The sequence below is a fragment of the Thalassotalea ganghwensis genome (assembly GCF_053485795.1).
This window is the reverse complement of sequence record NZ_JBQRUM010000011.1, coordinates 57,672-115,342: the sequence shown is the minus strand read 5'-3', so window position 1 is coordinate 115,342 and position 57,671 is coordinate 57,672. Positions and strand designations below refer to the sequence as shown.

Below are 57,671 nucleotides of genomic sequence, written 5' to 3'. Positions count from 1 at the left end.
GACGCGGTTGGCGACAAGCTTACCATTGCGCTCTGGTGATAATGAAAAATCAGTTAACTGATTATTTAAAATAAAGCCCTCAACCATCACTGTTGAGCCAAAGCCCATTTCAATACTCGTCGTCATTGAAACAGCGTTTCCATCTTTGTCGACTATCGAAATATGACTGGTTGACGGTAGCTCATAGCTATCGTCAGCCGCATACGTTATGAGCTCATCAAACTGACCGGCTTTAGCAAGCCCCAAATCTTTTTTCAAAGGTATCTGCGCAGCACGACGTTTAAGGTATTGCTTATCAAGCAAAGATGACACAGGAACATCGGCAAAATCACTATCAGCTATGTAATGATTTCGATCTGCAAAGGCTAACTTCGAACTCTGGGTAAATAAATGAATGGTATTGATATCATTAAACCGACGTTGTTCAAGTTTAAAAGGTTCTAACATTCCTAAGATTTGTATCACAGCTACGCCACCAGAGCTTGGCGGTCCCATGCCACAAATTTCGTATTGCTTATACCCCCCACAAACCGGTTCACGTTTTACTGGCTTATATGAAGCCAAATCACTTTTAGTCAGCAAGCCTGGCGCTATGTCAGCCTGTTGCACGGCTTTGACTATACTGTCGGCGATCCACCCTTGATAAAACGGTGTAATTCCCTCTTTTGCAAGACTTCTCAACACCTTTGCCAATTTAGGGTTCTTTAGGCGATCACCCGCTTTAACTTGATGGCCATCAGGATAAAAATATTGCTTTATCTCACTTAATTTTTTTACCCCAGGATTGATATTCATTGCCAACAATTTTTCTAACCGAGGTGATACAATAAAGCCTTGTTCTGCAAGTTCTATTGCCTTGCCAAATAACGACTCCCAAGGTAACTTACCGTGTTCATCATGGGCTAATTTCATTGCACTTAATACACCAGGAACACCTACTGAACGCCCACCAACGACTGCGTCTATCCAAGAAACAGTCTGACCATTAGCACCAACAAAAAGCTGGTCATTCACTTTTTTCGGGGCAGTCTCGCGGCCATCGTAAGTTTGCAACTGCTTAGTTTGTTTATCCCAATACAGCATAAAGCTACCACCACCTATGCCTGAAGACTGAGGCTCGACAAGTGTTAGCACAAGTTGAACGGCTATCGCGGCATCAACAGCACTCCCCCCTTTGGCCAATATATCTTTACCAGCCTGACTCGCATAAGGGTTAGCAGCGACCACCATGTAGTTAGACGCTGTAACTGCCGACTTATTATCGATTGCCGTAGTCGCTTCCGGCTCTCTTATTTCTTGCTTTGCATCAAGTGTAAATGCTGTTAATGCCAATAAAATACTAAACACTCTACTTATTAATAACATGGCTTATCCATTATTCTTGTGTGGTTGTGATTTTACGAATTTTTGTTGGTAGTCATTAAACGCTAAAAACTTGTCCAATAGCGGCTGATAGCGCTTGGCATTTTGTTCTACTATTGACAGCATAAAACAGCTCGCCTCTAACGTAGATAGCGCGCCTTTTTTATCAGTTTTTCTAATCGAGTAACGACACGGAAATTGCTCAGATAAAGCAAAGTGCGTTATTTCGTGCAGAAAATGTGTTAGTTGATATATTTTATAAGCTTTACGCCACGTACCATCTAAAACAATTAAGCAATCAGGTTTCTTGTTCGCTTCAATAATAACCTTAGTATCATTAACATCATCAAATACCACACAGTTGCTATCTGATGGATACAATAATACTGGCCAACTAAACTTGTCTAGCAAAGACTTCACATCGTCTCTTGATGAAAAATCTTCACCAACGAAAACATGTACATTATTCAATGAACCGCTTAGCATAGGAACCGTAGCTTTGTGATTTTTCACTTCGCTTGGATGTTGTAATACAATCAACGTCGTTTGATTATCAATTGTCACCATAAATTGGCAAATACATGTAACCGTGGGACGTAAACAAGATGTACAATAAGCTCTTGCCATCAACCTTGACTCAATGAAGTAACCGATAACGCTATTTTACGTTGTTCAGACGTTATTTTCAGTAGGTATTACGAATAAAATTCTAGGGTTTATCACTTGCTATGTTCAAATTCTCTTCTCTACCAACTCAGCCAATACACTTATTAGGCCCTTTGACATTAATCGCTTTAAGTATTGTGTTATCGTTTTTGAACTTTAATATCGAATCGTCATTGGCCTACCAATCCTTTGCAGTTGAGCAAGGCCAAATTTGGCGGATTATCACTGGACATTTGCTCCATACCAACGAATTCCACTTATTATTGAATATCGTTGCGGTTGTATTACTTTGGTCACTTCACGGCCAATACTTTACACTATTATCATACATAATTGTGCTGTTCGTCCTTGCTTTAGGTACGAGCTTTGGCCTGTATATCAGCTCTCCGACAATGGATACCTATGTAGGACTTTCCGGCATTTTGCATGGCTTATTTATTCTCGGTGCTATTGAAGATATAAAAGCACAAGAAAAAACGGGTTATCTTCTTCTGTTGGGTGTGGTAGTAAAATTAGTCCATGAACAATTTTATGGAGCGAGCAGTGATATCGAGGCCCTGATAGGTGCTAATGTAGCGATCGATGCCCATTTATATGGAGCCCTTGCGGCAATATGTATCGTTATCTTCCAGTACGTTGTAGTTAACGATAAAACAAATCATCGTGTCTAGGGGCTAATAACCTAGGTTTATTTTTTCTGCAATTGGCTATTCTTGATACTGGCAATGCTAGTATTAAAATAGCCATCGTCCCTTTTGTTAAGGTCTTGGGGCTGAGGCCAAAATGACGTTATTCTCGGTAATGAACCATCAATGATCCTGAAACTTTCCCTACGGTCACCTGCTTAATTAATTCGTAGCCGACATCAGTAAAAAACTCTTGATACTTTGATGTCGTTGCATACACTGCTACACCTTCGCTGTCAGGGTGATCGTTAAGTAATGTATTCACAGCTGCCATTAGGTAATGTCCAAAGCCATGATGTTGATGTAAAGGGTGTATTGCAATAAAAGAGAGCATATGAAACTTTTTCATAGGTACTGAAGCGAGAACGATATCTTCTTTTTCAATCATTTGCTTGGTGCCAAAGTACCCAGCACCGAGCAGCATCTTTAAACGCCAATGCCAAAAACGCCCAGAGCCAACCCCTTCATCAGGTTTATTCAAACAGGCCACACCAACCATGGTTTCTCCCAAATACAACCCCACAATAGGTTGCTTTGCTTGCCAGAATGCACTTAACTCTTCCCTTATCGAGGTTCTTAATCTTTGCTCATAATCAGCGCTATCACCGTTAAATATCTCCAGAAAAACAGGATCATCATGATACGCTTGATACAATAGTGATGCCGCCACTTTTAAGTCTTCTGCAACCAAATAAGCAGCCCTGATTTCAACTTCCGTTTGCTGTTCTAACTGTTCATTCATACTGTTGTAACCCTGATAAGATTATTTATTATTATCTCGCTACCATAGCAGGTAAATTAAAATAAGATCAAATTTTAAACACTCACTGCGATTTGATTACATCAATTAGCAAATGGATTATGATGCTAATAAAACTAATCGTAAGATATCTCACTACCCAGACGCATCAGTTCAAAGCCTAAAAGTAAAAAGGCATTAAAAACTGAATTTTTAATGCCTTAAAATAAATTGGTTTCTAATCGATTAGTTATTATACCTTTCGAAATCTGCACCATTACCGGTAGAGACTAAGCTGCCATCAACAAACTTAAGATAAGTACATTCATCTTTTGTCGTTAGGCCATCTTTATGAACGCGATGCGTGCGATAATAAAGTACTTGTACTGTTTTATCATCATGAGTATAAGACTCTGTAAAATCAGCAATGCCTAGCTTTGCTTTTACATCAACAATACTTGACTGTAATGGTGTTTTGGCAATTGCCTTGCGGTTATCATACTCTCTATCATCAAAATCAGAACTCATCACACGAGCATCACCGTCACCATCTACAGCAATAACACAGCCGGTTAAAGAAACGGTTAATGGTAAGATTAAACCTAATGCAATCAATGACTTTTTCATAAAATATTCCTTTGGTTTCATTAATATGTTGTTATGGCAGACATTCAGCAAACAATGAGCCAACATTGTAACATGCTGTTTTTTATAAAAATAACCACTATCACACTAAAATTAATAACGACAGCGGTAACTTTTTTCGCTAAAATATGGTCAATTCCACTTGCGATTATTTTTAATATGACTATTTCTGAAGAAATTTTATGCATTGCCAACCAACTGGCAAATCAAGGTAAAAAGCCAACTGTCGCCCTTATAAAACCAAAATTATCACAACCTGTGCCGTTACCAAGCATAGTGTCGGCATTAAAGACGTGGACTCATCAACCAGAAAGGACAGCTATCTCCCCTCTCAATAAACTAGCCAATATAAGCGCAAGCAACAATAATAACGACATGACTCAAGACATTAATGATGCTATTGAACGGGCTTTACAGCCATTGAAAGCTCAAATTACTGCCTTAGAAAAAGAAGTAACTGAGCTTAAGCAAAAGCTAAACGAGAAATAAGTTATTCTTTGCTAACTAGAGGGGTAAGTGTATCAAAAAATTGTGCTAGAGAATCAGCCAAGCGCTTGTGCGGTTTGCAACCAACGCGTTCTACCCAAACAGAACCATCTTGATTATTAATCGATAAAAAATACTCATCTTGATCAGTCACGGCAAAAAATACCGTAATATCTTGTTTAAGCTTTTTTTTCATCAAAATATGACCAACAATATTTTCTTGCAGTCGTAAAAAGTCCTGCTGACTCCATGGAAATAACAAAGACAAATGTCCTTCGCTGCATACTGCAGCCATGTTATCACCATATATTGTTGTAAAATAACTGACGATGTCAGGGTGAATAGCTAATTCTAGTGCTTGCTCTATATTGCTGAAGGTAAGACTATCCTCAATCTTTTCAGGTTTCCAAGTAATTAAATCTTCATTTAACGGTTGCTTGGTACAAGGCGAAGGCCATTCGCTGTCATGTTCAGTAACAGGTAAGTGTTCAAATTCATCCATAAACGCTTGGACATATCGCTCAGAAAATTCAAGAACCTTCTGTGATAATTTCGTGTTCAACAATATCATCTCCAACCAAAATACTTTAAAATAGTCGCTTTTACTACGCATGCTAAATGTTATGAGCCAATACAGCAACGATTCAATTTTAAAAAGCCTGACCTTAGGAAAAGCAACTGAGTATAGCGATCAGTATGATGCCTCTTTGTTGCAAGCGGTTCCAAGGAGTTTAAACCGCCAACAGTTGAGTATTAGTGAAAATAGTTTGCCTTTTACCGGTGAAGATGTTTGGTATGGTTACGAATTGTCTTGGCTGAATAATAAAGGAAAACCGGTTGTTGCTTTGGCAGAATTTCGTTTCCCTTGTCAGTCAGAAAATATTGTCGAATCTAAATCGTTTAAGCTTTATTTAAACAGTTTTAATCAAAGTTCCTTTGACTCCTGGCAAATCGTCAAGGAAACCCTCATTAATGATTTGAGCGCGCTGACTAAAAGTACCGTGCAGGTAACCTTATTTCCAGTCGATGATTGTCCTGCGTTATTATTTGCTAAGAGCGATTATCAATTACTGGATGATTTAGATATTACCGTTGATAATTATGAGCTCAACCCAGCTTTATTAAATACGGCTAGTGATAATGAAATGGTCGAAGAAAAATTAGTTAGCCATCTTTTAAAGTCTAACTGCCTTATTACCAATCAACCGGATTGGGCCTCTATCTACATTAGTTATGTCGGGCAAAAAATAAACCACGAAGCCTTATTGCAATATCTCGTTTCTTTTCGTCAACACAATGAATTTCACGAGCAATGCGTCGAACGTATTTTCTGCGATATTAGCAAGCATTGTCAGCCAAAAAATCTTACGGTATATGCACGTTATACTCGTCGAGGTGGCTTAGATATAAATCCATTTCGTTCGACACAAGAGATGAAAGCGCCAAATTGTAGGACGCTTCGTCAATAATTATTACATTTAATTTGCGATTACGGCGCTGTAGTAAGTAAATTTTTTAATGATTTTATTTTATCTGGCGTATACTATGAGTACCTATACTGTTTTTCTTTATGGCATTTATTCATAATTTTCTTTTTTCATAACAATGCTGTAAATATTTTCAAAGGAATTGTTGTTAGATGAGTCAACCGACTGCAGCAGACAGAGAGTTAATCTCATTAAAGCGAAAGTTAGATACTGCGTTGACGGCGCAATCCGAACTCGAAAATAATTTAAAAATTCAGTCAACTACCCTTATCCAGCTAATTAGCAAACTGTCTCTTGCAGCAAAAGGCATAGATTTAGTTTTAGATAATAAACTCGCGCAATTACGCAAAAAATTAGGTCAATTTAACGATTGGAGTGAGATTGAAGATATTGTAATAGAAGTATCTCAGCTTCTGCAAAAGCACTCGATAAAGAATGACAACAATATCAAAATTTTGCATGAAAAATTCCATCAAGCTGCTTTAACACTTCAAAAAATAAGCGGTTTACCAGCCAACCTTAAAAAACAATTGCGTCAATTAATTAATGAAAGTAATGAACACAAAGATTCTGTTGTTCAATATGTTCCTGCGCTTAATCAACTGATTGAATGTTATCAATTTGCAATTGAAATAAAAGATGCTGCCCCCATTGGTGGTTTACTCAATCAACAAACAAGTAAAACCTCGCAAAAATCAGGCATTGATAAAACCATTATTGAGCGCTTTTCATCTTTTATTTCTAACTTGGTTGTCTCAACGAAGTATAAACCAGCATTAAATAAAATCCGTGCTGACCTTTGTCAGGAAATAACACAAAAAGATCTGCTCGAAGATTTCCTCGAAGTATTTGATATTATCAATAAAGATCTCATTCAAGAACGCTCTACTGCAAAAGTGTTTCTTTCAACGTTAAGTGAAACCTTATCTACCGTTCAACAAGCCGTGCAAAGCACGATACATAGTAACGACGAAGCCAAAGCTAAGCATGACTCACTAACGAAGAAGCTTCAGCAAAAAATTGTTGATATGGCCAAAGGGCTTGATCAAGCAAATTCTCTTGCTGACATAAAATTAGATATTAACGATAAATTAAGTCAGATAGCTGGCGCTCTAGAAGAAAAAACAACTTTTGAGGTAATGCAACTGAGTGATATGTCGATCAAGCTCAATGATATGCAACAAAAAGTCAGGCATTTAGAGCAACAAAGTAAAGCGTTTGAAAAACAAGTACAAGAACAACAAGCAAGAAGCTATCAAGACGCGCTAACCAAATTGGGTAATAGAGCCGCTTTTGATGATTACTTTGCCAAGAAAATGGTTCGCTTCCATCATACGCCGTTTGATTTGGCACTTGTCGTTATCGATCTCGATAACTTTAAACGAATCAATGACACCTATGGTCACACTGCTGGCGATAAAACCCTTCAAGTTATCGCCAACACACTTGCCAAAGAGTTTACTCAAAATGAATTTGTCGGTCGCTATGGAGGTGAAGAATTCGTGCTCATTTTCTCCAACCACGATCAGGAGCAACTAGTTAAGAAGCTCAATGCGATTCGTTTGAAAGTAGCTAAACTACCTTTTAAATTCAAAAACAATAAAGTCAGTATTACACTGTCCATTGGCGCGACACATGTCAAACAGGAAGATAATGTCCATATCGCCTTTGAACGAGCAGATACAGCTTTATATCAAGCGAAGAAAAACGGAAAAAATCAGGTCATATACGCTTCCTAGTTTGTCGTCGTAAAGGAGTTGCATTATGAAGTATCAATTAAACCCTGTTGGCAAAATGAATCTACTATCTCCTTTAGAGGTAGAAAATTTACAACAGTCGGCAAGTAGTCAATTATATCAATTGTATCGTAACTGCTCTTTAGCAGTACTAAATTCTGGTAGTCATACCGACGATGCAGAAATCATTTATCAGCAGTATAAAGACTTTAACATTCAAGTATTAAGACGAGAGCGAGGCGTAAAAATCGCCCTTGAGAATCCTCCACAACATGCTTTTGTCGATGGAAAAATCATTCGTGGTATACAAGAGCATCTATCTGCGGTTCTACGCGACATTCTCTTTGTTAATGGTCGCTATGGGCAAGATAGTTCGGCTAAAACCATTACCCATAATACATTTGATATTCTTAGAAATGCAGGCGTCATCATTCCAGAAAGTGAACCTAATTTGGTCACTTGTTGGGGAGGCCACTCTATTGGAGAGAATGAGTATAAATATACTAAAGAGGTTGGTTACCAACTAGGGTTAAGATCCTTCAACATTTGCACTGGTTGTGGACCTGGCGCGATGAAAGGCCCGATGAAAGGTGCAACAATAGGTCATGCTAAACAACGACTGAGTAACGGTCGTTATATTGGTTTGACCGAACCGAGTATTATCGCAGCTGAGCCCCCTAATCCGATAGTTAATGAACTGGTCATCATGCCAGATATTGAAAAGCGCCTTGAGGCATTTGTTCGTATTTCCCATGGTATTATCATCTTTCCAGGTGGAGCAGGAACCGCTGAAGAGTTATTGTATATACTCGGGATCATGCTTCATCCGAAAAATCAGGCACAAAAGCTACCCATAATTTTAACTGGACCTAAGCAGAGTGAAGAATATTTTAAACAAATAGATCAGTTTGTCGGTGAAACCCTTGGTGAGAAAGCGCAAAGCTTGTACCAAATCATTATTGATGATGCTGCTAAAGTTGCTAAAACTATGGTTGATGGACTGCAACAGGTGTTAACCTATCGCAAGCAAATTGGAGACGCTTATCACTTTAATTGGTCATTGGTTATTGAACCCGACTTTCAGCAGCCATTTGAACCTAGCCATAAAAACATGTCAGAAACCGAGATCAGTTACGATCTTGATACCGCAACATTAGCTGCCAATTTAAGGCGAATTTTTTCAGGAATTGTTGCAGGTAATGTTAAATCAGTGGGCATTAAAGCGATACGCGAGCACGGTCCTTTCAAAATAACCGGTGATCAAAGAATTATGTCGTTGATGGACACGTTATTAAAATCATTTGTTGAGCAGCAACGTATGAAATTACCAGGCTCAGAATACACCCCTTGTTATCAAGTAATACGGGACCATTGATGTCAGTACACTTAGTTTTAATTGATGCACTCAACTTAATTCGTAGAATTTATGCCGTTCAAGAAAGGCCTTTTTTGCTTAACGAAGAGTTATCAGAAAACACTAAGAAACAAGTTATCTTCAACACGATTAGCGCCTGTGAAAAAGCATTAAATAATATTTTAGAGCTACACCAACCGACACATGCTTTGGCGGTTTTTGATAGTCAAGCACCTTGTTGGCGCTATCAAGTCTTCCCGGACTACAAAAAAGGGCGTAAGAAAATGCCCGAGCACCTCGCAGAAGCGCTTAACACCATTCAAGATAGGTTTATGGAAAATGGTGTAGACTCACTTTGTTCAGAAACCGATGAGGCGGATGACTTAATCGCAACGTTAGCAATAAAAGTAGCGCTTCGAGATCAAAATACAACCATCGTCTCAACCGATAAATGCTTTTTGTCGCTTTTAAATGAGCGAATATGCGTTCATGACTACTTTAACAGACGCTACCTCGATAGAGACTTTGTTAAAAAGAAATTTGATGTTCCACCAGAAAAATTGCTCGATTTGTGGACTCTCACAGGAGACACAACCAATAAAATACCTGGTGTCGCCGGTATTGGGCAAATCACGGCTGCTCAATTATTAAATCGTTATGGCTCTTTAACGGGGATAATCAATGCTCAAGATCTAAAAGCGAGCATTAGAGAAAAACTCAAACAAAGTGACCAGCAAATGAAGTTAAGTCGAACACTATTAACCTTAAAACAGGATATTCCGCTTGGCTTTAATTTAAAAGATATAAGGTTGTCTGAATAATTGGGTTAGTGGAGTAATTTGTTTAGTAAACGATTTTTATCAACCGTTCATCGTATTTTTTTAGAACAGCATGCTAAATATGATATAAACGCCTTGGATCTATTGAGCTTTGTTTAAAGTTTTTGCTGAGTGATAAAATGACGATAGCCAAGTCAAAAGCTGTCAAACTTAGTGGGCTAAACGAAGAAGATTTAACAAAGAGTCGCGTTATTTTGAGCGCAGCTCTTCAGGCAATGGCTATTGCAGAAAAGAGTAAACAAAGAACGACCGAACCGCTCGTTCATCCGTATTCCTAGAGAATAAGATAGGTTGTCATTAAATAATGAATAAAAAAGTTCTCAGTCTTATCACTATTGCACTTTTCGGGTATGCATTGATCGTACTATTAGTGATCAATTTTTGGGACGATAACCCAGCAGATATGAAATGGAAAGACAGGGAAGAGTTTAATCGGCAATTTATCGCTAAGCTTGAAATTGGGCAGTTTACCTTCCCTAACGCATTGTCTTCGTTAGGGAAACCGGATATTACCGAAGCTAAAAAAGTCAATGACACATATTACCAAGTATTATTTTATCGAACTCAGCATATGAAATCAGATGGTTTTACCACACAAGACGAATGCTCCTATTTACTTTTCATCGATGGCACACTTACAGAGTATGCTACAGCTCATAAATACGAAAGTTTAGATAGCTTAATTCAAAAGTATCCCCCAGAGAATTGATAAAGCACGTCATGCTGGACTAATGTCTAATAAACCAATTGGTAACTCGTGTTAAAATACCCTCTCAAATTGACTAAACTAGCGCTATAATAACGTTAAGCCACTTGGTGAGGGTTATGAAAATTTTCATCCTAGCTTACAAAAGCAATGCATGATATAACCCTCCCCCATTTCAAATGGCATTACTTGTTAACGTTACGTTGAAACAACTATTTTTCAGATTTAAAGGTAAATATAATGGCTAAACAAACAATCACCGTCATTCCAGGCGACGGTATTGGCCCAGATATCATTGACGCTACCATAAAGGTATTAGATAAAGCAGGATGCGACTTTGATTATGAATATGCCGATGCAGGACTTGTCGCATTAGAAAAACATGGAGAGCTCGTTCCAGAAGAAACACTAGCACTGATCAAGAAAAATAAAATCACCTTAAAAGGTCCATTAACGACCCCTGTAGGTGAAGGCTTTACGTCGATTAATGTTACGTTACGTAAACAGTTTCAACTTTATGCGAATGTGCGTCCAGTATTATCGTTTAAAGGAACGAAGGCACGTTATGAAAATATTGACATTATTACCATTCGTGAAAACACTGAAGGCATGTATTCTGGATTGGGGCAAACTGTTTCTGAAGATGGATCAACTGCTGAAGCGATGAGTTTGATCACTCGAGAAGGTGCTGAACGTATCGTAACATTTGCTTATGAAACCGCTCGTAAAGAAGGCCGCAAGAAAGTGACTGCTGTTCACAAAGCCAATATACTTAAATCAACCTCAGGTTTATTTTTGAAAGTAGCACGTGAAGTAGCAGAGCGATATCCTGACATCGAATCAACTGAAATGATCGTTGATAACTGTTGTATGCAACTTGTTATGAACCCTGAGCAATTTGATGTAATTGTTACCACCAATTTATTCGGTGATATATTATCTGATTTATGCGCCGGTTTAGTCGGCGGCTTAGGTATGGCGCCAGGTGCAAACATAGGTCAAGATTGTGCGATTTTTGAAGCTGTTCATGGCAGTGCCCCGGATATTGCTGGTAAAAACCTAGCGAACCCCACGTCTGTTATTCTTGCTGCTATTCAGATGCTGGAATACCTAGAAATGGGCGATAAAGCAAATAAAATTAGACAAGCGATCACCGATGTTATCGAATCTGGCGACAGAACAACACGTGATCTTGGTGGAAGCCATGGCACCACAGATTTTACTCAAGCCGTTCTTGAACGTTTATAAGTAAATAAGTTGAAAAAAACCGGCCAAGGCCGGTTTTTTATTAATTATCGACTCAAAGGTGGTGCCGATAATAATCTTGCATGTACTGTCACCTCTTCACGATCGTAATAAAGGTGTTTGGCGTATAATTCATACTTTACTTGGTGTTCGGCGAAAATGTCTTTGATAACTTGAAGATCTTTAACCACTTCTGCATAGCGCCCCTTCATCGGTAACTTTAGATTAAAAATGGCTTCTTTACAGTAGCCATAGATTAACCAATTTGCCATTAACTTTGCTACGCGTGACGGTTTTTCTACCATATCGCAAACAAGCCAATAAACATTTTGTTTAGCAGGTATATATTTAAAGCCATCAATCATTCGATGTTTTACTTGACCGGTTTCCATTAGCGACTCGGCCATTGGACCATTATCAATTGCGGTGACCATCATACCTCGCCTAACCAGCTGATACGTCCATCCACCAGGAGCTGCTCCTAAATCAACGGCATTTAAACCTGAAGTCAAACGACTATCCCATTCCCTTTTAGGAATGAAATGTAAAAACGCTTCATCTAACTTTAAGGTAGATCGGCTTGGCGCATGACTCGGAAACTTTAACCTAGGTATACCCATGACATGTGGAGAGCTATTATGTCCTAACGAGAAGCCTAAAATAACTTCAGTTCCTGAAAAAAACAACGCATGTAGAACCGCACCATCGTTATCATCTTTTGAAGTTAACACCTTATCTTTACGTAAGTGCTGACGAAGCGGTACCGAAAGTTTACGGCAAAACTTAGATAACGCCTTGCCATCATTAGTATCTGGCGTTTCCATGCGTAGATCAGCATATTGCCATTGCGTACCTAATGCTTCAGCAATGGCTTCTACACGATTATATTCTGGCAATTCAATTAAATCGGTTAAGGTAACAAACCATTGCCGAGCAAATATCAATCGTTTCAGTGGTATACGCTCCATTAAGCGTTCACCATCTTCGCTATTATTGAGATGGAAGTAAACAATCCCTTGCTGCTTTGTAAGTTCTAAATACCCATAGACCTCATTCCAAGCCGCTTTCTCTTGAATTTCAGCGCCACATTCTTTTTCAAATCCAGGGCGACAGTATAGTACGACAGCAGTCATTATTTATTGAAACCTTTAACTATTAACAGCAACCAAGCAAACGCAAGAGCAATTCCACCAAACGGTGCTATTACTGTCACTTGCTCAATAGCAAAAAAACTTTTTATATACAAACTACCACTAAAGCACATAATTCCAGTCATAAAGCCCAGCGCACTTAGCAGAAGTACTTTACTCGGTTCATATCGGTACCAAGCAGCAATGACCAATAAGGTAATGGTATGTAATATTTGATATTGTTGTGCAATTTGAACGCGATTGAGCTGCTCTGTACTTAATGACTGAGCTGCATGAGACAACCACGCGCCTAATAATACGGAAAAACAGCCACTAACACCAATAAATATCAATAATAATCCACTCCAATTACGTTTGTTCACTAATAAACTCCACTATTTTTGCTACCGCACTATCTAGATGTTGTTGATGAGTAAAGCCTGATTTAACACGCGGCTTTAAGTCATGATCACCGTCGGTTAAAAATAAATATTGGCAAGTAGATGATAACTCATAGTTAGCAATTTCTTGTTGATTTCCTAAGGGATCGCGTTCGCCCTGAACTATCAGCACTGGAACATTATGGTTTTGCAAAGGCGTTAATCTTAGTTTTTCTGGCTTCTTTTGTGGATGAAATGGATACCCTAACGCGATAACGCCAGAAATTGGAAACGTCCCCTGCTGAGTAATTGTCGCCGCTACTCTCGAACCCATCGACTTTCCCATTAAAAAAAGTGGTTTATCTGCCAAATGCTCGGTAATCACTTCCTCCATGCAACCAATTAAGGTAGGCATACGATCTGGCGGCCTTCTCTTGCCATCCACTGCCCTTTTATCCATATAGGGGAAATTAAATCGAATCACTTTTATACCAGCATCAATTAGCCGCTTGGTTACAACTTCAAGAAAGTCACTTTCCTTATCGGCACCAGCACCGTGAGCAAAGACCACTGTTGCTTTAATATCGCACTCAGGTGTATTAATCAGTTTAGAAGGCACGATTAAGCTTCCTCCGCGGCAACTGTATCTAATACCCATTGCCTAAACGACGCAATTTTCCCTAATTCCATTTGATGCTCACGACAAACAATATAAAAGGCATTTTTACTCACTAAACGATGGTCAAACAAATTAACTAAACGTCCAGCATCGAGTTCGGGTTTAGCTAAAATACTCTGAGCAAGTGCAACACCTTGGCCATGAACGGCGGCTTGAACCACCATAGCAGAGTGACTAAAGATAGGACCATGATTAACATTTACGCCCTTTACATCAGCTTCTTTAAACCAACGCTTCCAATCTCGACGAGAAGTATCATGCAGCAAAGTATGGTTTGCCAAATCTTGAATACTATTAAGTGGCTTTGCTCCATTTAAAAGCAGAGGAGAGCAAACCGGCAACAAATACTCGGTATGTAGCTGATCAGCATGAACATCTGGCCAGCGCCCTCGCCCGTGATAAATGGCAATATCTACATCTTCGGTTAATAAACCATCTGGTTGGTCAACCGCTTTTATACGCACATCAATATCAGGGTGCTGTAAATTAAAACTGGTTAGCCTTGGTACTAACCACTGAATAGCAAAACTCGGTTGCAAACTAACCGTAATTGCACCTTTAGCACCACGCGCTAATAATTTTTCAGTCGCTTCATGTAGAGATGTAAAAATATCTTTAATGTCGAGAAAATACGCTTGACCTTCTTCTGTTAACAAAAGCGAACGATTTTTTCGCATAAATAGTTTTATGCCTAAATGCTCTTCTAAAGATTTTATTTGATGACTAATTGCCGCTTGAGTGACAAATAATTCATCTGCTGCTTTTGTAAAACTCAATTGCCGAGCAGATGCCTCAAACGCCCGTAGAGAGTTGAGTGGAGGGATTCTAATAGCCAAGATACGCCTCAGTATAAATGATAAATATGACAGTTTTATGAATAAGTTTGCACAAAACCAAAACACCACAACATTCATTAGTTTTTCTAATGAATAACATTATAATTTGTCGTTTTAAAATTTGCCAGCATTAACTTATTATTCACACCATAGATGAAGGACAACATCTTTCCTAGTGTTAAAAGTAGCAAGCTATTTATCAGGGCCTCTCCCAACCACTGATGTATAACGCGAGAGTAATGTCCCTTAGCATCTATAAGGAAACATAACGTACTTTATACAGGTGACATATGAAATCAGTAAACTCTCTATTAAGCATCGTTGCCAGCTCACTGGTTCTCGTTGCTGGTGTTAACGCCAATACCATAAACTTAGTTCAACCAGAGCCAATTAACAATGCAATTTTAAAAAGCACTGTTGAGACACAATTAGCTGTTGAAATGAAGCTAAATACAAAAGCACTATTGGAATCTAACCTTGTTAAGCCGCTACTTGTTAAAGCTGACAAGGCAGAAAACAAAGCTCAACCTATGTTGGCAAAAGTAACTATTGAAGCTGAATAAGCTGCTAGTTTATAACAATTAGTTACCAAGCTCATATGAGTTCAACGCATCTTAATTTCTCTAGAATTAATGCTCGCTAAATCAAAAAAGGGTGTCCGCCATGACACCCTTTTTTGATATTCACATACGTTTACTAGTCGGTTATTAAAGGGTTAAAACTCTTAATCAAATCATCTACAGCTTTCATTTGCTCAAGGTACGGTGCTAACTTATCAAGAGGTAACGCACAAGGCCCATCACATTTGGCATTATCAGGATCAGGGTGTGCCTCAATAAATAAGCCTGCAATACCAAGAGCCATACCGCTGCGAGCTAACTGTGCAGCCTGAGCTCGTCTGCCATCTGCAGAATCAGCCCGCCCGCCTGGCTTTTGCAATGCATGTGTCGCATCAAAAATGACAGGTGCATAGTGCTTCATTTCATCCATTGCCAACATATCAACGATAAGGTTGTTATAACCATAGCAACTGCCTCGCTCACATAGAATAACCTTATTATTTCCTGCCTCATCAAATTTGTTGATTATATGTCGCATTTCATGAGCCGCCAAAAATTGCGGTTTTTTAACATTGATAATGGCATCGGTTTTAGCCATGGCAACAACAAGATCAGTCTGACGCGCTAAAAATGCGGGTAACTGAATGATGTCAACAACTTCAGCAGTTGGCGCAGCTTGATAAGGTTCATGAACATCGGTAATGATCGGAACGTTAAACGTTGCTTTAATCTCTTCAAATATTTTTAACCCTTGCTCTAAACCAGGGCCTCGATAAGAAGTGATAGAAGAACGATTTGCTTTATCAAAAGAGGCCTTAAAAACATAAGGAATACCAAGTTTTTGTGTTACTTCTACATAATGTTCAGCAATTTTCATCGCTAAATCACGAGATTCGAGCACATTCATGCCACCAAATAATACAAATGGTGCATCATTTGCGATGGTGATATCGCCAAGGGTTACTTTAGAGATTGTCATAAATTTTCCTAGTTAACTAAATCAACCGACACTTTGAAGTATCTGTCCACAAAACCACGCCATATAAGTGCCAAGAGTATACCCCAATACCGCTAGTAAAACCCCAACAGGTGCTAATGATGGATGAAATGCACTCGCCACTATTGGCGCTGAAGCAGCACCTCCAACATTCGCTTGGCTACCTACCGCCATATAAAACAACGGTGCTTTAATTAGCTTAGCAACAATCAACATTAAACTGGCATGGATAAGCATCCACACGACACCAATAATAAAATAAATCGGCGTGTCTACTATTTTAGTGACATCCATTTTCATACCAATGGATGCAATTAATATATACAAAAAGGCTGAACCGACTTTTGAGGCACCAGCGCCTTCAAGCGTTCTTGCTTTAGTAAAAGATAATAAAACACCAACGGCACTAGCAGAAACAATCAACCAAAAGAACTTACTGTGAAAACTCAATCTTTTCGACTCTGGGAAGTGCTCAATAAACCAAGGTGTTACCAGATCTGCAAATAAATGTGCGCCACCTGTTACCCCCAACCCTATCGCTAGGATAATCATTAAATCCCTTAATGTTGCAATACGGCCATGTTCAGCGTGGAAACGTTCTACTTTGTGTTTCAGCTCTGCAATAGCACTGACATCAGCGCCTGTTTTGGCATCTATTCGGTCTGCGTTTCCAGCCATGATCAGTAAAACTGCCAACCAAAGATTGCCAACAATAATATCTACCGTTACCATCACAGAAAATATGCTATCTCCCGCGCCGTATATTTCTTTCATTGCCGCTTGATTAGCACCACCGCCAATCCAACTTCCGGCTATAGTCGTCATCCCTCGCCAAACCGCGTCCGGCCCCTGGCCGCCAATTAACTCAGGAAAAACACTCGCGACCAGCAACAAAGCGATTGGCCCACCAATAACGATACCTAAGGTACCGGTTAAGAACAGTATAACCGCTTTGCTGCCTAATCTAGCGATAGCCTTTAAATCGACACTTAGCGTTAATAATACTAAGCATGCCGGTAATAAATACCGCGAAGCAACATAATATAAATTGGATTTATCACCATCGATAATATCAAAGGTATTTAACAATGAAGGAAGAAAATAACAAACGAGTACCGCCGGGACAAAGGTGTAAAATCGTTGCCAATATTTGTTGTTTAGATGTGCGGTATAAAAAACAGCACCTAGCATTAAGGCAACAACCCCTAATATCGTCGCATCGTTTGTTAATAAAGGGGGGGATTCTGCCATTACGGTAGCGAAATCTGCCATAAGCACTCCATATTGCTGGGATAAAAACCCAAGTTATTATTTTTATTAGGGTCTATTGATCTTTAATTAAAAGATCTTAATGCAATACGGTATCTTTTATCGAGATTTTATCAAGCTGAATTTTTAAAAGTTGTGCGGCTGGATCTTGTGGGCATCGCTCAACGAAGTATTGATAGTCATCATAAGCCACTTTAAAGCAATCAAGTTGATGCAACAAAAAACCTCGGTCTCGGCGCTCAAAAGGGTCTTCTGGGCGCATCGAAATTAATATATCAACACAAGCTAACGCTTGCTCAAACTTAAGCTCATTGATCAAACTATTCTTTAAGCCCGTTAAGTATTCAACTACCATTGGTTCTTGTTCCATTGGTGCTATGGTTAACTGGCTCGGATCACCACCCAATTCATCCAAGCCTTGTTCGAGTTGCTGCCAGTTCAACGACTCACCATTAATTGGATCAAAGATAATCGAATAAACATCGTCACATAAAATACGTACCATGACCTTTTCAGGTAAATAAACAATATCCGCTTCGATATCACACTTATTAGCTAAATATTGTATTACTGCGGCTTTTAACACAGGGGCAATTCGTTTGTGCTCGACACTGGCCTTAAGCTGGTAAGAAAATACCGGCCACAACGATTTAGTGTTATCAATAAAGAGCTGAGATACAAATACTTCATTTATAAAGACCTCGGCTTTGTCCATCGAGTCATCGATCATTGCTACCGCTTTTTTACATTGCGATACCAAGGGTGCGAGCACCTCTTCAACATCGCTTGAACAACCAAATACCGACTGTTCTAACAGCGCTAACTGATTCAACAATTCACGACGAGGTGCATTTATTTCCGATAACAACAAATCATTCATAACAATAAAAAGTAAATACCTACCACTAACTTTTATTTAGTACTTATATTGGGGACAATTTCTTTTTTTTAAAGGCTACAACAAGATATTTTCTTTCGTCATAGCGATACGAACAATCAACATAAACCAGCCAACCGCGCCTAAATAACCGATAATTTGCAATGCTTTATTGCGAGCAAGTTTCAACGCATAAAATGCAGTAAATATATAAGCAGCTACCGCGAGTAATTTTTCACCTAACCATAGTTGTTCCATAGGGTTAATGGATAGCTTAACCGCCATCGCTATGCCTAATAATAGTAAAATCGTATCATTAACGTGCGGAACAACTTTAACCCATTTTTTATCTAACTGGGCAGATTTTGTTAATGTCCAAAAAAAACGAATAGTGAATAATGAAAGACTGATCACCGCAATCGTCATATGAAGGTGTTTAAACATAATGCTACTCTCTTATTGTTGTTAGTTTGATAAATATTTTGCAAAGGTTATTCTATCGAGGCCATTATAATCTTGTCGTGTTTGCGCCTCAATAAAGCCATTTTCAGTTAACAGGGTTCTTAACGCTTCGGCTTGTTCAAAGCCGTGCTCGAAATACAACATTCCGTGATGGTTTAAATAATGTTTAGCTTGTTCGATGATCTGTCTAAAGTCTGCAAAACCATTGTCATCCGCAACCAAGGCACTTTTGGGTTCAAAGCGCACATCACCTTCATTTAAGTGATGATCATTGCCATCAATATATGGCGGATTACTAACGATAATATCAAATCGTTTACTCGGCATAACATTAGCGAACCAATCACTTTGATAAACGTTGATGTTATTGATATTTAACGTCTTGGCGTTTTCTATCGCTAATGCCACTGCTTCAGACTGAAAATCTATGGCATCAATTTGCCAATATGCTCGCTCAACAGCTAATGCTAACGCTATCGCCCCCGTACCAGTACCTAAATCACAAACGGTTTTCGCAGCTTGGTCATGATGATCAAGTATGGCCTCTACCAATACTTCAGTATCAGGCCTTGGGATCAAAGTACTTGGTGCAACTTTTAATAATAATGACCAAAATTCTTTAACACCTAAGATATAAGCGATGGGTTCGCCAGAGGTTCTGCGTTTTAGTAGCTTCAAATAATCTTGATACTGTTCAACTTTCAGCTTTTGCTCTGGCCATGTTAATAGATAACTTCTTTCACACCCCAGTACCGAAGATAACAGCAATTGACTATCAAGTTTAGCACTATCACTTAACAAGGCGAGTTGTTGCTCGCCTTGTTTGATTGCTTGCTCAATAGTTGAATTCACCATTGATAAAATAGCGGTCAAGTGAATTAGTTCTGCTCTGCAAGTGCGGCCAGCATGTCTGCTTGGTTTTCTTGCAAAATAGGATCTAGTACTAAATGTAGGTTGCCTTCCATCACTTCCGCCAAACGGTATAACGTTAGGTTGATACGATGGTCTGTCATTCGACTCTGCGGATAGTTATAGGTGCGAATTCGCTCTGAGCGATCACCACTTGCTACTAAACTTCGACGAGATGACTCTTCTTCACTTCGGCGCTTTTCGTCCTCTGCAGCCTGTAATCTAGCTTGTAATACCGACATCGCTTGTGCACGGTTTTTATGCTGAGAGCGCTGATCTTGGCACTCGACGACGACACCGGTTGGAATATGGGTAATTCGAATAGCCGAATCGGTTTTGTTAACGTGCTGTCCACCCGCACCTGACGCTCTAAAGGTGTCAATTTTAAGGTCTGCTTTGTTAATTTCAATCGCTTCTGACTCAGGGATTTCAGGCATGACTACTACTGTACACGCAGAAGTATGAACACGCCCTTGTGACTCAGTTTCTGGCACACGTTGAACACGATGGCCACCAGATTCAAATTTCATTTGACCATAAACCCCATCACCTTCTATTTTAAAGATGATTTCTTTATAGCCACCCTGCTCACTTTCACTCATGTTCATCACTTCAACACGCCAGCCTTGTTTTTCACAATAGCGTGTATACATGCGATATAAGTCACCTGCAAAGATGGCAGCCTCGTCTCCACCTGCTCCAGCTCTGATTTCTACGAAGCAGTTATTGTCATCATTTTTATCTTTAGGTAACAATAATATTTGCAAGGCCTGACCTAAATCTTCAACCGTTTGTTTGGCAGATTTATATTCTTCTTGCGCCATTTCACGCATATCAGGATCATCGTCTTTAAGCATTTCCTCAGCGGTCGCAAAGTCATCTTGTGCTTCCTTGAATTCGTTAAAAGTGTTGGTTACTTCTTCTAACTGCGCAAATTCTTTGGAAAGCGCTTTAAACTTTTCTTGATCTGATATGGTATCGGGATCTGATAGTAACGCTTGAACTTCTTCAAAACGTTCAACCAGCCCTTCAAGCTTTTGATAAACCGATTCTTTCATTAAGTCGTCTTTCTTATATAGTGTAAATAAAATGCGCAATGCTGCGTCATTATAAAATTGTCGGAAGTGTAAAGTGTAATGCGTTTGCTTGCAATCAATCTATCATGCAAGGCGCTACTTTTTATTCAGGTCGCTAACGAGGTTTGTCCAGGTCAAATATTTCTCTCAGATAAACAATTTTATCGAGTTCTCCGCCCTGTGCGGCAGATTGCATTGCACTGGTAGGCGCGTGCATAAATTTGTTAGTCAGTTTAGTCGCAAGCTCAGCAATGACCGCTTCAGGATCTTTGTTCGCTTTAAGTTGGCCAAGGGCTCTTTCTAACAAAAGGTCTCGTTCTTGCAAACACTGATTACGATAACTGACCACAGTATCTTGGGTGTTAAGACCTCGCATCCACGACATAAATTCATCGCTATGCTGGCTAACAAGCGATTCTGCCTGAACAGCGGCTTTACGTCGATTTTCCATATTTTTGGCAATAATGCCTTGTAAATCATCAACGGTGTAAAGAAAAACGTCTTCTAGGTCGGCAACTTGCTCTTCAATATCCCTAGGTACCGCTAAATCAACCATAAAGATTGGTCGATGCTTACGTGAACGCAAGGCTTGTTCAACCATACCTTTACCGATAATCGGTAAGGTACTACCGGTTGAACTAATAACAATATCTGCATCAGCCATACGTTCTGGTATTTGCGCAAGTGTAATGATATCGGCGCCGAGTTGTGTTGCCATACCTTCAGCACGGGAACGCGTTCGGTTAGCAACGGTAATTTTTCCAACCTTGCTCTCATATAAGTGCTTGGCTACTAATTCTATCGTTTCACCAGCGCCGACTAATAACACCTTGGCATTTTCCAAACTCGCAAAAATATGCTTTGCTAAATTAACCGAGGCAAAGGCCACCGAAACAGCACTCGCACCAATATCAGTTTCTGTTCTAACTCGCTTGGCTACACCAAACGTTCGTTGAAACAATCGGTCCATTACCAAAGCCATCGAGCCTGCTGCTTTTGCTTGACTATAGGCTTGCTTCATTTGACCAAGAATCTGCGGTTCACCTAACACCATAGAATCTAAGCCACAAGCGACTCTCATCATATGGTTCACGGCATGCTGGTCATTATGCCAATATAAGCTAGGCGATATTATTGAAGCGGGTACATTATGATGTTGCTCCAACCACGTGAGCACCTTACCTTTAGTTTGGTTAAGATCACCATCTTGCACCAAATAAAGTTCAGTTCGATTACACGTAGATAAAATGGCGGCTTCATTACATTTAACTTGATGTAGCATTTCATTAAGCGCAACACTGAGTTGATCGGGATTGAAAGAGATCTTTTCCCGGACAGCAACAGGTGCGGTTTTATGATTAATTCCTACAGCTACAATGGACATACTTAAGTTTAATCGCCTATTTTGAAGTTATTTGTCATGAACACCATGACATCTGCTCTTAGATCTCGATATAATCACAGCAAATTCAATAGCCAGTTGTGATAAGCTGATAACTTACCAACACTCACTATCGCTGCGTGGCGCAATTTTACGAAATATTTGAGATGATTGAAAGCAGATACTCCCTCCAACAAACACAAACTGACAGTTTCTTGCTATTGATCAATTTTTTTAACCCATCTCTTAACAAAAAATTTTCATTTTTATGTCTGTTAGTATTAATAACAATACTTTCCGCCTGCTCCTCTCAGCCAACCATTAGCCAGAATGCTCCACTACCACATTATAGTAAAGATAACCGACTCCCCTATTTAAAAGCGCTAAACTCATGGCAAATTAATGGTCGTATCGCCTTTATCGATAGAAAAGAACGCAATAGTGCCACTATTTTTTGGCGCTTAAATCAAGCCAATGCCACCGAACAACTTAACTTAACCACGTTTCTTGGCATAAACGTCTTATCGGTTAATCTGAAAAATGATCTCTATCAAGTAGACGTTGATGATAAGACATACCGCAGTAAAAATGTTGACGATATACTGCTGACGCTAACCGGATATCAGCTTCCCGCTAATGCGTTAAAACATTGGGTTAAAGGTATCACCTTTGATGATAACGACACGCTAATAATGAATGAGAAAACCCAATTACCTTTGTCGATTTCAAGCACATACAACAACCAAACATGGAATATAGTTTATCAATCCTTTATTAACGTTAATGGTATTGATCTTCCTCACCGCTTAACGATCAAACAAGGTAATTTCACCATCAAACTGGCGATTAGCCAGTGGCAGATTTAGATACAATGTTATGAGTCATTTTTATCACTTTTCTTCACCGGCAAAACTTAACCTGTTTTTACACATCGTTGGGCGTCGCGCTGACGGCTATCACGAACTAGAAACGGTGTTTCAGTTTCTTGATTATGGCGATACCCTTGCTATCGCTCAGACCAATGACGGTCAAATAACCCTTTTAGATTCTATCCAAGGGGTTAAAGACAGTGATAACTTAATTATGAAAGCGGCATTAAAACTAAAATCTTTTGCACCGGCACAATGTGGTGCAAGAATTAAAGTAAAAAAAATACTCCCCATGGGGGGAGGCCTAGGCGGCGGCTCTTCAAATGCAGCTACCGTATTACATGCACTCAATGTACTTTGGCAATTAAATCTCCCGATTGAAAAACTCGCGAAAATAGGCTTGTCACTAGGTGCTGACGTTCCTATTTTTATCCATGGCTACGCTGCACTAGCTCGAGGAGTTGGCGAGCAATTAACCGCAATAGAGCCGGTAGAATATTGGTATCTAGTCACTAAACCGCCGGTGAGTATTTCGACTGCTGATGTATTTGGTGCACAAGACCTAACACGCAACACCCCTAAGTTGACTTCAGATGTAGTCGACATTGAAAACTGTCACAATGACTGTCAAACTCTGGTAATAAAACATTACCCCGAGGTTGCCAAGCTATACTCTTGGTTGATAGAATACGCGCCGTCTCAAATGACGGGTACGGGCGCTTGCATATTCTCGCGATTTAGCTCTGAAAAAGAGGCAAAGCAAATACAATCGATGTTACCAAAACATATAGATTCATTTGTTGCCAAAGGTATCAACCACTCTCCTTTGCTTAAGCAAATTAATGAAGTGGCCAATGCCAATGTTATAAAAAATTAAATGGTTAACGGTATAAAGCACACATATACGGTTAATAACAGAACCACTGTACTTTATCATTAGATAAAGCATGGTAAAGACAATGTCATAAGTTTCTGAGGAACTGATAGTGCCTGACATGAAAATTTTTGCGGGTAACGCCACCCCTGAACTGGCCAAACAGATAGCAAACCGTCTTTATATCACTTTGGGCGAAGCCCAAGTTGGTAGTTTTAGTGATGGCGAAATTAGCGTTGAGATCACTGAGAACGTTCGTGGTGCTGACGTTTTCATTATTCAGTCAACTTGCGCGCCAACCAATGACAACCTAATGGAACTCATTGTCATGATTGACGCCTTACGTCGTGCATCTGCTGGACGTATCACAGCGGTTATGCCTTACTTTGGCTACGCAAGACAAGACAGACGTGTACGCAGTGCTCGTGTGCCAATTACGGCAAAAGTTGTCGCGGATTTCCTTTCAAGTGTTGGTGTCGATCGCGTTTTAACGGTTGACCTACACGCTGAGCAAATTCAAGGCTTTTTTGATGTACCGGTAGATAACGTCTTTGGTACGCCAATTTTACTTGAAGATATGTTAGCAAAGAACTTAGATAACCCAGTGGTTGTCTCACCTGACATTGGTGGTGTTGTTCGAGCGCGAGCGGTAGCTAAGTTACTTAACGATGCAGATTTAGCCATCATCGATAAGCGTCGTCCAAAAGCAAATGTTGCTCAGGTTATGCATATTATTGGTGATGTCCAAGGTCGTGATTGTATTATCGTTGATGATATGATTGATACAGGTGGCACGTTAGCAAAAGCTGCTGAAGCGTTAAAAGATCACGGCGCTAACCGCGTATTTGCCTACGCTACTCACCCAGTATTATCGGGTAATGCTGCTGAAAACCTGAAAAACTCCGTGATTGACGAAGTCATTGTGACCGATTCAATCCCATTATCGCCAGAAATCAAGAAGCTGAAAAACGTTCGCCAATTAACGCTAAGCGGTATGCTTTCTGAAGCAATTCGACGCGTTTGCAACGAAGAGTCTATTTCTGCAATGTTCGATAACTAATTTTGTCAAGTTACTCGATAAAAAAGCACCTAACAAGGTGCTTTTTTATTATCTCTTTTGCATTTTTGTTAAACGACAATAATTTTAGAATAATGACTTGGTTTTATTGGCGGTAAGTGTTAATATTTCGCGCCTTTTTTATCTGACTACTGCTTTTGTGGGGCGATAATCAAAGGTGATGCGTTGTTTTTGGTCGCAAAAAACAACACCATTTTACTTAATATATTAAGGTATTTATCATGACAGATATTTTTACTTTGGACGCTGAAGTCCGTACTGACTTAGGGAAAGGTGCGAGCCGCCGCCTACGTCACGCGAACAAAGTTCCAGCGATCCTATACGGTGAAGGCCAAGAGCCTGTTTCTTTAACGTTAGCGCATAACAAAGTGTTCCGTGCTCAGCAAGAAGAAGCTTTCTACTCTCACGTTTTAACATTAAACGTTGACGGTAAGCCTGTTGAGTGTCTTATCAAAGACATGCAACGTCACCCGTTCAAGCCAGTTATCATGCACTTAGATTTTATGCGTGTAGATGCTAAGCATGCTGTTCACACTAACGTTCCTTTACACTTCATCAACGAAGAAGCTGTTGTGAAAAAAGGTGCTACAGTTGCCCACCATATGGCTGAAATTGCAATCACTTGTTTACCAGGTAACTTACCAGAGTTTATCGAAGTAGACGTTGCAGATTTAGAAGTTGGTCAAACGTTACATTTATCAGACATTAAATTACCAAAAGGTGTGACATCTGATGAGTTAGCGAAAGGTGAAGATCACGACCATGCCATCGTTACTGCAGCAGCGCCTAAAGGCAAAGCTGAAGACGCAGCAGAAGAAGAAGCAACTGAAGAGTAATTTAGGGGCTTCCCTTAGATGACAATTCAATTGATTGTGGGCCTGGGTAATCCAGGCCCTGAATATACAAGAACTCGCCATAATGCTGGCGTTTGGTTTGTTGAACAACTCGCCGAACGTTATAACATCTCTTTAAAGCCTGAAAAGAAATACTTTGGAATGTATGGTAAAGGCCAAATTGGTCAACATACTGTTCACTTGCTTGTACCAACAACTTTTATGAATAGAAGTGGCCAAGCGGTAGCTCCTCTTGCTAATTTTTTCCGTATTCCCGTTGATGACATACTTGTTGCGCATGATGAGCTCGATATGGAGCCTGGTGTTTGCAAAATTAAGCAAGGTGGCGGACATGGTGGCCATAACGGCTTAAGAGATATTATTGCCAGAATGGCTAACAACAAAGAATTTTATCGTTTGCGCATCGGTATCGGACACCCAGGTCACAGAGACAAAGTCACTGGCCATGTCTTAGGAAAAGCGCCAGCGACAGAACAAGACAAAATTGATCAAGCGATTGATGAGGCAGCACGTTGCATGGACATTTGGCTAAAAGATGACCTCAAAAAAGCTCAACAACGTTTGCACTCATTCAAAGCAACTTAATCATTCACCACGAATGATAGGCACAACTTAAAGGTATTATCATGGGATTTAAATGTGGCATCGTCGGTTTACCAAATGTAGGTAAATCTACTCTATTTAATGCATTAACCAAAGCCGGGATCGAAGCAGCTAACTTCCCCTTTTGTACTATTGAACCGAATACTGGTGTTGTACCTGTACCCGACCCTCGCTTGAATGCCCTTGCCAAAATTGTCAATCCAGAGCGTGTGATAGCAACAACTATGGAGTTTGTTGATATTGCGGGGCTTGTCGCTGGTGCATCAAAAGGAGAAGGTTTAGGAAATAAGTTTTTAGCAAATATTCGTGAAACCGACGCCATTGGCCACGTGGTTCGTTGTTTTGAGAATGACAATATCATTCATGTTGCCAATAAAATTGACCCTGCGGCCGATATTGAAGTAATTAATACTGAACTTGCACTTGCCGACATGGATACTGCTGAGCGCGCTATTGTTCGTCAAACTAAACGCGCGAAAGGCGGCGATAAAGACGCTAAATTTGAGTTACCAGTATTAGAAAAAATCTTAAAGCATGTTGAAGAAGGTCACATGATCCGTTCACTTGAGTTAAGCAAAGAAGAAATTGCCGCAGTTAAGTATTTAAACTTCCTGACGATTAAACCGACCATGTACATTGCCAACGTTAATGACGATGGTTTTGAAAATAACCCCTATCTCGATATCGTTCACAAGATTGCTGAACAAGAAGGTGCTGTTGTTGTGCCAGTGTGCGCAGAAATTGAAGGCGAATTATCAGAAATGGACGAGGAAGATCGTGATGAGTTCATGGCTGAAATGGGCTTAGAAGAGCCAGGTCTTAACCGTGTCATAAACTCTGGTTACGGCTTATTACAATTACAAACCTATTTCACTGCGGGTGTTAAAGAAGTTCGCGCGTGGACAGTAAAACAAAATGCCACCGCACCGCAAGCTGCAGGTGTTATTCACACAGACTTTGAAAAAGGCTTTATTCGTGCAGAAGTAGTAAGCTACGATGACTTTATTGCATATAATGGTGAATCTGGTGCTAAAGAAGCCGGTAAATGGCGCTTAGAAGGTAAAGATTACCTTGTTAAAGACGGCGACGTTGTACATTTTCGTTTTAACGTTTAGTCTTCACAAGTATAAACATAGTAAAAAAGAGCGCAACAGCGCTCTTTTTTGTTTCTCTAACTTGTAGTCATAATTTGAACGAATTTAATTAGGATATGTGTCATCTAAGTGCCTCACCTTGACCTTTTCTTAAGCGTTATTGTTAGCTATAGATTCAGCATAAAGATTAAAAAGTACCTTAAACGCATTAAAGCTATGTAAGTTTATTCCTATGTAAGCAACCGCTAAGATAAAATTCATTCCCTAAGTATTATTAATTAAAAAGTTCTATACAGGCTATCTTTTGAGCTTTAAAGATATTGTGTTAATTACCTTATCAATAATATTAAACACAACATCAACAAGTATTAGACGTTATTAGTTTCATCACTTCTGACGTTTTTGCCTTTAACTAATCACATTTCACGATGAAGCAGTTCAGTAAATTCAAAATATTTTTTCATAAAAAACGCGAAAAAGGTTAACTTTTTGTGTATATTATCGACGTTTTGTCGAGAGTTTAGGCAAACAGTCAAAAAGTCTTATTTTTTTGAAAAAAAACGGTTGACGTACGCTGAGCAGATTTGCATAATACGCGCCACTTGCTGAGAGGCAAGGTTGGAAAGGCTACATAGCTCAGCTGGTTAGAGCACATCACTCATAATGATGGGGTCCCAGGTTCAAATCCCGGTGTAGCCACCATTTGAAAAATGCGGGGTTGGCGGAATTGGTAGACGCGCTGGATTTAGGTTCCAGTATCGCAAGATGTGAGAGTTCAAGTCTCTCACCCCGTACCATTTCAACACACGTTTAGTGTGAGAAAGTTACATTGCAGGGGTATAGCCAAGCGGTAAGGCAGCGGGTTTTGATCCCGTCATTCTGAGGTTCAAATCCTCATACCCCTGCCACTTTCCTTTTAGAGGATAAATGTAACACTGCAAGTTTCTGCAGGGGTATAGCCAAGCGGTAAGGCAGCGGGTTTTGATCCCGTCATTCTGAGGTTCAAATCCTCATACCCCTGCCACTTCTTCTTAAGTATTCATATTCATTAAATTTTCTAAATAATCAACAAAAAACACGCAAGAGTTAAACTGTTAGTCACGGCCTCGTGCTATATTGTGTTACTTTGTCATATGTTCTTTTATCAAGTGTTGTTTTACCAAGTGCTGTTTTATCATGATCTGTTGGTAAAATTTATGCAAGGTTAACGTATCTGCGTCCCCCCTATCACTTACTCTTCACCATTATAGTGATTTATAACCCGCAAGCATGAGCTAGGACTTTCTTTTTAAGTACAGGTACCTTATTAACCATCGTTAAGCCAAGATTTCGTAACTTAGCTAAGCCAGGAAGTTGTTTACTAAATACTTGATAGAAGGCATCCATGGTCGACATCATCAGTAAATTATCACAGCGTCTTGCTTGTTCATATTGAGCAAGCGTGTCAGTATCATGCCAGCATTTTCCTTCACCAATGGCTTTGGCAACCAAAGTTTTTAATGCGTGAACATCTTTAAACCCCAAATTAACCCCTTGTCCTGCTAAAGGGTTTATGGTGTGTGCGGCATCCCCTAGAAGCAGCACTCTGCCCTGTTGATAGCGATTAGCATGACGCCGAGTTAACCCAAATGCTCCACTGGCCAAAACGCGTTTAACTTCACCTAGCTTTTTAGGAAAGGTCTGATTGATAAGATGGCAAAGTTGCTCTGATGATAATTGAGAAAGTTGTTTGATTTTATCTTTATCATCATACCAAACCAATGATGCCTGATGACCGGTTAATGGCAACATAGCAAGTGGGCCACTCGGGGTAAACTGTTGCCAAGTAATGTCTTGCTGACCTGCTTGTGTTTCTACATTAATCAGCATTGCTGACTGTTGATAATCCCAGCCAGTAATACCAATACCGGCCATTTGCCTAATTGCCGAGTTTGCGCCATCGGCAGCAATTAATACGCGAGCAGAAATATCTTGCTCTGCTAACGAAACCATTATTTCTTTTTCCGATTGCTTGATGCTAGAAATACTGTCCGGGCAAAGTATTGTGATATTGTCGTGGTGCTTTAACTGTTGCCACAATGCGAGTTGAATCACACGATTTTCAACAATATGCCCTAAATGTGGCTGCTCAATTTCATTAGCATTAAACTCGGTATAACTGTAATCTTGTTCCCAAACTCCTAAGCGCGAATATTTAGCCGCCCGGGTATTAACCACGTATTGCCAGCTGTCCAAACTTTCAAGTAACTGCTGTGAGGCAATAGAAATTGCAGAAACCCTGATATCATGTGGTTGCTCAACATTAAACGCCTTGGGTTCGTGCTTTTCAACAACTGCAACGGTTAACCCAAGTTGAGCCATTGACAGCGCAGCAGCCGCCCCCACCATACCACCACCGCTAACGATGCAATCAAAATTATTCACGCCTTGTTACCTAAGTTAACCGTTTGGGTTATTTTAACTAAGAGCGCATAGATTATCGATAACTAATCTAAGTAATTGACAGCACGTTGAAATTTTCTTGTAGTCATGTCGAGGATATTCGGTATACTAAATTGGCGTGAGTAACACGCAATTAACTACATAACAATAAGGAATGATTATGTCAGCATTAAAAAAAGAAGTTCGCGTCACTAAAGACTTTAACTTGGTCTATGATTTTACCGAAAAACCAAACCTTACAAAGTTAAAAGCCCATGAAGATCGCGCAGTTGTCGCGAAAATGCGCTGTGATTTAGTGCTACCAAGCGATAAAATCTTAACCGTAGATATAGATTTTGATACTGATAGTGGCTACCATAACAACTCGATTATGGTAATGGATGACTTTGGTGTCGAAATGCTTGCCACTGCCTATGAAGTTAAATATGGCAAAGTACATGCCGATAAGATCAGAAAAGCATGGAATGAAAAACAAGAAGAAAATGACCCACGTAAACCAACTTATATCCTGGTGCAAAAACCTGAAGAAGAAGATGCAGTCCCGCCAGCACACCCGCGCTGTGGACAGAATGATCATTCTCCTAAAATCGCTCCAAAAAGTATTACATAATTTAGCTAAAATAAATTGGTGGTGGTTCTTACCACCACTAATATCCATTTATACAATGTCAGCGAATGCTGATGTTAAAGTACTAAAATCTCTAACCAGCATTAATCATATAACTCAAGATAATAGCGGCTTTATTTGGTTTGCAGGACAACAAGGGTTAAGTCGCTTTGATGGTCAGGAAGTTATCACCTACGGTAAGTTTAGTGATAAATGGCCACTTCCTTTTACTTGGCTTCATCATATCGCCAATTTAAACGATAAATTCCTACTGAGCACAGAAACTAGTGGTGTCTGGCTTTTTAACCCTAAAGATGGCTACATCGACCAGTTACCAATTTCCATTGATAATCAAAGCACAATTTCCGCCCACTGGTTTAAGAATAATTACTACTTTATCGCTGACAAGTTATACAAATTAGACCCGGTAGAGCAAACAACACAAATAATTGACAGTCATATTTCTTACGGTGACTTTGTCGAAACAACGGAGAACCTATACTATTTTGATAATCAAAAGTTATCAATAGTTACGGCTTTAGGGTTAGACACTGTTTTTGAAGGTGACTTGAAAACCGTCATAGTTATCGAAGATAAAGTGATTGTTGCATTGCAAAATAAGCTCATCGTTATAGAGAACAATCAAATAACCACATCATTAAATGTTGACTTTCAAATTCAATTAATGACCAAAAGCTTTAATGAGAAAAGCATTTTCGTGTTGGATTTAAACGGAAAAATTCATCAGTTTGATACTCAACTAATTAAATTGAAACATCAGTTTAAAAATATTAATGATAAAAGGGTTAGATTCATTTATCACGATAGTTCCGATGTTATATGGTACGCGAGTAGTCAGGGTGTCGGTAGAGTATCTAAAATTTCAATTACTGATAAAGATTTTATATTTAATGCGTCAATTAATGTTATTGAGCTAGAAAAATACCGTGACGAATTAATCATAGGTAGTTATGGAGATGGACTTCACACCTATAATGATAGTAGCAAAGTCATAAATAAAGATATTGCTGATAAGCTTATCGGCGATAGCAGACGAATAAATGATCTTAAAGTCGTCGAGAATCAATTATATCTTGCCACCTTTGATGGCCTTTGGCGATATGACTTGATTAACCACAGTATTGATAAATTGAAGTTTGATGATAATAACCAAATAATGTTAGGAATAACACATCATGGAAACAAACTTTATATATCTACCGACGGCAATGGATTTATAGTTTTTGATATTGAAACTCAACAGCAATTATACAAAGTAGACGCGATTTACCCATTTAGCTCTCCTGAAATAATCGATATTGAAATAGTCAATGATAAAGAGTTATGGTTGGCCACTGCTGCAGGTATAGACATTTATGATGCTGCTTCAGACAAAATTCGCCATATTAATATCCCTAGCACATCAAAAATAATCTCATTGATTGCTACTAACAATAAAATATTTGCATTTTCTAAACGCGAGGGGGCGTTTATTCTCAATTATGATGGTGAACTATTAAAACAAATTGGAAAAGGGATTGATTTTGGAAAAGCGGCCTTAGTTCAAGATCATATATGGGCCCCTTCAAGAAATGGTGTTTATCAAATTGATATTAAGACGTTCGCACTATCTCTGATACCTAACACCCAAGAATTTAGTTTCACATGTGAACCGGTTTTAATCGACGATAACATCTATATTGGTCATTTTGGAGGAGTTGTTAAGATTCCAATATCACAGCCAACGGCCTTTGATGCCAATATTATTGTGAGCAAAGTAACAGTCTCGGGACAGTCGACTGTACTTAATAAAGTCATTAATATCGACTCAGCCAATGATGTTGTTCAACTTGATTTAGCGTCATTAGATTATCGTCCTGGCATTGCTAAACAATTTAAATATCAAATCAACAAGGGCCTTTGGTATCCTGTTTCCGGAAACCAACTGAACTTAACTGGACTTGCTTCGGGCAGTTACTACATAAATATCAAAGGCACAAACAGTTTAGGACAATGGAGTAATCATCAAACGTTTGCTGAAATCCACGTTGCCTACCCTTGGTATTGGACGCCAAGAATACGTGTTTTGTATGCGGTTTTCCTTATCGGTTTTATCAGTTTAGTCCTGTGGCTTTTGTATTTACGTGGCCGCTCTATTAGCCATATTCATGCATTACTTGCCAATGATATAAAAACCAAAGGTAAAGCTGTGCTAAATGTTCAAAAAAATCTATCTAACTTACTTACTTTATGGCACCAATGTATCGATGATAACGACAAGCTTTTGGCAAATAAAGATAAAGTCAGCTCGCTCATCGAAAAGTCCATCGAAGAATTACATGGTAGCTCCTATGCAAAAACTCCAGATGGTTTATATGGTAAAACGCTGTCAGTCGCACTTCCTTATTTGATTGACTACGCAGAGAAAAAATACCACGTGAAGATACATTACACTAACGATATCGATGAAAGCACGCTCAGTTATGAGCTTCAATCAGATATTTATACCATGCTTTACCACGCGATAACCTCAGCGGTGCTCAATGGCAATGGCCGAGTATTTAATATTTCAATAAAAGAATTTAAACAAAAAATCTGGTTAACCATAAGTGATGATGAAGGTAGTTTTACCAATTATAAAAGCAAAATAAATTTTGACATGGCAATGTACTTTATTCGTCAAATTGCCAATAAATACAAAGCTTCAGTCAATGTCTTCGAAGAGCGCCCAACAGGTAGTCAATTGGTGATTTCAGTGCCGTTAATGACACTTTCTTGATGAGGCATTTTATCCACTCGCTGCAACAATTGCATTAATCGTTGAAAATAAGCTTAGTCGAAGACAACTGTGTTTTTTACCCTTTGACTGGCGGTTTGTCGATTGTTGTGGCGTTAATTAATCCAAACAAAGCCTTTGATTTAGTGGCGTTCTTATTTTAACCACGATAAAGAACTATCGAAATTTTCGGCTAAGCTTTGACTTTCACTAGCCTCTGCTAACAAGAAAGAGTAAAATACCGCTCTTTTATCACGTAAGCAGAAGTTAGGCGCAGTAGTAATGAGTAAAAAGTTATATATCAAAACTTGGGGATGCCAAATGAACGAGTATGACTCGCAGAAAATGGCTGAGCTATTAGATTCCACCCATGGCTTTGAATTAGCACAAGAAGCTGAAGAAGCGGATGTAATTTTACTTAATACTTGTTCAATCCGTGAAAAAGCTCAAGAAAAAGTGTTTCACCAACTCGGGCGATGGAAGAACCTCAAAGATACGAAACCAGACCTACTCATTGGTGTAGGTGGCTGTGTTGCCTCTCAAGAAGGCGATGCTATTCGTCAACGGGCACCATTTGTCGATATGGTTTTTGGTCCGCAAACACTTCATCGTTTACCCGAAATGATCAAACAAGTTACCGGTGACCATACCCCTGTTGTTGATGTCAGCTTTCCTGAAATTGAAAAGTTTGATCGCCTACCTGAGCCAAAAGCTGAAGGTGCAACCGCATTTGTTTCTATTATGGAAGGCTGTAGTAAGTATTGTACATTTTGTGTCGTGCCATATACCCGAGGTGAAGAAGTCAGCCGCCCACTTGATGATGTACTTTACGAAGTGGCGCAATTGGCTGAGCAAGGCGTCAGAGAAGTAAATCTATTAGGTCAAAACGTTAATGCCTATCGCGGTGTTACTCATGATGGTAGCATTTGTCGATTTTCAGAGCTTATCCGATTGATAGCGACGATCGATGGTATCGACCGTATTCGTTACACCACCTCTCATCCAGTAGAATTTACTGACGATATCATCGAGGTGTATAAAGATGTCCCCGAACTTGTTAGTCACCTGCACTTGCCCGTGCAAAGTGGCTCTGATCGTATTCTCACGCAAATGAAGCGCGGACATACTGCGCTAGAGTACAAATCCCAAATTCGTAAACTTCGTAAAGCACGCCCTGATATTTGTATGTCATCAGACTTTATCATTGGCTTTCCAGGGGAAACCGATGACGATTTTCAAGCGACAATGGATCTGATCCAAGCGATTGATTTTGATTTGAGCTTTAGCTTTATCTACAGTGCACGACCTGGCACCCCTGCTGCAGACTTACCTGATGATGTTAGTGATGACACCAAAAAACAACGTTTGCAGATATTGCAAGATCGCATAAATCAACAAGCGTTGCGTATTGCTCGTCAAATGCTTGGTACTGAACAACGTATTCTTGTTGAAGGCCCTTCAAAGAAAAACCCAATGGAGCTTCGAGGCAGAACTGAAAATAACCGTATCGTTAATTTTGAAGCGCCTCACGATGTCATTGGTAAGTTTGTTGATGTTGAAATTACTGATGTTTATGCCAATTCCTTACGTGGCAAGCTAGTAAGAACTGAAGATGAAATGGGACTGCGTATTGCAATGTCTCCTGCGGATATTCTTGCTAACAACCATCACCAAGAATCAACGCAATCTTCAGATGAGCTAGGGGTTAACACCTACACGCCTTAGAGAATCAAGGAAGAAATTTTGACTAAAAACGCCCACCAAATCTTTAAATTAGAGCCTGAGGATAATAATCGTCAGGCTAATTTATGTGGCCCAATGGATGACAACCTTAAAACCATTGAAAAACGTTTAGGGGTTGAAATAAGTTATCGCGGCAATGAATTTAAAGTTGTCGGACAACCTAAACGAGCCACGGCAGTAGTAAAGTTACTAAAGGATCTATATCTCGAATCAGCAACGGTTAAAGGTGAAGTTAAGGCTATTACCGATGAAATGGTTCATTTAGCGATTATCAGTGCAGATGCGCTGGAACAACCACCAGAAAAAATCGACGTTAATTACGAAAAAATGGTCACGATCAAAACCAAGCGTGGCGTGATTAAACCTCGTAACGATAATCAACAAGCTTACGTACAAAATGTGTTAACCAACGATATAAGCTTTGGTATTGGTGTTGCAGGAACAGGTAAAACCTATTTAGCAGTAGCTTGCGCGGTAGATGCGCTTGAGCGACAAGAAATCAGACGAATTCTTTTAACTCGACCCGCGGTGGAAGCTGGTGAAAAGTTGGGGTTTTTACCGGGTGATTTATCACAAAAAGTCGATCCCTATCTTCGTCCGTTGTATGACGCCTTGTTTGAAATGCTTGGCTTTGAAAAAGTTGAAAAACTGATAGAACGCAACGTAATTGAAATAGCTCCACTTGCCTATATGCGCGGTAGAACCCTTAATGATGCCTTTATCATACTCGATGAAAGTCAAAATACCACGGTTGAGCAAATGAAGATGTTTTTAACCCGGATAGGCTTTAACTCTCGTGCGGTCATTACTGGTGATGTTACCCAAGTTGATTTACCTCGTGGGCAAAAATCAGGATTGCGCCATGCGATTGAAGTGCTTGATAATATCCCTGGGGTAAGTTTTAATTTTTTTCAATCAAAAGATGTCGTAAGACACCCAGTCGTGGCAAGAATTGTTGAAGCTTATGAAGCTTATGAAAAAAAAGTTAACAAGCTAAAAGCAGAGCAAAAAAATAACAACCAACAACCGAAGCTGGATAGCTAAATGACGATTACGGTTGATTTACAAGTAGCGTCAAATAGCACACAGCTGCCAACGGAAACGTTATTTCACACATGGGTAAATGCTGCGCTATCAAAATATAACAAACCTTATGAGTTAACTATCCGTATTGTTGATCAACAGGAAAGTCAAACGCTTAATGATCAATATCGTGGCAAAGACAAACCCACTAATGTGTTATCCTTTCCTTTTGAGGTTCCTGAAGGAATAGAGCTAGCGTTACTTGGTGACCTTGTAATTTGCGCCCCGGTTGTTGAGCAAGAAGCTCTAGAGCAAAACAAATCATTTGAAGCTCATTGGGCCCACATGGTAATACATGGGTGCTTGCATTTGTTGGGGTTTGACCATATTGATGAAGACGATGCTACAGAGATGGAAGCATTGGAGATCGAAATTCTAGATACGCTAGGAATTGCTAACCCATATTTCATTTAACGTGTTGTTTTAAATGAATTTAAATAACAAAATAAAATTTACTTGAAAATAATAACATTACGTTTCAAACTAAACAGCTATTAACGATATTAACAGGAAGTAAAAAAGCTCTATGAGCGATGATAATCCTCACTCTAGCAACGGCTCTTCAAATAGGTCAATTTTAAATAAAATTGTACAACTGTTTACTGGAGAGCCGCAAAACAAAGATGCCCTAGTTGATGTATTAAACGATGCAGAAGACAGGGAACTGATTAAACCAGAAACAAAATTAATGATCGAAGGTGTATTAGTCGTTTCCGACATGCGTGTTCGAGACATTATGATCCCACGCTCACAAATGGTCACTATCGATATTACCGATCCTTTCGAAGAGTCTTTACCGGTGATCATTGAATCAGGCCATTCACGCTTTCCAGTGATAAGAGAAGACCTTGATCACGTAGAAGGCATTCTTCTCGCTAAAGATCTGCTGGCCTATGGTTTTAATCAACATGAAGATGAGTTTACCTTAGAAAAAGTCATTCGCCCTGCTATCATTGTGCCTGAGAGTAAAAAGGTAGAACCTTTATTAAAGGAGTTTCGTTCACAGCGCTACCATATGGCTATTGTCGTTGATGAATATGGTGGCGTTTCTGGTGTTGTTACCATTGAAGATATACTCGAGCTCATTGTCGGTGAAATTGAAGATGAAACCGATGATGAAATTGAAGAGAATATTAAGCCGTTAGCTGGTAATGTTTATATGGTTAAAGCATTAATCGAATTACCAGAATTTAATGAATATTTTACCTCTGGCCTTGATGAGAATGATGCCGATACCTTAGGTGGTATTATCCTTCATAAGTTTGGACATATGCCTAAAAAAGGTGAAAATATCAAAATCAATGGCTTTGACTTTAAAATCGCTGCCGCCGATAGCCGCCGTATACAGACGATACAAGTTACCATCCCTAAAAACCACACTATCTTAGGCAAAACGACTGATTAAATCCTGACGGTGTCTTAAAACCTAACTATCATGAAAAACTTGTTTGCCAAGCTGTTGTCAGCCGCTAGTCATTTTAAACAATACCGAGTTGATTTTTTGCTTGGCGCAAGTTTAGTATTTGCCTATGCCCCATTTTCTCAGTGGTGGCTAGTGCTTATTGTATTTCCATGCTGGCTGCATTGGTTAACTAAAGCAAAAACTGGACGAGCGTTTCTCCATGGTTTTTATTTTGGTTTTGGGTGGTTTTTAGCCGGCATTAGTTGGGTTTTTGTTTGTATCGATCGCTTCGGTGGTGTTCCGATAGCAGTCTCTATCATGTTGACCATGTTTCTAGCGGCTTACCTAGCTTTGTTTCCAGCATTGGCTAGCTACTTAAGTAGTCGTTTCGCTCATAAACCAAACTACAATTTTTGGTTACTTCCCGCAAGTTGGCTAGTGGTTGAATGGTTACGAGCAAGATTGTTAACGGGTTTTCCTTGGCTTTCTATTGGTTATAGCCAGATTGATGGTCCACTAGCCGCCTTTGCCCCAATTGTCGGTGAAGTGGGTATTAGTTTCTTGGTCATTTTCGTTAGCGTCCTTATCGCTAACTTAGTGGGCAAAACGTATCAGCGTCGCAGTGCCATTTTGTTAATAAGTACAGGAGTAGTAACAGTACTTGTTCAGTTAATTAATCCATTGGTAGCTCGTGATAAAACCATCAATGTAGCTTTGATTCAGGGCAATATCCAACAAGAATTGAAATGGCAGCCAGAGCAACAATGGCCAACAATGATGAAATACTTAACGCTAACGAGACAGAGTTACCCTGCAGATCTCGTTATTTGGCCGGAATCAGCGATTACGGGTATAGAGCCTTTATTGACCACGCAAGAGTTCTTAGACATCGCCGATGCATCAGCCAGTGTCAATAACAGTGCTATCATTACCGGCATCCTCAACTATAACTTTGACACCAAAGAATCATTCAACAGTTTAATTGTACTCGGTAAGCGCACCCCTGCAGATGACACTGGTAGTTATTTTTATAACCACAGCAATCGCTACTACAAACACCATTTATTACCCATTGGCGAGTTTGTACCATTTGGCGATATCTTAAGACCATTAGCGCCATTATTTAATTTAGCCCAATCCTCGTTTACGCGAGGCGCCTATCAGCAGGAAAATCTTGTCGCACAAGGGCTTAATATCTTACCAATGATATGTTTTGAAATCGCTTTTCCTGAGCAACTAGCAGCTAACTTTACCGATAAAACCAATATGATCCTTACCGTCAGTAATGATGCCTGGTTTGGCGATTCACATGGCCCCCACCAGCATTTAGAGATTGCTAGAATGCGGGCAAAAGAGTTTGGTCGCCCAGTCTTACGTGCAACAAACACTGGGGTTACCGCTGTCATTGATAGTCATGGGAAAATTATCGATATTTTGCCACAATTTAAACAAGCGGTGCTTAAAGCTGAAGTCGAATTAACACAAGGGATGACTGTGTATCAGCACATTGCACCGTTTGCTGTTTGGTTAATGCTGGTGCCCTACCTAATCATGCTTTATTTAGCTCAACGTCTCTCACGTTAAACACGTGCAGTAATCTCGGTCTAGTTGACTAAGAAACTCATTTAAACCATGCTAGTATCAATGTTCAATAACAATAAAAAGATAAACAGTGATGCTCAAAAAAAAATGGTTAACCTCTCTTTTACTCACCAGTACAGCCTGTTGTAGTCTTGGTATTTATGCTCAAACTACCGTCCTAGAAAATATTAATGGCTACACAATTAATGACGATAAGTTGTTGAAATTTCATGCTATTCAATTTACTGACGATAAAATCGATAAAATATTTTTAAGCAACGACACAGTAACAACGCACACTAATGTCGATCTTATTGACGGTAAGGGAAAAACTTTACTACCGGGCTTAGTTGATGCCCACGGCCATATTTTAAGTTACGGCTTAAGCTTGTTAACCGCTGACTTAGTGGGGGCAAAAAGTGAAAATGACGCTGTACAAAAGACGCTGGACTATGCAAAAGCAAACCCAGAGCAAACATGGATCACCGGAAGGGGTTGGAATCAGGAACAATGGTCCAATAGACAATTTCCAAGTGCGGCATCCTTAGATAAAGTCTTTCCAGATCAACCCGTATGGTTGAGACGAATAGACGGACACGCGGGGTGGGCAAATAGCAAAGCCATGGAACTCGCTAAGATAAACAGTGATAGTAAATCTCCCTCTGGTGGTGAAATAGTTAAAGACACGAATAGTAAGCCAAGCGGAATTTTTATTGATAATGCCATGGCTTTAATTGAAAAAACTATCCCTGCATTAACCGAAGCACAGCAAGCAATAGCACTTGAAAAAGCCATGAAAAGTCTCGTCTCCTATGGTTTAACCAGTGTTCATGACGCGGGAATTGATGGTAGTAATCTTGAAATTTTTAAAGCATTAGCTGAAGAAAACAAAATGCCGCTTCGCGTAAATGCAATGCTCTACTTACCAAGTGAAAACTGGCAAGCAATATTACAAAGCGGTAAATTTAAGACCGACGATGATATGCTCAGCTTTAATAGTGTTAAAATTCAAGCTGATGGCGCATTAGGAAGCCGTGGCGCGGCATTAATTGATGATTATCATGACCAAGCGGGTAATAAGGGCTTATTACTGCACAATAACCAGCAATTAAAACAATACATTGAAGTGCCGATGAAGCTGGGTTTTCAGGTAAATACACACGCCATTGGTGATCAAGCCAACAAGTTGACCTTAGATTTATATCAAAACGCTATTCAAGCAACAGATTCTCAAAAACTGAGACATCGAATTGAACATGCACAAGTATTACGCTTAACGGATATACCTCGCTTTAAAGCGCTCGGTGTTATTGCCTCAATGCAAGCCACCCATGCAACCAGTGATAAAAATATGGCGCAAGATCGTTTAGGTGAAGATAGAATAAAGGGGGCTTATGCGTGGCGAAAGTTACTTAATGAAGACGTAGTTATTGCGGCAGGCTCTGATTTCCCTGTTGAATCCCCTAACCCATTTTATGGTTTACATGCATCGATAACACGTCAAGATCACCAATCGCTTCCTAAAGGAGGTTGGTTTGCACAAGAAAAAATGACCCGTTTAGAGGCGCTGAGAAGTTTTACCATCGATGCTGCATTTGCAGGTCACCAAGAGCATATCATTGGCAGTTTAACGCCGGGTAAAAAAGCTGATTTTATTCTTATAGATAAGGACTATTTTAACGTCAACGAGCAAGAGTTCTGGAAGATAAACGTGTTGGAAACCTGGGTTAACGGTAAACAAGTATTTAAACACCATTAACGAGGTTGTTGATCCCAGCACAAATCAAATGCGAGCAGCTATTTTTCAAAAATGCTGCTCATTTTATACCGTAATTCAATATCGCTTACCCTAACGGGGCTTAACCATGCTTGGGGTATAGGGTTATTCTATTTCTTCCCCCCTCTTTAGACATATAAAGTGCAGCATCGGCACATTCAATCCAAGCTTCATAATTATCAATGCTATGACTGACCTCTGCGATACCAATTGATATTGTATACTTGATATCAATATCATTGTATTTAACCACAGATTCTTCAACATTCCTGCGCAAGCGCTCGGCGAAAGTTTTTGCGCTCGCTAAATCGGTATCAGCTAAAAGTATGGCAAACTCTTCACCGCCGTAGCGACCAGATACATCGGTTTCCCTAACCTGATCTCTGATCAATTTAGCGATATGACGGATCACTTCATCACCAACCATATGGCCATATTCATCATTTACTCGTTTAAAGTGGTCAATATCAAGCATAACTAAACAGCTGGCATTTTGACTTCGCAACCAGCGCTTATACTCTGCTTGCAAGCAATTTTCCCAATGGGTACGATTGAATAGTTTAGTTAGTCCATCGGTTTGGCTAAGAATTGCAAGTTCTTGGTTAGCTTTTTCAAGCTCCTTTTTATGGATAGCAATATCGGTAACATCATAAACTATCAAACATAAATGCGTGACCTCGCCAGTCGCAGATAACAGCGGAATAAATGTCGTATTTTGATACATGAAATCTGCGCTACCGGTGATCGGACGGTAATTTTGAAACCTAAATAAGTAAGGCCGTTGCTCCCAAATAGTGAATGCTTTATTTTTTAACAAAAATACCGATTCAGCTTTACGAATAAACCAGTCTCGTGGTATTTCCTCAAATAAATCAAATATCACCTTCCCTTTGGCTTCCCTTGGTAGCAAACCACTATGGTTTTCCATAAAACCATTCCAAATTTGAATTTGATAATTTCTGTCTAATACCACTAAGCCAGCATCAATAGAATGGAGCATTTCCATTAGCCAATGTAGTTCATTTAATTGTTCTGTTTTCAACGACATAACTAATCCAATAAATAAGCTAGCTTGTTATTCAGTGTTTTCATTGAGTCTTCAGTAAATAACAACAACAAATCACACTTTATATTATAATTTTCAATTCCATAACTAATCTCAATTGCCAGCGTCCTTTTCCAGCGTTCAGCATTGGTTGCGATGAGTTCAGATATTTTTCGGTGCTGCCCTAAAACTACTGGGTGACCTTGGCTAAACGACATGTCCAACTGATTTGATACGCCGCTTAAACAGGCACCAATAAGCACATTGGCTAAATCCATCAACAATTCCAACTCAGTACTTTCATCGACTTCATATTGGTAATTCATTAAGGAAGCGACATCTTTAAAGCTAGAGTCGTTCAAAATAAGTAAAGCTTCACCAGAAATCCCAGCGCCAATAAAACCCTGACATATTCCGGAAGTGCTTTCATGTGCTTCTACCGCAGAAAGCGCCATGCTTAACTCGCTAACCTCGATAAGATTGACGTTTGGAATGGGTAAGACAACAAAAACATCAAGTAAACGTGCCAATAAGTCTCCCGCTTGCCCCATCGCGACATTCGCAATTTCTTGATAACAATCTCTTATATCTTGCTCTAAAGCTTGCAATTGCTGCTTATCATGAGATTGCGCTATCGTTTCGATGGGTTTATCTATTTTCGGCATTGGAGCAAGTTTACTGCTCTTAAGTTCATTGTCTTGCGTTTGCAGATCTGCACTGTTATCAACGTTGGGTGAGGTGGAACTAGTTAGCCCACTTTCACGGGCAGCTTTATAAATACCGTATAAGCCGAGAATTTCAGTAAGCTTCTCCTTATTTACTGGTTTTTTAATAAAATCTAACGCCCCTAAACTTTTAACACGTTGATAGGCTTCTGGCTGGATATCTCCCGAAATAACCACCACCATCGTTGGCAAGTCTTGAGCGACAATAGCTTCAAGTGTTTGATATCCATCCATGATCGGCATATTTAAGTCAAGCAATAGCACATCACCCTTGCCCGCTTTTATCGCTTCAATGGCTTCTTGACCATTACTAGCAAAGCTTACACTAACATCCCATCCATCAGGTAACGAGCGTGCAACTTGCTTTCTCGCCATATTAGAATCATCACAAATTAATAACGGTGTAGTCATAAAATAGTTAACTTTTTCTTATTTCGAGTTTCTGGCAAAAATAACCAGATCTTTTTGGACATTATTAGGTTTTGCTTAATATAACAATAGCTAAAATAAAAAATATCACACGTTAATATGGTAATTTTCTCAATCAAAGGTAAACTTTTATTATCCTACAAAAAATTAGATAAATTATGAAATTACCATCTTTTGTTATCCTCGCTAGTCTTTGTTGTTTTGCCTCTATAAGTAAAGCGTATACTGACACCTCTCACCTGCCTGAAAACGCTTCTTTGGTGAAAGCTGGCGGTAAGTTTGTCACCTTATTAGGCCATCAAGTAAGTGTTGGTGAAAAAGCCCCTGACTTTACTGTCGTTAATGAGTCTTTTTCTAAAGTACAACTGTCTGATTTTGCCAATAAAACCATTCTTATCTCGGCAGTTCCGAGTTTAGATACCGGAGTATGCTCACTACAAACTAAACGCTTTAATGAAGAAGTTTCTAATTACTCAGACGATATCGTAATGCTGACCATAAGCAATGACCTACCTTTTGCGCAAAAACGATTTTGCCAAGCAGAGAACATTGATCAAGTTACTGTACTTTCTGATAGTGTTTGGCGAGATTTTTCAACCCAATATGGCCTATTAATTAAAGATATGGGCTTAATAACCAGAGCGATTATAATTATCGATAAAGCGGGCAAATTAGCGTACAAAGAAATTGTCGAAACGATTTCTGAGCATCCAAACTATGATCTTGCATTGTCGACCTTGAAAACTATTGACACCAACGAATCGGTTGAACCCGTTGAAATGAAAAATTAATTTTTTCATAAAAAACAATAATATAACAAAATTCGAACAATTTTTTTCAGATAATGATTTGAAAACTTCTTTTCACACCCCATCTTAGTTTATGTAGTCGCCGTAAAGGGGCTACATAAACCGCCTGTTCATTTTTGAAAGGCATTACTAAACAATAACTTATTCTCAACTAGTATCTATTTAACCATAGACTTGAGTCGATAGTTTTGTGAACAATATATTGCTACATATTAGGATATAACATTATGCGTACAACAACAGATTTTAGCCCTCTTTATCGTTCATTTATTGGCTTTGACCATTTAGCAAGTATGATGGACAAAGCATCTCGTGCAGACAAACAATCAACCTATCCCCCTTATAACATTGAGCTTTTAGCTGACGATCAATACCGCATTACCATGGCGTTAGCTGGCTTTGCTGAAGATGAACTCGAAATAGAGTCTAAACAGAGTAATTTGATCATTACCGGTACCAAATCCGCTGATAAACAAGACAAACAGCGTAAGTTTTTACATCAAGGTATTGCTGAGCGAAATTTTGAAAGAAAGTTTCAATTAGGTGATCATGTTAAAGTGATTGGTGCGTTCATGGAAAATGGTTTACTCCATATTGATTTAGAAAGAGAAATTCCAGAAGCTTTAAAACCAAGAAAAATTGCTATAAATAGCGGAAGTCTTCTGGAGGAAAAAAACCAATAATACCTTTCTTTATCATGTTTTCTCCCTTAATTTTTGCCCAGTAGCTTACTACTGGGCTTTTTTTATGGTCTTTTTTTATTGTTGATTAATAAAGTCAATAAATGGAGGAAGAGATACACCTGGCTGGGCAATTGGCCCCATATGCCCTGCTTCAACTTGCGTTAAACGACAATTACTTAAGGCTTTTGAGATAGCTAAAGCTAAGTTTTGACTGACTTTTGGACTTTGACGGCCTACGATAATTTGACTTGAAAACGTTAATTTATTTAAATCTTCAAGATGATATCGCTCTGAAGTTAAGCCAATAAAGTCCAAGTTTACTTTCGCGATACTTTTTGCCATTTGCTCTTGAATCTTTTTAGGTAGCTGTCGGAAAAAACCAGTAAAATTCCAAAAATCAGTAAATAATTCAGCAGCTTCAATATTGGGCTTATTAGCAACCTGTTGTGAAAAGTCATCTATAATTTTGCGCTCATCACTGCCACTTGGTAAAAGATGAAAAGCCACAGGTTCATACAAGCAAAGACTTATTATTGCTTGAGGTGATTCTACAGCCCATTTAAGCGCAATTGCACCGCCACAGGAATGTCCAACAAGGTGAAAGGGTTTATCTGCTATCGTATTAGCCACAATTTCTCTGATCCGCTGCAGTTCAAGGTTAAAATTATATTGCGATGGCTCAACGACGGGCTCTGCTTCTCCATAACCCAATAGATCAATGGCAATACAAAAGTAATTATCACTAAGGTGATGCATTAAAGGCAGCCACTGTTTAGCACTACTTAATGACGAATGGAGAAATACGATGGCTTGATTGTGTTTTTGCCCTGCAAGATAAACTGCACTATTCGAATGAGACATAAAGCTATTTAAACAATAATTTTTAGGGTTATTATCCGGCGTCAACAATCGATGTCAAAAAAAATTAACATTCCTATCGTTAAATTAACTCAAATATTTAGCTCTGCACTGACAATCTGCCGACCAATATGTTAAAACGTCGCTACAAATAATGAAAATTGGATCAGGAAAACATGAATATTGATTTTACAAACAAACGCGCCTTGGTATGTGGTAGTAGCCAAGGAATAGGTAAAGCTTGCGCCATTGAATTAGCAGCATTGGGCGCTAGTGTTACCTTGTTTTCAAGGAATGCTGATTCACTAACCAAGGTGTTAAATGAGTTAGATTGTTCAAAAGGTCAACAACATCATATACTTGTCGCAGACTTCAGCCAACCAGAGCAAGTTAAACATGTCATCAATCAAGACGTGGTTGACAATGGTGGTTACGAAATCCTCATTAACAATACTGGCGGACCGGCTCCAGGCCCTGCGAACACTGCAGAAGCCCAGTTATTTATCGATGCGTTTAATCTTCATTTGGTCTCAAACCATCACTTAGTGCAAGCGTTAATCCCTTTCATGAAGACGCAAGGTTATGGCCGTATTATTAATGTTATTTCTACATCAGTTAAGCAACCTCTGCCAGGTTTGGGCGTATCAAACACGATTCGAGGAGCGGTAGCTAGCTGGGCTAAAACCCTGGCTAATGAGTTAGGAGAATTTGGTATCACGGTTAATAACGTATTACCTGGCGCAACAGCCACTGCTCGTCTTGATGCGATTATTGAAGGTAAGGCAAAAAAACAAAATATTTCTATCGAGCAAGCAACAATCAATGAGAAATCTCACATTCCAATGAGACGATTTGCCAAGCCTGAAGAGTTTGCCTATGCGGCAGCATTTTTGGCATCGCCGGCAGCGAGTTACATCACGGGGATTAACTTGCCTGTCGATGGCGGTAGAACATCTTGTTTATAGGTTATTTTTAATATTTTAACTTAAACAGTATTTGACTAAGATCAGGCTGCCAATGAAAATCAAAAAGTCTGATCTTAGCGCCTACAATGACAACGCCTTCTTCAATTAACAAAGACTTTTGCCTTACAAAAGCCTCACTATCGACGGGAAATGAAATCTTGCCTTGAGCATTTATCACCCGATACCAAGGTACAGCCATCCCTTGCCAGCCATCTTGGGGTACCTGACTTAACGCTTTTCCTACCATTCGAGCCCTACCAGGTAATCCAGCTAAGTCGGCAATTTGGCCATAGGTAGCAACTTTACCTTCAGGTATCAATTGCACCGTATGCCAAATGCGTTGCTGTTTGCTATCTTCGGCCTTAGTCGCCAACATTACCACGGCAGTGTTTGACCATTCGAATGTAAAAATGTCCCTGACGTGCTCATGTCCTGTTGATTAATCAATTGCGCTAGTCGCTGAGCACATTCAGTAGCCGTTATATCTCCACCATGATTCACCATATCGGTTTGTACATATCCTGGATGGTAAATCCCGACCGAAATATTATCGTCTTTTAAATCTTGCGCTAACGAGACAGCAGCTGCATTTAAAGCGGCTTTAGACATTCGATAGCCATACCTTCCTCCAGACCCGTTATCAGCAATTGAGCCCATTCTAGAGGTTATCATGGCAACTCTAGCGCCGGCATTAAGATTAGAAAGTAGTACTTCTGTGATCATCAGTGGTGCTATAGCATTGACTTCAAATTGTTCTCGAATAGTTGCCGTATTGATGTCACCTAGCTGCTCATCTCTTAGAATGCCTGCATTGCAAATAAGAACATCAATCGGTGTTTTATCTAAAATAGATTGCAAGCGCTTTCTATCTTCATCAACAGTTACATCAATATTCTCTATCACCTTTTGAGCACAGTGGTTGAGCTCCTCTGAACTTTTTCGGCAAACACCAAATACCGCATCACCTTGCTGGCTAAATGTTTGCGCTAACGCTAGCCCTATTCCACGATTTGCTCCAGTAATTAATACATTTTTCATCCACAGTCCTCAGTTGATTGCTTTTAAACTCATGTTGATATGAACTCATTATCTGTACATTAGGTTGGGCTTATTCAGCGGCTAATACCAGTATCATTAATTGATTTATATCAAAGCGTTGTGCAAATTGCTTAGAAAATGCTAGATACGACTGTGCTGATTTATCACTCACAGAAATAATATCGAGTGCATGGTTGAGCCGCAACTGTTCAATAATTGTACGTGCAATATTTTCATCGGTTGCGACAAGATCAACTCGTCCACTATTAAGCATTTGCAACGCCGACTCTATTGAATTGACTTCGACCGTTTCGACATTTTTATCAGCAATTAGCTCATCTAATTCATTGCCAAGTAGCATTGAGCGGGCTTTAGCTAACGTCTTACCTTTGAGGTAATTGCCTAATTCAATTAACTGCTCTTTATCAGTTTTCCTTCTGACTAAGACCGACCTCTGAAATTGAGTAATTGGGTGACTAGGGTATGCAATATAATGTTCTCGCTCTGGAGTTTTAATAGCCGGAATAAGTGCATCGTGAGCCCCATACTTCACTTGCTCTAATGCTCGGGTCCAGGTCATTATATCAATGTTGATATCGATTCCTGTCGACTGAGAAAATCGTTGTAATTGTTTAACTAATGTCCCTTTCAGCTCACCATTGTCATTGATAAAGATAAGCGGAGGGATAGACGGCGCGGCTATACTAATAGCAGTAGGCAATTTTATAACGGCTTCTTCTTGCGGATGTGCCGATACCCAATCGACACAAAAAAAACACACCAAAACTAAAAGAGATCGAAAACTCGCTAACATATTTATCTATTCATTACTTTCGTCATTATTGTTGTCAATTTGCTCCGGTGCAATTTTGACTTTTTTGCGCATCACCGGCATATCTCCAACATCTTTACTAAACACTGGTTTCTTGATTGATTGTCGTTTTTTAATCGTTTTTTCTTTCGTTGTTGGTACATTGATTTTTTCTACGTTAGGCTTATGCACCTTTTTCGGTTTTAAGCCTTTAAACTTTGCCTTTAAGCCACTCATCACATCAAAATTAAATTGGGTTTGCAAAAATGCTTCTATATTTTTAAAACTATTCCAATCTTTAGGCCCAACAAATGAAATAGCGATACCTTTGTTACCTGCTCTACCCGTTCTGCCAATTCTATGGACAAACTCTTCACTATGTTTCGGTAAATCAAAATTGATAACATGGGAAACATTGACCAAATCCAAGCCTCTTGATGCTAAATCAGTGGTAACAAGTATTTTTTGTTGCCCCTTACTAAAACCTTCCATAATTTGATTTCGTTGGCTTTGATTTAGTTCACCACTTAAAGCGACGACACTATGTCCTTGTGATGCAAGCAAAGTTGCTAACCTTTCAGTATCCGCGCGCGTTGCAGTAAATATGATCAATTGTTGATGAAGTTGTTGCTCTAAAACATGTGACAGTAAACGTTCTTTATGTGATAAATCATCAGCAAAATAAAACTGTTTAACAATGTCTTTATGCTCCGTATGAGCTGCTCCAATACTAATTCGACGTGGTTTTTTAAGTAGCTTTAAAGCAAAATCATTAACTTGCGCATGATCTAACGTCGCCGAAAACAGTAATGTTTGCCGTTTTCTGTGATCAGCGGCATTATTGATTTGATTTAACTGGTCAGCAAAGCCCATATCCAACATTCTATCGGCCTCATCTAAGATCAATAACTCAAGTCCATGCAAATAGAAATGCCCTTGTGTTAAGTGATCTGCCAACCTACCAGGGGTTGCAACGATAAAATGAGGATCCTTTTCCAAGGTTTTTACTTGATCATTAAAGTTTTCACCACCCAATATCAACACCGATTTAAATTGAGTTCCACTGGTAAACAAGCGAAGTTGACCAAAAACTTGTTTAGCAAGCTCTCTCGTCGGCGTTAAAATAACAACTCGAGGATCCCTTTTTGATAGCGCTCGCGTTTTCATCAAGCGTTGCATCGCAGGAATAATAAAAGCCAAAGTTTTTCCAGAACCTGTTTTAGAAGAAGCAATAAGATCTTGGCCAGTCATCGCAACAGGTATTGCTTGTTGCTGAATTTCTGTAGGTTCAGTAAACCCCAAGTGTGCAATCGTCGATAATAACCGCTTATCTAAACCAAAATCATTAAACTGCAAAGTTGTCTCCACCGTATACGTTAAATAATCTATTAAACTGTGCTGTATTATAACCGTTTAATGATAAATTTATTGATAAATATCACGTTAATTAACCTTATCTAAATACACTTTACTGTAACTTAGTTTGATAATATTTTGAAAATTAACGTTAAGCGCTCCTTAGCACTAGTACAATAACTGATGATGACGTACTATTAAGAGTAAATGATTCACTTTTAAGGATAGTTATGTTGAAACGATTACACTTCACAGGAATGATAATTGCCCTTTTAGTCACGACAACATACGGTAAAGAAGCGCACGCTGAAGAGCAAACAATGCCAGCGGTGATGTCAGATGCTAAGGTTTTCGCAGAATATGTTGATGAAAAGCCTTATGTGGTTAATTATTACACCTTAGCTGAAGAGCAAGCCATTATTGATTTTTACCAAGAAAAGTATGGGCAGGTCATATCACAAGAGCGCAAACGAGGCAGATTACTGGTTAAATTCTCCGAGCAAATACGCATTATTATTAGCAATCAAAATAATCGCCAGCAAGTTGACTTAATGATTAAGTGATACTTTTTAATATTGGTTTAGCTATTTGCTCATTTGAAACGCAAGTAGCTAAATTTAACCTTTCCATCAAAAGCAATTTGGTTTCTATTGATAAGAACAATTCTATAACGCAACTTACACTGACAAAAGTAAAAGGCACACTAAAACTCACCAAAAAAATTTTGTCATTTAAGCTCTTAACATTACGAACTCAAAAACCATTAGTTGATTGATTAATATACAATTAATTCCATCGATATCGTCTTAGAATCATCTTAGAAAACTTTCTCATGTGTGTGATTACATTACTGATGTCACAAAAATGACATTTCATGGCATTGCTACTTTCTTTCATTTGAGATTTACGGTTTTATATACCTGAACAGAGGTTAAGACACCCTATGTATCCCTAGTGTTTCAGTGGAATAAACTGCAACTACATAAGGTTTGTGTCGGTTTGACTGGTGTTTAACATTTTTTCGTTGAGGTAACGATTGGGGACGAAAGTCCCCCTTTTTATGCCTGCTTAAAAAGATGGGTATAACTACGACTCACTTGCACTTCAATAGGATTATGCTTCATATGCAATACTAGTTTATCCCCTTCTGTTTGTGTCACGTAATCTAGGTGGTTAATATTAATCACAGTGCCACGATGAACTTGCCAAAATATTTCTGGATCTAAACGTTCTAACAATTGTTTTAGGGGCAAGCGAATAAGCGCTTCTCTATCCTTCGTTATTACCTTGATATAGCGGCCATTGGCTTGAAATACCACGACATCTTCAATCGGTACAACCCATATTTTATGGCCTATTTGCATATTAATACGGCTCATATATCCCTTACTAGCAATATCTTGATGCACTGGATACTCTGGAAGCTGTAAACGTTGCTGTAAACGCTCTATGCAAGCAATCAAACGTTCATCAGAAAATGGTTTAAGTAAATAATCTTGTGCGCCTTGTTCAAAAGCCTCGACAGCATACTGATTAAATGCTGTAACGAAGACAATTTCAGTATGACAACCAATCTGTTTAGCAACATCGATACCTGAGATATCTCCCATTTGGATATCTAAAAAAGTGACTTCAGGCTTCATTTGATTGATGGCGCAGATGGCCTCTTGCCCATTATTAACTGACGCTACAATATGCGCACTAGGCCAATAGGCTTTTAATTTGGCAACAAGACTTTCTCTTAAAATCACCTCGTCTTCTGCAACCAAAATATCAACGACTTTATTATCCATTTACAGGTACCTCAATAGTGGCAATAGTTAGCTGCTTATCGACATTTTCCATAACTAACTTTGCCTCATTTTGATAGGCAATTTTTAAGCGAGCTTTTAAATTATTTAAACCCGTTCCATGGCCAAGACCATTGTCAATGATTGATAATGAACCTTTATATAGTCCGGCATTATCCGAAACCGTCATTATCAATTTTTGTTGGTCATTTTTATTAACTTCTATCCTTACTTTTCCATCTTTAGCACTCTTTTCAATACCATGTTTAATCGCATTCTCTACTAGAGTTAATAGTGAGAGTGGCAGTATAGGTAAAGGATATAGATCTTCGTCACATATTACTTGATAACTTAATTTATCGCCAAAACGAATCGATTGAATATTTAGGTACTGCTTGATCATTTGAAGTTCTAGTTCTAACTCAATAAATTTTTGGCGGTAAACAGGTACAGTTGAACGCAAATACTCCGTCAACGATTCCAGTAAAACTTTTGCTTTTTTTGAATCTTGATCGATCAAGCAATGCAAATTAGCCAAGGTGTTGAAGAAAAAGTGAGGTTCAATTTGCGCCTGCAATAATTGCAGTTCCAATTCAATTTTTTCCCGCTCTAACGACTGTTCAGCCACTTGTTGCTTTAGTAACTGAAACTCAGGTTGAGCTTCTCTGCGTTTAATATAAAAAATCAGCATTATCGCCCAAACAACTGGCAACACGATAGCAAGTAAATAGAGAAAAGAAAGATAAAGTGAATGGATAAAGTTTGATGTTCCCCAATCAAAGATAACCAGTACAAAAGGTAAGCTTAATAACAAAGCTCCCAAACCAATATTAACTATTTTATATAAAGGTAATTGCTGATGAGCCCCTCGAGAAATGTAAATATAGGTAAATACAATATTAAAACCGAGAATATTTAAAAGAATAAAATAAAAAGTTAACTCATCGACGAAAACGTCAAAACTGCCATTAGTCATGTTTTGACGATAAAAAGAAATCAGCACAGCAGTAATACTATTAATAATAAAAATCACTAATAAATTCGTTAACTTAAACAACGAAAATACGGCTTTTATGCGAGTAAATGAAACTGCCAACGGTAAATCACTTATTTTTTGTCAATAATTTGTAATTTACATGTTATACACTAATTATAAAAAAAGATTAAATAAAACTTTGATACAAAAAAAAGCCACACATTTGTACAAGTGTAGCTTTAAATTTACATAATTAATATCTTTAATTAGATCATGGTTGTTCCATTCTGATCACTACACGTCGGTTTTTTGCTCTTCCTAAAACGGTATCATTTGATGCGACATGGCGTTTCTCACCGTAACCTGTTGCTGCAATTCGCGAAGGGTCAATCCCACTAGCGATAAAGTACTCTTTAATTTTTTCAGCACGTTGATTTGATATTTTTTGGTTTAAGCTTCTACCACCATAACTATCAGTAAACGCGTCTACCAACACTAAATCCAACTCTGAATCTAAGCTTAGATATTCCGTTATCATCGCCATTTTACGTTGTGATGCTTTGGTCAATTCATCACTATTAAATTGATAGTTCAACACCGTATAAGCAATATCTTCAAAATTGAAGTTAAGTAAATTTCCAACGCAGCTAACAAAACTCTTATATGCTTTCTTAAAACTCGCACTTGAGAGGCCAACTGAAATTTTGTCATTATCGCTATACCAATCATCGTAGTAAAACGTTGGGCTCATTCCTTGCTCTAACTCATTGAGCATTGTCCATGCAACTTTTTTAGGTAAATCAGGTGAAAACTGCTTGTGCAACTTCATATCGGCGATGGTGTACCCTCTTTCTCCTGGCTTCCATTTAGGAGCGACTGAACGAACTTCAGCTAATGAATAATTGTCTGGCAACCTTAACATTTCAAGTTCAAACTCCATATTAATGTTTCGGTTTGCTTTACTCGAAAATTTTGCCAAGCCGTAATTGGGAATCGGATGTGCCAACGTGCACTCCAACCGAGAGTTATCAACTAATTGCCACTGAGATGTATCGAGATCTGCTTGATATTGACGAATGCCAGCATTGGCTGCGCTAAAATAACTAACAGATAAAACGAATAATAATAGTTTTTGCATGAGAATCTAGTTTCGTTATTGGCTACAACATTAATATCGACACTAAAGCGCAAAACTTTAGAAGTTTTTTATCGATTATGTAGATTTACCACATTAAAAGCAATGGCATTGATAAATACATGATAATCTCTTGGCACACTACCTAAAATAATTTTTTGATAAGAAATTTTACCGCAATCATTTGGTATCGAATTAGAAGTATGCCCCTCAAGAGCTTGTTGCGGACAAACTAAAAAAGTTAACCGCCGTTAATCAAAGGCTCAAAAAGCAACCAACAAATATTTAATTAATAAACATCCTTAAAATTTTTTAATCTAGACGAGTTTTCGCATTAACTTTCTGCGATAATATCTCTTTTATCGTTTTAGAATTGGGTGGTTATGTCTGACGCTTGCGTACCTAAAAAAGAAGAAAGTTTATTTGCTAACCGATTTCGAGGATATTTTCCTGTCGTTGTTGACGTAGAAACGGCGGGCTTTAATTCCTCGACAGATGCGTTACTCGAAATCGCTGCAACAACCCTATCGATTAACGAGCAAACAGGGCTATTTTCCCTTGATGAAACCATTCATTTTCATATTGAGCCATTCGAAGGTGCCAACATAGAAAAAGCAGCTTTAGAGTTTACCGGCATAGATCCTTTTCATCCATTAAGATCGGCGGTTAGCGAAGAAGAAGCCTTGAAAAGCATATTTAAATTAATTAGAAAAAAAATGAAAGCGGCGGGTTGCCAACGAGCAGTTATGGTAGCCCACAACGCGTCATTTGATTTAGGTTTTGTAAATGCAGCGACAGAACGATGCTCAATTAAGCGCTCACCTTTTCATCCATTTGTAAGTTTTGATACTACAACTCTTGCTGGATTAGCGTTAGGACAAACGGTATTGGCAAAGGCTTGTCAAGCAGCCGACATTGAATTTAGTAACAAAGAAGCTCACTCTGCACTCTATGATACAGAGAAAACCGCGGAGCTATTTTGCTACATCGTTAATCGGTGGAAAACCTTAGGTGGGTGGCCATTGCGTTGACCATTACTAAAACGACAACACTATTTATTCTATGATTTAAAGTTTCCGATTACGTTTGACACGATTATTGTGACGGAATATTAAATTTCTTAAAGCAATAACGCAAATAACCATAGAGGCAAATTGAAAATATGGATTTTCAGTGACAATGACAATAAAGATGGCTAAGGCCCCATAACCGTATGGCAGATATTCATAAAGTATTTCAGGCAACGGATAACGCTTGCCTTCTATTCGACGGTCTTTGCGACGTGCTGCAGAGCGTGTTACTAAAGTAATACAGCCTGCCCCATAAAAAAGCGCTGCCGATAATACAAACCCCCAACCATCACCACGCACTAGCAACAAACCACTGACGATAAAGTAAAAGTATGGTAAGTTTTCATATATTGGTCGCGGAAATCTCATAACCTTCCTAGCATTGTGTCGCTTCCGGGTAACCCAAACAGAAACAATAAGTTAACAAGTAATATTAAGTGTAGATAAGGATTGGAGATAAAAAAAGCCGCAAAAGCGGCTTTTTTAATATAAAAGACAAATAATTACAATTTGTCTGCGTTATCCGTTAAGTATGAAGCAACGCCTTCAGGTGAAGCGGTCATCCCTTTATCACCTTTATTCCAACCTGCTGGACATACTTCGCCATGCTCTTGATGGAATTGTAAAGCATCTACCATACGTAACATTTCATCAACGTTACGACCTAATGGTAAGTCGTTAATTACTTGATGGCGAACTGTACCTTCTTCGTCAATTAAGAATGAACCACGGAAAGCAACACCTGCTTCAGGATGCTCAACATCGTATGCTTGACAAATTTCATGTTTTACGTCAGCAACTAAAGTGTATTGCACTGGACCAATACCACCATCGTTAACTGGTGTATTACGCCATGCGTTGTGAGAAAACTGAGAATCGATAGAAACACCGATAACTTCAACACCACGGCTTTTGAACTCTTCCATACGGTGGTCAAAGGCCAACAACTCAGACGGACAAACAAACGTAAAGTCTAATGGGTAGAAAAATACGACTGCTTTTTTACCTTTAATTGCTTCAGATAACGTAAAGCTATCTACAATTTCACCATTACCTAAAACAGCTGCGGCAGTAAAATCTGGTGCTGGACGACCAACTAATACACTCATTTTATTCTCCAAATAATGTTAATTGAGTTCTTTATATTTGTCTCATTAGTATTGAGACATTCCGAAAATTTTCAACCGTAATTAAAAAATTATTCTTCGGCAGCTGATTTAGCTGCCGCTTCTTTAATTAATTCTTGCAATTCACCTTTTTGATACATCTCCATGATGATATCACAGCCACCGATTAGCTCACCTTCAACCCACAATTGAGGAAACGTTGGCCACTCAGCATATTTCGGTAATTCAGCGCGAATATCAGGGTTTTGCAATATATCTACATAAGCAAATTTTTCACCGCACGCCATCAGTGCTTGCGAAGCTTGAGAAGAAAAGCCACAACTGGGTAACTTAGGTGAACCTTTCATATATAAAAGTATATTGTTTTGAGCTATTTGCTCTTTTATACGCGCAATCGTATCTTGTTCCATCAGTAACCTCTACATCTAATCTTTTTCAACAGTTATGGGTATTGAACCACCAATATTCAATGGTATGCATAATATTTATTAATTAATTCTAATAAATCATCTTTTTACCTTGATAAATGTACTAGCAATACCTATATAATCCAGTACACTATGCGTGGCTTAAATACCTGAGTAGTTTACTAGGTTTTAGCCAAAACAAACAACTTCTTTATTTGAGCAATTTTTTATTACATATAATCAATTTCTGGAGATTAAAATGGCTATCGAATTACCAGCTTTACCATATGCGCAAGATGCGCTAGCACCTCATATTTCTGCTGAAACTTTAGAGTATCACTATGGTAAACATCACAATACTTATGTCGTTAAACTAAATGGTTTAATTGAAGGAACTGAATTTGAAGGTAAATCTTTAGAAGATATCGTTAAAACCTCATCAGGTGGTGTTTTCAACAACGCGGCTCAAATTTGGAACCACACATTTTATTGGAATAGCTTAAGCCCGAACGGCGGTGGTGAGCCAACAGGTGCTTTAGCTGATGCTATCAATGCTTCATTTGGTTCATTTGCTGAATTTAAAGCAAAATTCACTGACAGCGCCATTAACAACTTCGGCTCTAGCTGGACATGGCTTGTTAAAAACGCCGATGGTAGTTTAGCGATCGTTAATACCTCAAACGCTGCTACTCCACTTACAGATGAAGGCGTTACTCCTTTGCTAACGGTAGATTTATGGGAACACGCCTACTATATTGATTATCGTAATCTTCGTCCAAATTACATGGAAGCATTCTGGGCATTAGCAAACTGGGATTTTGCTAGCAAAAACTTTGCATAATTTTTAATCGTTAAATTCTTTTCTAAAAAGCAGGCTTTGCCTGCTTTTTTTATTTTGTCGCTTTCCCCTAAAAAAATTCGCTAAACGAATACCACATCGTAGCCAGCTTATACCGAAAAGCTTTTCAGTAGAATTTTATTAATTGCTAAGCAATCAATTTTAAATAATTACAAAAAAATTGTTAAATTTTTCTGCGACTTAAAAAATAACTACTAAGCTTATAGATAACATAATTAATTTTCTCGGTCTTATTATTAGATACTGGTTAAACATGTTATTTATCAGCTTGATTATCATATGTTTAACGCAGACATGA

At 38.9% G+C, this 57,671-nt stretch carries 59 protein-coding genes and 4 tRNA genes (1 of these 63 only partly in view); 33 read left to right on the top strand and 30 right to left on the bottom strand.

Going from position 1 to position 57,671, the window contains the following annotated elements:
• Window positions 1-1,365: the 5' portion of a gamma-glutamyltransferase gene (gene ggt / locus ACSLUH_RS12625; RefSeq protein ID WP_448567512.1), read on the bottom strand. The gene continues 375 nt to the left of window position 1, outside the view; 1,365 of the gene's 1,740 nt are visible here — the first part of the coding sequence; the start codon lies at window positions 1,363-1,365; its stop codon lies beyond the left edge, outside the window.
• A gap of 3 nt (window positions 1,366-1,368) precedes the next feature.
• A complete protein-coding gene (locus tag ACSLUH_RS12620) occupies window positions 1,369-1,989 on the bottom strand; it encodes a tRNA-uridine aminocarboxypropyltransferase (protein ID WP_448567510.1) in 621 nt (206 codons plus the stop codon).
• 101 nt (window positions 1,990-2,090) lie between these two features.
• Between ACSLUH_RS12620 and rrtA the strand changes: the two genes are divergently transcribed.
• Window positions 2,091-2,699 (top strand): rhombosortase, encoded by a 609-nt coding sequence (rrtA, locus tag ACSLUH_RS12615; protein ID WP_448567508.1) that lies wholly within the window; start codon window positions 2,091-2,093, stop codon window positions 2,697-2,699.
• Window positions 2,700-2,817: 118 nt separating this feature from the next.
• Here rrtA and ACSLUH_RS12610 read toward each other — a convergent pair whose 3' ends face one another.
• Complete coding sequence (locus ACSLUH_RS12610; RefSeq protein WP_448567506.1) at window positions 2,818-3,456, bottom strand: GNAT family N-acetyltransferase; 639 nt, start codon at window positions 3,454-3,456, stop codon at window positions 2,818-2,820.
• Window positions 3,457-3,699: 243 nt separating this feature from the next.
• Window positions 3,700-4,080, bottom strand: a complete 381-nt coding sequence (locus tag ACSLUH_RS12605) for a DUF3192 domain-containing protein (protein ID WP_448567504.1) — start codon at window positions 4,078-4,080, stop codon at window positions 3,700-3,702.
• A gap of 177 nt (window positions 4,081-4,257) precedes the next feature.
• On the opposite strand from ACSLUH_RS12605, the gene ACSLUH_RS12600 reads away from it, so the two are divergent.
• Window positions 4,258-4,587: a hypothetical protein gene (locus ACSLUH_RS12600; RefSeq protein ID WP_448567502.1), complete on the top strand. Its 330-nt coding sequence runs from the start codon at window positions 4,258-4,260 to the stop codon at window positions 4,585-4,587.
• 1 nt (window position 4,588) lies between these two features.
• Here ACSLUH_RS12600 and syd read toward each other — a convergent pair whose 3' ends face one another.
• Entirely contained in the window at window positions 4,589-5,155 is a 567-nt protein-coding gene (gene syd / locus ACSLUH_RS12595) for a SecY-interacting protein (protein WP_448567544.1), read from the bottom strand.
• Between the two features lie 52 nt (window positions 5,156-5,207).
• Here syd and queF point away from each other — a divergent pair, with 52 nt between their 5' ends.
• The 6 genes from queF to ACSLUH_RS12565 all read left to right on the top strand — a co-directional run bounded on the left by queF (window position 5,208) and on the right by ACSLUH_RS12565 (window position 11,954).
• Window positions 5,208-6,053 carry an NADPH-dependent 7-cyano-7-deazaguanine reductase QueF gene (gene queF, locus ACSLUH_RS12590; protein WP_448567500.1) on the top strand — a complete coding sequence of 282 codons (846 nt, stop codon included), beginning with the start codon at window positions 5,208-5,210 and terminating at the stop codon, window positions 6,051-6,053.
• Between the two features lie 170 nt (window positions 6,054-6,223).
• Window positions 6,224-7,810 (top strand): GGDEF domain-containing protein, encoded by a 1,587-nt coding sequence (locus ACSLUH_RS12585; RefSeq protein ID WP_448567498.1) that lies wholly within the window; start codon window positions 6,224-6,226, stop codon window positions 7,808-7,810.
• Window positions 7,811-7,835: 25 nt separating this feature from the next.
• Window positions 7,836-9,182, top strand: coding sequence for a nucleotide 5'-monophosphate nucleosidase PpnN (gene ppnN, locus ACSLUH_RS12580; protein ID WP_448567496.1), 1,347 nt, complete (start codon window positions 7,836-7,838; stop codon window positions 9,180-9,182).
• Entirely contained in the window at window positions 9,182-9,982 is an 801-nt protein-coding gene (gene xni / locus ACSLUH_RS12575; RefSeq protein ID WP_448567494.1) for a flap endonuclease Xni, read from the top strand. Before ppnN ends, xni begins: the two co-directional genes overlap by 1 nt.
• A 322-nt stretch (window positions 9,983-10,304) precedes the next feature.
• Window positions 10,305-10,709 carry a DUF3192 domain-containing protein gene (locus ACSLUH_RS12570; RefSeq protein ID WP_448567492.1) on the top strand — a complete coding sequence of 135 codons (405 nt, stop codon included), beginning with the start codon at window positions 10,305-10,307 and terminating at the stop codon, window positions 10,707-10,709.
• Window positions 10,710-10,946: 237 nt separating this feature from the next.
• The gene (locus ACSLUH_RS12565) at window positions 10,947-11,954 is read left to right on the top strand and encodes an isocitrate dehydrogenase (RefSeq protein ID WP_448567490.1); all 1,008 of its coding nucleotides are present in this window, start codon (window positions 10,947-10,949) and stop codon (window positions 11,952-11,954) included.
• Window positions 11,955-11,998: 44 nt separating this feature from the next.
• Here the strand turns inward: ACSLUH_RS12565 and rlmM are convergent, their stop codons facing one another.
• The 4 genes from rlmM to gcvA are packed head-to-tail and all read right to left on the bottom strand — an operon-like array spanning window position 11,999 to window position 14,976.
• Window positions 11,999-13,084 (bottom strand): 23S rRNA (cytidine(2498)-2'-O)-methyltransferase RlmM, encoded by a 1,086-nt coding sequence (gene rlmM / locus ACSLUH_RS12560; protein WP_448567488.1) that lies wholly within the window; start codon window positions 13,082-13,084, stop codon window positions 11,999-12,001.
• Window positions 13,084-13,464, bottom strand: coding sequence for a DUF423 domain-containing protein (locus ACSLUH_RS12555; protein ID WP_448567486.1), 381 nt, complete (start codon window positions 13,462-13,464; stop codon window positions 13,084-13,086). Before ACSLUH_RS12555 ends, rlmM begins: the two co-directional genes overlap by 1 nt.
• A complete protein-coding gene (locus ACSLUH_RS12550; protein WP_448567484.1) occupies window positions 13,451-14,080 on the bottom strand; it encodes an alpha/beta family hydrolase in 630 nt (209 codons plus the stop codon). Before ACSLUH_RS12550 ends, ACSLUH_RS12555 begins: the two co-directional genes overlap by 14 nt.
• Window positions 14,081-14,082: 2 nt before the next feature.
• Window positions 14,083-14,976, bottom strand: a complete 894-nt coding sequence (gcvA, locus tag ACSLUH_RS12545; protein WP_448567482.1) for a transcriptional regulator GcvA — start codon at window positions 14,974-14,976, stop codon at window positions 14,083-14,085.
• Between the two features lie 290 nt (window positions 14,977-15,266).
• Between gcvA and ACSLUH_RS12540 the strand changes: the two genes are divergently transcribed.
• Window positions 15,267-15,539, top strand: coding sequence for a hypothetical protein (locus ACSLUH_RS12540; RefSeq protein ID WP_448567480.1), 273 nt, complete (start codon window positions 15,267-15,269; stop codon window positions 15,537-15,539).
• Between the two features lie 133 nt (window positions 15,540-15,672).
• On the opposite strand, the gene kdsA is transcribed toward ACSLUH_RS12540, so the two are convergent.
• The 7 genes from kdsA to hemA all read right to left on the bottom strand — a co-directional run bounded on the left by kdsA (window position 15,673) and on the right by hemA (window position 22,510).
• The gene (gene kdsA / locus ACSLUH_RS12535) at window positions 15,673-16,515 is read right to left on the bottom strand and encodes a 3-deoxy-8-phosphooctulonate synthase (protein WP_448567478.1); all 843 of its coding nucleotides are present in this window, start codon (window positions 16,513-16,515) and stop codon (window positions 15,673-15,675) included.
• A 21-nt stretch (window positions 16,516-16,536) separates the two neighbouring features.
• Window positions 16,537-17,805: a DUF819 family protein gene (locus ACSLUH_RS12530; RefSeq protein WP_448567476.1), complete on the bottom strand. Its 1,269-nt coding sequence runs from the start codon at window positions 17,803-17,805 to the stop codon at window positions 16,537-16,539.
• A gap of 76 nt (window positions 17,806-17,881) precedes the next feature.
• Window positions 17,882-18,682 (bottom strand): tetratricopeptide repeat protein, encoded by an 801-nt coding sequence (locus ACSLUH_RS12525; RefSeq protein ID WP_448567474.1) that lies wholly within the window; start codon window positions 18,680-18,682, stop codon window positions 17,882-17,884.
• A 75-nt stretch (window positions 18,683-18,757) separates the two neighbouring features.
• A complete protein-coding gene (locus ACSLUH_RS12520; RefSeq protein ID WP_448567472.1) occupies window positions 18,758-19,123 on the bottom strand; it encodes a SirB2 family protein in 366 nt (121 codons plus the stop codon).
• Window positions 19,124-19,144: 21 nt separating this feature from the next.
• Entirely contained in the window at window positions 19,145-19,996 is an 852-nt protein-coding gene (prmC, locus tag ACSLUH_RS12515) for a peptide chain release factor N(5)-glutamine methyltransferase (RefSeq protein WP_448567542.1), read from the bottom strand.
• A gap of 23 nt (window positions 19,997-20,019) precedes the next feature.
• On the bottom strand, window positions 20,020-21,108 hold the full coding sequence (gene prfA, locus ACSLUH_RS12510) for a peptide chain release factor 1 (RefSeq protein WP_448567470.1): 1,089 nt from the start codon (window positions 21,106-21,108) through the stop codon (window positions 20,020-20,022).
• 133 nt (window positions 21,109-21,241) lie between these two features.
• Window positions 21,242-22,510 carry a glutamyl-tRNA reductase gene (gene hemA / locus ACSLUH_RS12505; protein ID WP_448567469.1) on the bottom strand — a complete coding sequence of 423 codons (1,269 nt, stop codon included), beginning with the start codon at window positions 22,508-22,510 and terminating at the stop codon, window positions 21,242-21,244.
• Window positions 22,511-22,674: 164 nt separating this feature from the next.
• On the opposite strand from hemA, the gene lolB reads away from it, so the two are divergent.
• The 10 genes from lolB to ACSLUH_RS12455 all read left to right on the top strand — a co-directional run bounded on the left by lolB (window position 22,675) and on the right by ACSLUH_RS12455 (window position 28,903).
• Entirely contained in the window at window positions 22,675-23,373 is a 699-nt protein-coding gene (lolB, locus tag ACSLUH_RS12500) for a lipoprotein insertase outer membrane protein LolB (protein WP_448567466.1), read from the top strand.
• Window positions 23,374-23,383: 10 nt separating this feature from the next.
• Complete coding sequence (gene ispE / locus ACSLUH_RS12495; protein WP_448567464.1) at window positions 23,384-24,253, top strand: 4-(cytidine 5'-diphospho)-2-C-methyl-D-erythritol kinase; 870 nt, start codon at window positions 23,384-23,386, stop codon at window positions 24,251-24,253.
• A 109-nt stretch (window positions 24,254-24,362) separates the two neighbouring features.
• A complete protein-coding gene (locus ACSLUH_RS12490) occupies window positions 24,363-25,310 on the top strand; it encodes a ribose-phosphate pyrophosphokinase (protein WP_448567462.1) in 948 nt (315 codons plus the stop codon).
• A 239-nt stretch (window positions 25,311-25,549) separates the two neighbouring features.
• On the top strand, window positions 25,550-26,164 hold the full coding sequence (locus ACSLUH_RS12485) for a 50S ribosomal protein L25/general stress protein Ctc (RefSeq protein WP_448567460.1): 615 nt from the start codon (window positions 25,550-25,552) through the stop codon (window positions 26,162-26,164).
• A gap of 18 nt (window positions 26,165-26,182) precedes the next feature.
• Window positions 26,183-26,767 (top strand): aminoacyl-tRNA hydrolase, encoded by a 585-nt coding sequence (gene pth, locus ACSLUH_RS12480; RefSeq protein ID WP_448567458.1) that lies wholly within the window; start codon window positions 26,183-26,185, stop codon window positions 26,765-26,767.
• Between the two features lie 41 nt (window positions 26,768-26,808).
• Window positions 26,809-27,900: a redox-regulated ATPase YchF gene (gene ychF / locus ACSLUH_RS12475; protein WP_448567456.1), complete on the top strand. Its 1,092-nt coding sequence runs from the start codon at window positions 26,809-26,811 to the stop codon at window positions 27,898-27,900.
• A gap of 604 nt (window positions 27,901-28,504) precedes the next feature.
• Window positions 28,505-28,581, top strand: a tRNA-Met gene (locus tag ACSLUH_RS12470).
• Between the two features lie 10 nt (window positions 28,582-28,591).
• Window positions 28,592-28,676 (top strand) — tRNA-Leu (locus ACSLUH_RS12465).
• A 36-nt stretch (window positions 28,677-28,712) separates the two neighbouring features.
• A tRNA-Gln gene (locus ACSLUH_RS12460) sits at window positions 28,713-28,787 on the top strand.
• 41 nt (window positions 28,788-28,828) lie between these two features.
• Window positions 28,829-28,903, top strand: a tRNA-Gln gene (locus ACSLUH_RS12455).
• A 230-nt stretch (window positions 28,904-29,133) separates the two neighbouring features.
• Here the strand turns inward: ACSLUH_RS12455 and ACSLUH_RS12450 are convergent.
• Window positions 29,134-30,303: an FAD-dependent monooxygenase gene (locus ACSLUH_RS12450; protein ID WP_448567454.1), complete on the bottom strand. Its 1,170-nt coding sequence runs from the start codon at window positions 30,301-30,303 to the stop codon at window positions 29,134-29,136.
• A 178-nt stretch (window positions 30,304-30,481) separates the two neighbouring features.
• Between ACSLUH_RS12450 and ACSLUH_RS12445 the strand changes: the two genes are divergently transcribed.
• From ACSLUH_RS12445 to ACSLUH_RS12410, 8 genes are all read left to right on the top strand, one after another.
• Window positions 30,482-30,931 (top strand): hypothetical protein, encoded by a 450-nt coding sequence (locus ACSLUH_RS12445; RefSeq protein WP_448567452.1) that lies wholly within the window; start codon window positions 30,482-30,484, stop codon window positions 30,929-30,931.
• 55 nt (window positions 30,932-30,986) lie between these two features.
• Window positions 30,987-33,707, top strand: coding sequence for a ligand-binding sensor domain-containing protein (locus ACSLUH_RS12440; protein WP_448567450.1), 2,721 nt, complete (start codon window positions 30,987-30,989; stop codon window positions 33,705-33,707).
• 279 nt (window positions 33,708-33,986) lie between these two features.
• Window positions 33,987-35,429: a tRNA (N6-isopentenyl adenosine(37)-C2)-methylthiotransferase MiaB gene (gene miaB, locus ACSLUH_RS12435; protein WP_448567448.1), complete on the top strand. Its 1,443-nt coding sequence runs from the start codon at window positions 33,987-33,989 to the stop codon at window positions 35,427-35,429.
• Window positions 35,430-35,447: 18 nt separating this feature from the next.
• Window positions 35,448-36,491, top strand: coding sequence for a PhoH family protein (locus ACSLUH_RS12430; protein WP_448567446.1), 1,044 nt, complete (start codon window positions 35,448-35,450; stop codon window positions 36,489-36,491).
• Window positions 36,492-36,944, top strand: coding sequence for an rRNA maturation RNase YbeY (gene ybeY, locus ACSLUH_RS12425; protein WP_448567444.1), 453 nt, complete (start codon window positions 36,492-36,494; stop codon window positions 36,942-36,944). It abuts the gene before it with no gap.
• Between the two features lie 112 nt (window positions 36,945-37,056).
• The gene (locus tag ACSLUH_RS12420) at window positions 37,057-37,935 is read left to right on the top strand and encodes a CorC family transporter (protein ID WP_448567442.1); all 879 of its coding nucleotides are present in this window, start codon (window positions 37,057-37,059) and stop codon (window positions 37,933-37,935) included.
• A gap of 30 nt (window positions 37,936-37,965) precedes the next feature.
• Window positions 37,966-39,516: an apolipoprotein N-acyltransferase gene (lnt, locus tag ACSLUH_RS12415; protein WP_448567440.1), complete on the top strand. Its 1,551-nt coding sequence runs from the start codon at window positions 37,966-37,968 to the stop codon at window positions 39,514-39,516.
• A gap of 91 nt (window positions 39,517-39,607) precedes the next feature.
• Complete coding sequence (locus ACSLUH_RS12410) at window positions 39,608-41,272, top strand: amidohydrolase (RefSeq protein ID WP_448567540.1); 1,665 nt, start codon at window positions 39,608-39,610, stop codon at window positions 41,270-41,272.
• Between the two features lie 100 nt (window positions 41,273-41,372).
• Here ACSLUH_RS12410 and ACSLUH_RS12405 read toward each other — a convergent pair whose 3' ends face one another.
• Both ACSLUH_RS12405 and ACSLUH_RS12400 read right to left on the bottom strand, forming a co-directional pair.
• Entirely contained in the window at window positions 41,373-42,338 is a 966-nt protein-coding gene (locus ACSLUH_RS12405) for a GGDEF domain-containing protein (protein ID WP_448567438.1), read from the bottom strand.
• Window positions 42,339-42,340: 2 nt separating this feature from the next.
• The gene (locus tag ACSLUH_RS12400; RefSeq protein WP_448567436.1) at window positions 42,341-43,471 is read right to left on the bottom strand and encodes a response regulator; all 1,131 of its coding nucleotides are present in this window, start codon (window positions 43,469-43,471) and stop codon (window positions 42,341-42,343) included.
• 173 nt (window positions 43,472-43,644) lie between these two features.
• On the opposite strand from ACSLUH_RS12400, the gene tpx reads away from it, so the two are divergent.
• Window positions 43,645-44,280, top strand: a complete 636-nt coding sequence (gene tpx / locus ACSLUH_RS12395; RefSeq protein WP_448567538.1) for a thiol peroxidase — start codon at window positions 43,645-43,647, stop codon at window positions 44,278-44,280.
• Between the two features lie 245 nt (window positions 44,281-44,525).
• A complete protein-coding gene (locus ACSLUH_RS12390; RefSeq protein ID WP_448567434.1) occupies window positions 44,526-44,981 on the top strand; it encodes an Hsp20 family protein in 456 nt (151 codons plus the stop codon).
• Between the two features lie 75 nt (window positions 44,982-45,056).
• Here ACSLUH_RS12390 and ACSLUH_RS12385 read toward each other — a convergent pair whose 3' ends face one another.
• Window positions 45,057-45,842 (bottom strand): alpha/beta fold hydrolase, encoded by a 786-nt coding sequence (locus tag ACSLUH_RS12385; RefSeq protein ID WP_448567432.1) that lies wholly within the window; start codon window positions 45,840-45,842, stop codon window positions 45,057-45,059.
• 173 nt (window positions 45,843-46,015) lie between these two features.
• Between ACSLUH_RS12385 and ACSLUH_RS12380 the strand changes: the two genes are divergently transcribed.
• On the top strand, window positions 46,016-46,804 hold the full coding sequence (locus tag ACSLUH_RS12380; protein ID WP_448567430.1) for an SDR family oxidoreductase: 789 nt from the start codon (window positions 46,016-46,018) through the stop codon (window positions 46,802-46,804).
• Between the two features lie 7 nt (window positions 46,805-46,811).
• Here ACSLUH_RS12380 and ACSLUH_RS12375 read toward each other — a convergent pair whose 3' ends face one another.
• From ACSLUH_RS12375 to ACSLUH_RS12360, 4 genes are all read right to left on the bottom strand, one after another.
• Window positions 46,812-47,180 (bottom strand): MGMT family protein, encoded by a 369-nt coding sequence (locus tag ACSLUH_RS12375; protein WP_448567428.1) that lies wholly within the window; start codon window positions 47,178-47,180, stop codon window positions 46,812-46,814.
• Complete coding sequence (locus ACSLUH_RS12370) at window positions 47,180-47,842, bottom strand: SDR family oxidoreductase (protein ID WP_448567426.1); 663 nt, start codon at window positions 47,840-47,842, stop codon at window positions 47,180-47,182. Before ACSLUH_RS12370 ends, ACSLUH_RS12375 begins: the two co-directional genes overlap by 1 nt.
• A gap of 70 nt (window positions 47,843-47,912) precedes the next feature.
• A complete protein-coding gene (locus ACSLUH_RS12365) occupies window positions 47,913-48,656 on the bottom strand; it encodes a substrate-binding periplasmic protein (protein WP_448567424.1) in 744 nt (247 codons plus the stop codon).
• Window positions 48,657-48,662: 6 nt separating this feature from the next.
• Entirely contained in the window at window positions 48,663-50,009 is a 1,347-nt protein-coding gene (locus ACSLUH_RS12360) for a DEAD/DEAH box helicase (RefSeq protein WP_448567422.1), read from the bottom strand.
• Between the two features lie 230 nt (window positions 50,010-50,239).
• On the opposite strand from ACSLUH_RS12360, the gene ACSLUH_RS12355 reads away from it, so the two are divergent.
• The gene (locus ACSLUH_RS12355) at window positions 50,240-50,572 is read left to right on the top strand and encodes a hypothetical protein (RefSeq protein ID WP_448567420.1); all 333 of its coding nucleotides are present in this window, start codon (window positions 50,240-50,242) and stop codon (window positions 50,570-50,572) included.
• A 495-nt stretch (window positions 50,573-51,067) separates the two neighbouring features.
• Here the strand turns inward: ACSLUH_RS12355 and ACSLUH_RS12350 are convergent, their stop codons facing one another.
• The 3 genes from ACSLUH_RS12350 to ACSLUH_RS12340 all read right to left on the bottom strand — a co-directional run bounded on the left by ACSLUH_RS12350 (window position 51,068) and on the right by ACSLUH_RS12340 (window position 53,913).
• Entirely contained in the window at window positions 51,068-51,802 is a 735-nt protein-coding gene (locus ACSLUH_RS12350) for a LytR/AlgR family response regulator transcription factor (RefSeq protein WP_448567418.1), read from the bottom strand.
• Window positions 51,795-52,895, bottom strand: a complete 1,101-nt coding sequence (locus tag ACSLUH_RS12345; RefSeq protein ID WP_448567416.1) for a sensor histidine kinase — start codon at window positions 52,893-52,895, stop codon at window positions 51,795-51,797. The genes ACSLUH_RS12350 and ACSLUH_RS12345 overlap by 8 nt, the downstream gene beginning before the upstream one ends.
• 151 nt (window positions 52,896-53,046) lie before the next feature.
• Entirely contained in the window at window positions 53,047-53,913 is an 867-nt protein-coding gene (locus ACSLUH_RS12340; RefSeq protein WP_448567414.1) for a flagellar protein MotY, read from the bottom strand.
• Window positions 53,914-54,293: 380 nt separating this feature from the next.
• Between ACSLUH_RS12340 and rnt the strand changes: the two genes are divergently transcribed.
• Window positions 54,294-54,941, top strand: a complete 648-nt coding sequence (gene rnt, locus ACSLUH_RS12335) for a ribonuclease T (RefSeq protein WP_448567412.1) — start codon at window positions 54,294-54,296, stop codon at window positions 54,939-54,941.
• 36 nt (window positions 54,942-54,977) lie between these two features.
• Here the strand turns inward: rnt and ACSLUH_RS12330 are convergent, their stop codons facing one another.
• The 3 genes from ACSLUH_RS12330 to ACSLUH_RS12320 form a co-directional block, all read right to left on the bottom strand.
• Window positions 54,978-55,349: a hypothetical protein gene (locus ACSLUH_RS12330; protein WP_448567410.1), complete on the bottom strand. Its 372-nt coding sequence runs from the start codon at window positions 55,347-55,349 to the stop codon at window positions 54,978-54,980.
• Window positions 55,350-55,483: 134 nt separating this feature from the next.
• Complete coding sequence (locus tag ACSLUH_RS12325) at window positions 55,484-56,089, bottom strand: peroxiredoxin (RefSeq protein WP_448567408.1); 606 nt, start codon at window positions 56,087-56,089, stop codon at window positions 55,484-55,486.
• A gap of 89 nt (window positions 56,090-56,178) precedes the next feature.
• The gene (locus ACSLUH_RS12320; RefSeq protein ID WP_448567406.1) at window positions 56,179-56,517 is read right to left on the bottom strand and encodes a Grx4 family monothiol glutaredoxin; all 339 of its coding nucleotides are present in this window, start codon (window positions 56,515-56,517) and stop codon (window positions 56,179-56,181) included.
• A 256-nt stretch (window positions 56,518-56,773) separates the two neighbouring features.
• Here ACSLUH_RS12320 and sodB point away from each other — a divergent pair, with 256 nt between their 5' ends.
• Window positions 56,774-57,355, top strand: a complete 582-nt coding sequence (gene sodB, locus ACSLUH_RS12315) for a superoxide dismutase [Fe] (RefSeq protein WP_448567404.1) — start codon at window positions 56,774-56,776, stop codon at window positions 57,353-57,355.
• The last annotated feature ends 316 nt before the right edge of the window (window positions 57,356-57,671 follow it).

What these genes read in the sequence shown, in the direction of transcription:
- ACSLUH_RS12620 (WP_448567510.1), bottom strand. Translation starts at nt 1,989, where the DNA reads ATGGCAAGAGCTTATTGTACATCTTGTTTACGTCCCACGGTTACATGT.
- rrtA (WP_448567508.1), top strand. Translation starts at nt 2,091, where the DNA reads ATGTTCAAATTCTCTTCTCTACCAACTCAGCCAATACACTTATTAGGC.
- ACSLUH_RS12610 (WP_448567506.1), bottom strand. Translation starts at nt 3,456, where the DNA reads ATGAATGAACAGTTAGAACAGCAAACGGAAGTTGAAATCAGGGCTGCT.
- ACSLUH_RS12605 (WP_448567504.1), bottom strand. Translation starts at nt 4,080, where the DNA reads ATGAAAAAGTCATTGATTGCATTAGGTTTAATCTTACCATTAACCGTT.
- ACSLUH_RS12600 (WP_448567502.1), top strand. Translation starts at nt 4,258, where the DNA reads ATGACTATTTCTGAAGAAATTTTATGCATTGCCAACCAACTGGCAAAT.
- syd (WP_448567544.1), bottom strand. Translation starts at nt 5,155, where the DNA reads ATGATATTGTTGAACACGAAATTATCACAGAAGGTTCTTGAATTTTCT.
- queF (WP_448567500.1), top strand. Translation starts at nt 5,208, where the DNA reads ATGAGCCAATACAGCAACGATTCAATTTTAAAAAGCCTGACCTTAGGA.
- ACSLUH_RS12585 (WP_448567498.1), top strand. Translation starts at nt 6,224, where the DNA reads ATGAGTCAACCGACTGCAGCAGACAGAGAGTTAATCTCATTAAAGCGA.
- ppnN (WP_448567496.1), top strand. Translation starts at nt 7,836, where the DNA reads ATGAAGTATCAATTAAACCCTGTTGGCAAAATGAATCTACTATCTCCT.
- xni (WP_448567494.1), top strand. Translation starts at nt 9,182, where the DNA reads ATGTCAGTACACTTAGTTTTAATTGATGCACTCAACTTAATTCGTAGA.
- ACSLUH_RS12570 (WP_448567492.1), top strand. Translation starts at nt 10,305, where the DNA reads ATGAATAAAAAAGTTCTCAGTCTTATCACTATTGCACTTTTCGGGTAT.
- ACSLUH_RS12565 (WP_448567490.1), top strand. Translation starts at nt 10,947, where the DNA reads ATGGCTAAACAAACAATCACCGTCATTCCAGGCGACGGTATTGGCCCA.
- rlmM (WP_448567488.1), bottom strand. Translation starts at nt 13,084, where the DNA reads ATGACTGCTGTCGTACTATACTGTCGCCCTGGATTTGAAAAAGAATGT.
- ACSLUH_RS12540 (WP_448567480.1), top strand. Translation starts at nt 15,267, where the DNA reads ATGAAATCAGTAAACTCTCTATTAAGCATCGTTGCCAGCTCACTGGTT.
- kdsA (WP_448567478.1), bottom strand. Translation starts at nt 16,515, where the DNA reads ATGACAATCTCTAAAGTAACCCTTGGCGATATCACCATCGCAAATGAT.
- ACSLUH_RS12530 (WP_448567476.1), bottom strand. Translation starts at nt 17,805, where the DNA reads ATGGCAGATTTCGCTACCGTAATGGCAGAATCCCCCCCTTTATTAACA.
- ACSLUH_RS12525 (WP_448567474.1), bottom strand. Translation starts at nt 18,682, where the DNA reads ATGAATGATTTGTTGTTATCGGAAATAAATGCACCTCGTCGTGAATTG.
- ACSLUH_RS12520 (WP_448567472.1), bottom strand. Translation starts at nt 19,123, where the DNA reads ATGTTTAAACACCTTCATATGACGATTGCGGTGATCAGTCTTTCATTA.
- prmC (WP_448567542.1), bottom strand. Translation starts at nt 19,996, where the DNA reads ATGGTGAATTCAACTATTGAGCAAGCAATCAAACAAGGCGAGCAACAA.
- prfA (WP_448567470.1), bottom strand. Translation starts at nt 21,108, where the DNA reads ATGAAAGAATCGGTTTATCAAAAGCTTGAAGGGCTGGTTGAACGTTTT.
- hemA (WP_448567469.1), bottom strand. Translation starts at nt 22,510, where the DNA reads ATGTCCATTGTAGCTGTAGGAATTAATCATAAAACCGCACCTGTTGCT.
- lolB (WP_448567466.1), top strand. Translation starts at nt 22,675, where the DNA reads ATGATTGAAAGCAGATACTCCCTCCAACAAACACAAACTGACAGTTTC.
- ispE (WP_448567464.1), top strand. Translation starts at nt 23,384, where the DNA reads ATGAGTCATTTTTATCACTTTTCTTCACCGGCAAAACTTAACCTGTTT.
- ACSLUH_RS12485 (WP_448567460.1), top strand. Translation starts at nt 25,550, where the DNA reads ATGACAGATATTTTTACTTTGGACGCTGAAGTCCGTACTGACTTAGGG.
- pth (WP_448567458.1), top strand. Translation starts at nt 26,183, where the DNA reads ATGACAATTCAATTGATTGTGGGCCTGGGTAATCCAGGCCCTGAATAT.
- ychF (WP_448567456.1), top strand. Translation starts at nt 26,809, where the DNA reads ATGGGATTTAAATGTGGCATCGTCGGTTTACCAAATGTAGGTAAATCT.
- ACSLUH_RS12445 (WP_448567452.1), top strand. Translation starts at nt 30,482, where the DNA reads ATGTCAGCATTAAAAAAAGAAGTTCGCGTCACTAAAGACTTTAACTTG.
- ACSLUH_RS12440 (WP_448567450.1), top strand. Translation starts at nt 30,987, where the DNA reads ATGTCAGCGAATGCTGATGTTAAAGTACTAAAATCTCTAACCAGCATT.
- miaB (WP_448567448.1), top strand. Translation starts at nt 33,987, where the DNA reads ATGAGTAAAAAGTTATATATCAAAACTTGGGGATGCCAAATGAACGAG.
- ybeY (WP_448567444.1), top strand. Translation starts at nt 36,492, where the DNA reads ATGACGATTACGGTTGATTTACAAGTAGCGTCAAATAGCACACAGCTG.
- ACSLUH_RS12420 (WP_448567442.1), top strand. Translation starts at nt 37,057, where the DNA reads ATGAGCGATGATAATCCTCACTCTAGCAACGGCTCTTCAAATAGGTCA.
- lnt (WP_448567440.1), top strand. Translation starts at nt 37,966, where the DNA reads ATGAAAAACTTGTTTGCCAAGCTGTTGTCAGCCGCTAGTCATTTTAAA.
- ACSLUH_RS12410 (WP_448567540.1), top strand. Translation starts at nt 39,608, where the DNA reads ATGCTCAAAAAAAAATGGTTAACCTCTCTTTTACTCACCAGTACAGCC.
- ACSLUH_RS12405 (WP_448567438.1), bottom strand. Translation starts at nt 42,338, where the DNA reads ATGTCGTTGAAAACAGAACAATTAAATGAACTACATTGGCTAATGGAA.
- ACSLUH_RS12400 (WP_448567436.1), bottom strand. Translation starts at nt 43,471, where the DNA reads ATGACTACACCGTTATTAATTTGTGATGATTCTAATATGGCGAGAAAG.
- ACSLUH_RS12390 (WP_448567434.1), top strand. Translation starts at nt 44,526, where the DNA reads ATGCGTACAACAACAGATTTTAGCCCTCTTTATCGTTCATTTATTGGC.
- ACSLUH_RS12385 (WP_448567432.1), bottom strand. Translation starts at nt 45,842, where the DNA reads ATGTCTCATTCGAATAGTGCAGTTTATCTTGCAGGGCAAAAACACAAT.
- ACSLUH_RS12380 (WP_448567430.1), top strand. Translation starts at nt 46,016, where the DNA reads ATGAATATTGATTTTACAAACAAACGCGCCTTGGTATGTGGTAGTAGC.
- ACSLUH_RS12375 (WP_448567428.1), bottom strand. Translation starts at nt 47,180, where the DNA reads ATGTTGGCGACTAAGGCCGAAGATAGCAAACAGCAACGCATTTGGCAT.
- ACSLUH_RS12370 (WP_448567426.1), bottom strand. Translation starts at nt 47,842, where the DNA reads ATGAAAAATGTATTAATTACTGGAGCAAATCGTGGAATAGGGCTAGCG.
- ACSLUH_RS12365 (WP_448567424.1), bottom strand. Translation starts at nt 48,656, where the DNA reads ATGTTAGCGAGTTTTCGATCTCTTTTAGTTTTGGTGTGTTTTTTTTGT.
- ACSLUH_RS12355 (WP_448567420.1), top strand. Translation starts at nt 50,240, where the DNA reads ATGTTGAAACGATTACACTTCACAGGAATGATAATTGCCCTTTTAGTC.
- ACSLUH_RS12350 (WP_448567418.1), bottom strand. Translation starts at nt 51,802, where the DNA reads ATGGATAATAAAGTCGTTGATATTTTGGTTGCAGAAGACGAGGTGATT.
- ACSLUH_RS12340 (WP_448567414.1), bottom strand. Translation starts at nt 53,913, where the DNA reads ATGCAAAAACTATTATTATTCGTTTTATCTGTTAGTTATTTTAGCGCA.
- rnt (WP_448567412.1), top strand. Translation starts at nt 54,294, where the DNA reads ATGTCTGACGCTTGCGTACCTAAAAAAGAAGAAAGTTTATTTGCTAAC.
- ACSLUH_RS12330 (WP_448567410.1), bottom strand. Translation starts at nt 55,349, where the DNA reads ATGAGATTTCCGCGACCAATATATGAAAACTTACCATACTTTTACTTT.
- ACSLUH_RS12325 (WP_448567408.1), bottom strand. Translation starts at nt 56,089, where the DNA reads ATGAGTGTATTAGTTGGTCGTCCAGCACCAGATTTTACTGCCGCAGCT.
- ACSLUH_RS12320 (WP_448567406.1), bottom strand. Translation starts at nt 56,517, where the DNA reads ATGGAACAAGATACGATTGCGCGTATAAAAGAGCAAATAGCTCAAAAC.
- sodB (WP_448567404.1), top strand. Translation starts at nt 56,774, where the DNA reads ATGGCTATCGAATTACCAGCTTTACCATATGCGCAAGATGCGCTAGCA.